This window comes from Paraplanobispora takensis, from assembly GCF_016863195.1.
In the GTDB taxonomy this organism is placed as follows: Bacteria; Actinomycetota; Actinomycetes; order Streptosporangiales; family Streptosporangiaceae; genus Planobispora; species Planobispora takensis.
In genome coordinates this window covers 1-51,927 of the sequence record NZ_BOOK01000033.1, presented here as the reverse complement: position 1 = coordinate 51,927, position 51,927 = coordinate 1, and the positions used below count along the sequence as shown (strand labels likewise).

Below are 51,927 nucleotides of genomic sequence, written 5' to 3'. Positions count from 1 at the left end.
CGGTCTACAACGGCATCTCCTACAACGGTGAGAAGACCGTCACCGCCGACGAGTACGCCAAGTTCGTGGGCCCGAAGTACGTCAACGTCAAGGAAGTCTCCGCTGAGGAGGGCGCGGCCGGTCTCGCCAAGTACGGCCCCGCGGGTCAGTACTTCTCGGAGACCACGGTTTCCAAGAACGTTGAGTCGGTCAACCCGCCGGCTCCGGCCAACGGCCGGTACTACACCGAGCGCGAGCTCTGCGAGTACCTCAGCGACAACGGCTACAAGGGCGTCAAGCTGACCACCGTCGAGGTCACCTCGTACGAGTACGGCAAGGCCGCCCCCGGCACTGCCGCCTACAAGAACGGCGAGCAGGCCGGCACCACCGGCAAGGTCAGCATCAGCAAGGAGACCTACGCCAAGCTGGTCGCGGAGAAGGCCGCCGGCAAGTTCCTCGGCGAGCTGACCGTCGTCAAGGACGGCAACGGCAACGAGATCGAGTGGTACTCGACCCAGTTCTTCGTCAAGAAGTGGATCAAGTCCTCCGAGGTCTCGGTCACCAAGTGGTTCCTGAAGACCTACCACATCGAGCTGTCCAAGGACGCCGGTCGCCTCGGTGACAACGTCGGCGGCCAGGGCTTCGCCTGGAACCAGAAGACCGGTCAGGCGACCTACATCTTCGGTTACCCGGCGGCTGCCCACGGTGACGGCAACAAGTCCTTCACCGGTGTCACGCCGAAGTGGTGCTACGGCAAGACCTCCGGCAAGGTCTACGTCTCCGCCGCCGAGAAGGTCGAGGAGCACGTTGGCCTCAAGTGCTCGATGACCCCGGGTGCCGACGGCTCCCCGTGGCTCATCAAGTACAGCAGCGCCAAGCGTCTCGGCTACGTCAACGGTGTCACCAGCCTGTTCGGTGACCAGGACGGTAACGACCGCTACGACCTGAGCACCTCGGCGTACTTCGACGGCGAGACCGCCGCGATCTACGCCAAGGCCGCCAACGTGTGGTCGGGCCGCATCGTCGGCGCCAACGGCGAGCTGTACAAGTAAGCCGTACGGATCCGATGATCCCGAGGCAGAGGCTTCCCGTCTCTGACTCACCAGTGTGAAACGGAGGGGCCCGGTCTTCGGACCGGGCCCCTCCGTCGTTCGACGTCATTGACCGGACGTTGTCGGCATTCGTGACCCAATTCCCAGGCAGCGCCTCTACCAGGGAGTACGGGAGATCGATACGGTTTCCCATAATCTGTCGTGTGACGCCTGAGCCCCCTGGGACGTCACCCCATCCTGGAGTCATTGTGAACCCCCGCGCAAAGCATCTCCTCATCCCCCTCACCGTCGCCGGCCTGTCCGCCGCGGCCCTGGCCTCCCCCGCCCAGGCGACCGCCCCGGAGTTCGACCGTGAGAACCTCACCGCCGGTGCCCCGGGCGCCTACGCGATCGCCAAGTTCTGGCTCGACGCCAACGGCGCCGCGCTGAAGAAGGCCACCCAGTACAACTGGGACTCCAAGGAGGTCACCAAGCTGGTGGCCACCCAGGGCGACACCAGTGACGGCAAGGCCGGCAGCGTGGCCCCCACCGGTGGCAAGAGCGGCCCCTCCGCCAAGGTGAAGAACGTCAACCTGCCCAGGACCATCGGCAAGGTGTTCTTCCTCGACCACAAGGGCCAGCCGCGCTGGTGCTCGGGCACCTCGATCCAGTCGCGCTACCTCAACCTCGTCTCCACCGCCGGCCACTGCGCCTACGACGTCGAGGGCAACAAGGAGGTCGTGAGCAACTGGGTCTTCGTCCCGGGTTACTACCAGGGCAAGGCTCCCTGGGGTCTCTACGTCGGCCAGGCCGCCTTCACCCACTACAACTTCTCCGTCCACGAGGACTTCGACCACGACTACGCCTTCGTCGCGGTCTACAACGGCTTCGTCCTGAACGGCGAGAAGGTCGTCACCGGCGCCGAGTTCGCCGACTGGAAGGGCGGCAAGTGGATCGAGCCCAAGGAGATCACCGCCGACGAGTACGCCGCCGGTGTCTCCAAGTACGGCCCGCTGGGGCCGTACAAGAAGGAGGACAAGGTCGCCAAGGACGTCCAGACCGTCAACCCGCCGGCTGACCGTTCCGACCCCAAGTACCTCACCGAGGAGGGCAAGGGCGGCGTCCGGCTGCTGGCCGTCGAGGTGACCTCCTACGACTACGGCAAGGCCCCGGTCGCCAGCTCCGCCTACGCCAACAACGAGCGCTACGAGTCCAAGAGCGGGGACAAGGGCAAGACCCCGATCTCCAAGGAGGAGTACGACAAGCTCGTCAAGGAGAAGGCCGCCGGCAACTTCCTCGGTCAGCTGACCACTGTCAAGGACAAGAACGACACCGAGATCGAGTGGTACAAGACCCAGTACTTCATCAAGAAGTGGGTCAAGACCGACGTGACGACGACCACCTACTACTGGGTCGAGAAGTACGTCATCGGCCTGGCCAAGGAGACCGGCCGCCTCGGTGAGGTCGTCGGCGGGCAGGGCTTCGCGTGGAACCAGAAGATCGGCCAGCCGGTCTTCGCCTTCGGCTACCCCGCCGCCCCGCACCCCGACGGCGACAAGCCCTACACCGGCCTGACGCCGAAGTACTGCTACGGCAAGACCAACACCAGCACCTACGCGGTCAACGACTACAAGGTCGAGGACCAGATCGCGCTGCGGTGCTCGATGACCCCGGGTGCCGACGGCGGCCCGTGGATCCTCAAGTACAACAACGCCAAGCGCCTGGGCTTCGTCAACGGTGTGACCAGCCTCTTCCACGACCAGGACGGCAACGAGCGCATCGACTTCGTCAGCTCGCCGTACTTCGACGGCGACGCCGCCGGGGTCTACAACGAGGCCAACGTGGTCAGGAACACCCGGATCGTCAGCGACAAGGGCGAGCTCCTGCGCTAGGAGTCTTCCGCCTGCGACGTCGAGGGGCCCGGTCTTCGGACCGGGCCCCTTCCGCTTTTCCCGGGCCGGAACCCGGGCCGGAACCCGAGCCGGAACTCAGGCCGGGACGAGCTGCCGCATCCGCTCGCCCAGCGCCGCCACCGGTGACTCGGCGGCGTGGGGGCGCAGGCGCCGCCACAGGTCCCTGAGGTAGGAGCGGGTCCTGGCCGACTGCAGCCCGCCGGCCAGATCCAGCGCCTCGCCCGCCGCCGCGCATGCCTCCTCCACCTGCCCGCGGCGCAGCAGGCCCGCGGCCAGCAGCGACAGGTTGAACATGCGTCCGCGCACGAACCGCCCGTCCATCTGCAGCGACCGCCGCGCGTGCCGTACGGCCTGCTCCCCGTCGCCCAGGTCGCGGAAGCAGTGGGCGAACTTGGCCGACATGTAGGCCTCGTCGAAGTAGGCGATCCAGCCGGGCTCCTGGCCCGCCTTCCTGCGGTCGAAGGCCTCCTCGGCGTGGTGCAGCGCCTTGGCGCAGGCCGCGCCGTCCTCGCGCAGGGCGTGGGAGTGGGCCTCCAGGACGTAGGCCTCGGCCAGCAGCGCGGGGACGCCCGCGCGCTGGGCCGACAGCTGGGCCGCCCTGGCCAGGTCGAGGGCGTGGACGGGCTGGCCGAGGTAGACGGCCTGGTGGCTCATCCCGGCGAGGATCTCCCCGCCGAGGCCGTGGTCGCCCGCTCCCCTGGCCAGATGCAGCGCCTGGATGAGATAGCGCTGCGCCACGCCGTGGTGCTCCAGGTCGTAGGCCATCCAGCCGGCCAGCCGGGTCAGCTCCGCCGCGGCCGAGGCGAGCTCCTTACCGGTGGCCTCGGCGTAGGAGCCGTCGTTGAGCAGCGGCGCGACGGCGGTGTCCAGGTATTTCACGACCGCCGAGCGGATCCGCCCGCCGCCGAACCTGTTGTCCAGCTCGCCGAAGGACCGGGTCACCTCCCGGATCGCGGCGATGTCGGCCATCCCCACCCGCCGGGAGCCGCCCGCCACGGGACGCGTCTGCTGCGGGAGGGCGAGCCATTTCACGGCGCCGACGGAACCGGCTCCGATCACGAAGGTGGAGTCGAGCAGGAACCTGCGCCTCTCGACGTCCGCTCGCCACAGTGCTGTCACGGTTGCAACCCCCTCATGCCAGGTGTGATTGAACTCCTGCCCGAGATCGAGGGGGGATGACGCGGGCAGTCCCAGATCCTCCGGGGCGACCGTACGGCCGAGCCGGAGGGTGAAGATCTCGCTCAGCAGGCCCGGAACCGGCTCCTTGGGACGCTGGCCACCGAGCCAGCGCGTGACCGAGCTGTGGTCGTATCGCAGCCCGGTCAGGCCGCGGGTCCTGCCGAGATCGTTGAGCCTTCTGGCCACTCCGTTGTAGGTGAACCCTGCCTCGACCATGAGCCGCTTGAGCAGTCGGTTGGGCTCGCGTTCCATCGCTCTCCTCGACGGTGGGGAAATGCGGGGGAGCGCGACGGACGCATCCGGCGTCCCGCCGCGCACACATCCGTTCCTCGTGCGCGCCCTGCCCGAGAAGATAACGGAGGGCTCTTTTTATAGCACAGTCCGTGACGAATCTTGGCATCGGCATGACACAGGACGCCTCGCCGGTCGGGCGGAAGGCGTCCTGCGGGGTGAGTCCGGAAGGTGCGGGGCCCACGGGTGGGCGGGCTCCGCACGGTCGGAGCCGGGAGAACCCGATCAGAGCCGGGTCGTGGTCACAGCCGGGTCGTGGTCACAGCCGGGTCGTGGTCACAGCGGCCGGTCAGAGCCGGGCGACCCCGTCGGCGCGGGCCTGGCCGGCGACCGCGGCGACGACCGCGGGCGCGACGCGCTCGTCGAACGGGCTCGGGATGACGTAGTCGGCCGACAGGTCGTCGCCGACCACGGCGGCCAGCGCCTCGGCCGCGGCGACCTTCATGTTCTCGGTGATGGTGGTGGCGCGCACGTCCAGCGCCCCGCGGAAGACGCCGGGGAAGGCGAGCACGTTGTTGATCTGGTTGGGGAAGTCGGAGCGGCCGGTGGCGACCACCCGCGCGTGCCGGCGGGCGACGTCGGGGTGGACCTCCGGCGTCGGGTTGGACAGCGCGAAGACGATGGCGTCGGGCGCCATCGACGCGATGGCCTCCTCCGAGACCGTCGAGCCGGACAGGCCGATGAACACGTCGGCGCCGGCCAGCGCCTCCTCGGTGGAGCCGCGCAGGCCCGCCCGGTTGGTGTCGCGCGCCAGGGCCTCCTTGAAGGGGTTGAGGCCTCCGCGGCCCTCGTAGATGATCCCGCGGGAGTCGGAGACCGCGATGTCGCCGACGCCGGCGCCCAGCAGGATGCGGCTGACCGCGACGCCGGAGGCGCCGGCGCCGGCCACCACGGCCCGCATGTCGCCCAGGGAGCGGCCGGTCAGCCGGGCCGCGTTCTTCAGCGCGGCCAGCGCGACGATGGCGGTGCCGTGCTGGTCGTCGTGGAAGACGGGGATGTCCAGGAGCTCGCGCAGCCGGTCCTCGACCTCGAAGCAGCGGGGGGCGCTGATGTCCTCCAGGTTGATGCCGCCGAACGAGGGCGCCAGCCGCGCCACGGTCTCGACCAGGGCGTCCACGTCGGTGCAGTCGAGGCAGATGGGCACGGCGTCGACGTTGGCGAACTGCTTGAACAGCAGGGCCTTGCCCTCCATGACGGGCATGGCGGCGGCCGGGCCGATGTCTCCCAGGCCGAGCACGGCGGTGCCGTCGGAGACGACGGCCACGACGTTGGAGACCCAGGTGTAGTCGTTGACGAGCTCGGGCTCCTCGGCGATCGCGGTGCAGACCTTGGCCACGCCCGGCGTGTAGGCCAGGGACAGGTCCTCGGCGTTGCGGACCGGGACGGTGGAGCGGACCTCCAGCTTGCCGCCGCGGTGCAGGGCGAAGGCGGGATCCAGATCGAGGGATTCGAGGGAAATGGAGGATGGCGTGACGGCCACAGCGACCCCTGTAGTTCAGTCAGACAGACGGATGTTTCCTTCGTAGACGCCGTGGGAAGCGTGGCCCGGCTTCGGTAGCCGCTCAGGTCTTACACGCTGGGAACGGTCGTCAGAGAGGGGGTACGGGGGTCACCCGTTTTTTGATTGTGCCACATGGTGAGACTGCGGTGGATGACAGGGATTGCTCACTTTCGTTGACAGCGTGTTAACCGCGTCACTCGTGTAATACTCGGCCTAGCCATCCATCGCTTACATCGACGGAATCTCCCCGTGGACCTGACCTCCTACGCCGAGCTGGCCGTGCTGCTCGTCAACAGCCCCGACCGCCTCACCGGCCTGGAGGGCCTGCGCGCCCTCCTGGAGGACGGCGGGCACCCGCGGCAGGCCTCGCGGCTGGACCGCGACGACCTCGCCGCCCTGCGCGAGCTGCGCGAGGAGCTCGTCGCGGTGTTCGAGGCCGCGGCCGAGGGCGACGAGCGCGAGGTGGTCGACCGGCTCAACGCGCTGCTGCGCCGTCACCCGGTCCACCCGCAGATCTCCGACCACGACGGTGAGGCCTGGCACATGCACCTCACCGAGGGCGGCCGCTTCTCCGACCAGTACATCGTGGGCGCGGTGATGGGCCTGGCCGCCATCGTGACCGACCTGGGCGCCGACCGGCTCGGCCTGTGCCAGGCCTCCCCCTGCCGCCGCGCCTATCTCGACACCTCTTCCAACCGCTCGCGCCGCTACTGCTCGGAGCGGTGCGCCAGCCGGGCGAACGTGGCCGCCTACCGCGCCCGGAAGAAGACCGGCAAGGAGAAGACGGGCCTGTAGCGCGCGACCACCCGGCCCGCCACCGGGACGGCGCCGAAGTCCCAGCTGTCCCTGCGGCCACCGGCTCGCTGGTTGTCGCTCTCCAGCCACCAGCCGTCGCCCTCCGGCCAGGCGGCGCGTTTGACGATCAGCCGGGAGGGGTCTTCGGGGAGCCTGGCGAGGACCAGGTCACCGGCCCGGATCCGCGCGCCGCGCCGTACCCACAACCAGTCCCCGGGGCGCAGGACGGGAAGCATGGAATCCCCCTCGACACGGACTCTCACGAGGCGCACACCCCTCCAGGCACGGGTTTTCGAAGGCGAGTAAGGTCGGATCCAGACCATGCTGATCTCAGCATCAAGGAAGGATTTTCCGATGCTCGCACGACTTCTGCGCCCCCGGCACGTCGCCTCGGCGCACTGCGACCTGCCCTGCGGTGTCTACGACCCGGCCCAGGCCCGCATCGAGGCCGAGTCCGTGAAGGCCATCATGGAGAAGTACGCCGCGAACGAGGACCCGGTCTTCCGTTCCCGCGCGCTCGGCATCAAGGAGGAGCGGGCCGACCTGGTCAAGCACCACCTGTGGGTGCTGTGGACCGACTACTTCAAGCCCCCGCACCTGGAGGCCTACCCCCAGCTCCACCAGCTGTTCTGGGACGCCACCAAGCTGGCGGGCGCCGCCGGCGCCAAGGGCACCGTCGACGTCTCCAAGGCCGAGGAGCTCCTGGCCAAGATCGACGAGATTTCCAAGATCTTCTGGGAGACCAAGGCCGCCTGATCACTCCGGCCCCATGGTCACCGGGCCCCCTGGCCGCGCTCGCCGCGGCGAGGGGGCCCAATTTTGTGACCCGCCGGCCCCAGCGTCCAATACAGCCTCATAGATAGGGCAAATCCTCCTCATCGCGCGTCCAACAGGGCCATGTACCGTTGCATGGCGGTAGGTTGCAGTGAGCGACTCTGCGAGGAGGAATGTGACCGAGCACACTGAGGCGCCTACGGTCGGTATGGGCGGGATCCGTGATGTGGTGACCGTCCGGCTCCCTGCCGTGAGTGCCTATCTGTCCGTGTTACGTACGGCCACTGCCGGTTTGGCCGCACGGCTGGACTTCACGCTTGACGAGATCGAGGATCTGCGGATCGCGGTCGACGAGGCGTGTGCGATGTTGTTGACCCAGGCCGTCCCGGGCACCGACCTGATCGCCGAGTTCGAGCTCACCGGTCAGGAGATGCAGGTCCGGGTCGAGGTCAGCACGGTGGGAAGCGCCCTGCCCAAGCGTGACGAGTTCGCGTGGATGGTGCTCACCGCCCTGGCCGACGACGTCGACGCGGTGACCGACTCCCCGGACCGTATGGCGATCGTGCTCCGCAAGCGCCGAGGCGCGGCGAGGCCGGCGTGACGGAAAGGACTCGTGCCATGGCCACCAGCGACCACGCGGTGCCCGACAGGGTTCGCGCGCGCACGCTCTTCGGCGAACTGGCGGAGTTGACCCCCGACGACCCGCGACGCCAGCGCATCCGTGACGAGCTCGTCGAGCTTCACCTGCCTCTGGTCGAATACCTCGCCCGCCGGTTCCGCAACCGCGGCGAGTGGCTCGACGACCTGACCCAGGTCGCCACCATCGGCCTCATCAAGTCCATCGACCGCTTCGATCTCAGCCGCGGGGTGGAGTTCTCCACCTACGCCACGCCGACGATCGTGGGCGAGATCAAACGTCACTTCCGCGACAAGGGCTGGGCGGTCCGCGTGCCGCGCCGCCTGCAGGAGCTGAAGCTCTCGCTCACCAAGGCCATAAGCGAGCTGTCGCAGCGCGAGGGCCGGGCGCCCACCGTCGCCGAGCTGGCCGCGTTCCTGAAGATGAGCGAGGAGGAGGTGCTCGAAGGGCTGGAGTCGGCCAACGCCTACTCCACGGTCTCCCTCGACGCCCCCGACTCCGGTGACGACGACGCGCCCGCGGTGGCCGACTCCCTGGGCATCGTGGACGACTCCCTGGAGGGCGTCGAATACCGCGAGTCGCTCAAGCCGCTGCTCGAACGGCTCCCGCCGCGCGAGAAGCGGATCCTGCTGCTGCGCTTCTTCGGCAACATGACGCAGTCGCAGATCGCCACGGAGCTGGGCATCTCGCAGATGCACGTCTCCCGGCTGCTGGCCAGGACGCTGACCCAGCTCCGCGAGGGCCTCACGGCCGACGACTAGGCCCTCGCGCCTACGCCCCGCGCGGCGGCTCGTCTCCGTAGAGCACGCGGGTCGTCGGCGGGGACAGCAGCGTGACCAGTCCGGCCACGGCCGCGGCGGCGAGGGGGACGCCGAGCAACGTCTGGCCGGACTGGAACAGCGTCACACAGACCGGGATCATGAAGATCTGGGTCAGCACTCCGGGGCTGCGGGTCCACCGCTCCATCCGGAGCATCCCCCAGGCGACTCTGAGCAGGGCGCCGCCGATGACCAGCCCGAACCCGGCGACGAAGACCGAGCTCATGACGTCGTCCGGCTGACCGATCACCGTCTCGATGCCGACGTAGCCGCCCAGCAGCACGGCGGCGAGGCCCTCCAGGCCCAGGACTGCGGCGGCGACGGTCAAGGTCGTCGGACGGTTCGGCACGGGGTCAACCCTATAGCCGTTGGGGGCCGATCGGTCGTGCGCCGCCTATGTACCGTTATAGATGGATACGCTGGCCTTATGCGTGCGATGCTCCTGGTGAACCCCAAGGCCACGACGACCAACCAGCGGACGCAGGACGTCCTCATCAGGGCACTGGGCGCGACGATGGATCTCACCGTCGAGGAGACCGGATACCGGGGGCACGCCGCCCACCTGGCCCGTACGGCGCACGCGGCCGGGTTCGACGTGATGGCGGTGCTCGGCGGCGACGGCACCATCAACGAGACCGTCAACGGCCTGCTCGAGGCCGACGACGGGGAGTCGGCGGCCGACCGGCCGGCGCTGCTGGTGATCCCCGGGGGGAGCGCGAACGTCTTCGCGCGGGCGCTCGGCCTGCCCAACGACCCGGTGGAGGCCACCGGCATGGTCCTGGAGGCGGTGGGGCAGGACCGCCGGCGCACGGTCGGGCTCGGCCAGGCCCTGTGGGAGGGGCAGAGCCGCTACTTCACCTTCTGCAGCGGCCTGGGCTACGACGCCGAGGTCATCCGGGCGGTCGAGGGGATGCGCGGCACCGGGCTGAAGGCCACCCCGGCCCGCTATGTGAACACGGCGCTGCGCCACTATCTGTCGACCGACAAGCGCCACGCCGCGATGACCCTGGAGGGCCCGGGGATCCCCCCGGCCCAGGGCGTCTTCATGGCAGTGGTCTCCAACACCTCCCCCTGGTCCTACGTGGGGCCCCGGCCGGTCTGCCCGACCCCGTGGGCGGGCTTCGAGACCGGCCTGGACCTGCTGGGCCTGCAGCGCCTGGGCCCGGCGGCCATGGTCCACCTGCTGTCCCAGATCATCGGCACCCGGGAGACCCTGCCCAGCGGCAGGCATCTGGTGCAGCTGCACGACGAGAAGGAGTTCACCCTGACCGCCGAGCGGCCGGTGGCCTATCAGCTCGACGGCGACTACCTCGGAGAGGTGGAGAGCGTGACTTTCCGGTCTATCCCTAACGCGTTACAGGTCGTGGTCTAGATCGTTACAACCCGTCATCGTGTGACGCATCCGACATACCTACCGGGAAAACGTTCTTCCAAAACCCTTGCGTGCGCTGACCTCGGCTGACAATCTCAACATTGACGTCGGAACGTAGGACCTTTGAACGTACCTCGCTCTCAGGCCACCGGCGATCATCGCAGACCTCTCCGGACCGAACCCGGTCCGGACGATGTCCGCGTTAGCTAGTGAAAGTCTTCACAAAGTGAGCCGACGGAGCCACGCAAAGGGCTCCTCACACGAAGGAGTGGACGCATGGACTGGCGCCACCGAGCTGCCTGCCGTGACGTGGACCCCGAGCTGTTCTTCCCGATCGGCAACACCGGCCCAGCCCTGATGCAGATCGAAGAGGCCAAGCAGGTCTGCCGTACGTGCACCGTGAGCGAGTCCTGCCTGAAGTGGGCCCTGGAGTCCGGCCAGGACGCCGGCGTGTGGGGCGGCCTCAGCGAGGACGAGCGCCGCGCCTTCAAGCGCCGCACCGCCCGGGCCCGCGCCCGCGCCGCCGTCTGACCCGCCCCGTCCCGTCGCTCCCCGCCCCGGCCCGTCAGGCGGCCGGGAGGGGGATGGCCAGGGTGACCTCGGTGCCCCCCTCCGCGCGGGGCTCGATGGCCAGGCGCCCGGCCAGCTCCCCCACGACCAGCGTCCGCACGATCTGCAGCCCGAGGCTGGTGGACGACTCCAGGTCGAACCCCTCGGGCAGACCGGCCCCGTCGTCGGAGACGATCACGTCGAGCCGGTCGCACCCCCGCGAGACGATCACCTGAAGCCGGCCCGGCCGGTTCGCCAGCCCGTGCTGGACGGCGTTCTGCAGCAGCTCGGTGAGGACCATCGCCAGTGGCGTCGCGATCTCCGAGCGCAGCACCCCGAACGTCCCGACCCGGCGCGGCGCCACCTGGGCCTCGGGGGCCGACACCTCGCTGGCCATCGCGATGACCCGGTCGGCGATGTCGTCGAAGTCCACCTGCTCCTCGGGCGTGTGGGACAGCGTCTCGTGCACGATCGCGATCGACCCGACCCTGCGCACCGCCTCCTCCAGCGCCTCGCGCCCCTCCGGCACCCGCAGCCGCCTGGCCTGCAGCCGCAGCAGCGCCGCCACCGTCTGCAGGTTGTTCTTCACCCGGTGGTGGATCTCCCGGATGGTGGCGTCCTTGGTCATCAGCTCGCGCTCGCGGCGCCGCAATTCGGTCACGTCGCGAATGAGCACCAGCGCGCCGATCCGGCCGCCCCCGACGACCAGCGGGATCGCCCGCAGCTGCACGACCGTGCCGCCCGCCTCCACCTCGGTCTCGCGCGGTTCCTTGCCGCTGGCCACGACCATCAGGTTCTCGTTGATGGGCTCGTCGGAGTAGCAGAGCGTGGCGGTCGTACGGCCCAGCTCCGCGCCGACCAGGTCGGCGGTGAGCCCCAGCCGCCGGTAGGCCGACAGGGCGTTCGGCGAGGCGTAGGTGACCCGGCCCGCCCGGTCGAGCCGGAGCAGCCCGTCGCCGACCCGGGGCGAGCGGACCAGGATCGGCTCGGCTCCGGAGAAGGGGAAGCGCCCCTCGGCCACCATCTGGGCCAGGTCGGAGGCGCTCTGCAGGTAGGTGAGCTCCAGCCGGGACGGCGTGCGCGCCGAGGACAGGTTCGTCGAGCGCTGGATCACCCCGAGATAGCGCTGCACGGGCGGCTCGCCGGGCGCGGCACCGGCGTCGGCCCGCCGTACCGGGATGGTCTCCTCGCGGACCGGGACCCCGCTGGACCAGTCGGGATCGCCCTCCCGGCAGATCCGCCGCTCGTTCCAGGCGGTGTCGATGAGCTCGCGCTCTCCCTTGGCGATGACCGTGCCGACGACGTCGTCGTGGTAGACGGTGGGCCCGGTCGTGGGCCGCATCTGCGCGATGGCGATCCACCCCGTGCCCTCTCTGAGCGGGATCCACAGGATGAGGTCGGCGAAGGACAGGTCGGCCAGCAGCTGCCAGTCGGAGACCAGCGAGTGCATCCACTCGAGGTCCGCTTCGTCGAGCGCGGTGTGGCGGACGGCCAGGTCACTAAGAGTCGGCACCCGTGCATCATGCGTTCTTTGCTGGCCCGAACGCGAATCGGGCCGCCGCGACTGTCAAAATTCCCCCTATGGAGCACACCCGGGATCCGCTGGCGCGCCTGCGCGCGGCGACGGCCAGGCGCGACGCGGCGGGCCTGAGGAGGACGCTGCGGGCGCGCACGCCCGACGACGACGGTCTGATCGACCTGGCCTCCAACGACTATCTCGGCCTGGCCAGGGACGAGCGGCTGGCCGAGGCGGCGGTCGGGGCCACCCGCACGTGGGGCACCGGCTCCACCGGCTCCCGCCTGGTCACCGGGTCCACCGCGCTGCACGCCCGGCTGGAGGCGGCGCTGTGCGCCTTCGCCGGGGCCGAGAGCGCCCTGGTCTTCTCCTCCGGCTACCTGGCCAACCTGTCGGCCGTGGCGGCCCTCGGCGCCGGCGGGCTGGTGGTCTCCGACGCGGGCAACCACGCCTCGATCGTGGACGCCTGCCGGCTGTCGCGCGCCCGCGTGGCGGTCACCCCGCACAAGGACGTCGTCGCCGTGGAGAAGGCGCTGGCCGAGCGGGAGGAGGAGCACGCGCTCGTGGTCACCGACGCGGTCTTCTCCGTCGACGGGGACCTCGCGCCGCTGGAGGAACTGCACGCTGCGGCCGTACGGCAGGGCGCCCTGCTGGTCGTCGACGAGGCGCACGCGCTCGGCGTGATCGGCCCCGGCGGACGCGGCGCGGTGTACGGAGCGGGTCTGGCGGGTGAACGGGCGATTGTGAGAACCGTCACACTGTCGAAGTCGCTCGGTGCCCAGGGAGGAGCGGTCCTCGGGGCGCCCGAAGTGATCGAAACCCTTGTGGACACGGGCCGTTCGTTCATCTTCGACACCGGCCTGGCCCCGGGCAGTGTGGCCGCGGCACTCGCCGCTCTGGATATCCTTCGAACTCAGCCCGAACTGCCCGAATTCGTACGGAGCAGGGCGAGGGAGCTGGCCGCCGTGGCCCGCGAACTCGGCCTGGAGACCGGCGATCCGGCGGGTGCGGTCGTCCCCGTCGTTCTCGGCGCACCCGAGGCCGCACTCAGGGCCGCCCTCATCTGTGCGGAACACGGGGTGCGCGCCGGATGCTTCCGGCCGCCTTCGGTGCCGGTCGGCCGCTCTTGCCTGCGGTTGACCGCGCGGGCCAATCTGAGTTCCGATGATCTCGCGGTGATCCGGGCTGCGCTCACCGCTGTGGCCGAGATGAAGGTGAGCATGTGAGCGGACGCGGCGACGCGGTCGGGCGCGGCACGGCGTGCCCGCGGGCTTCGGCCCCGTCGGGTGAGGAGCTTCCATGACCGACGAGTCACCCCGGATCCCGAAGTACTACGACGTCAAGCGGAGCCTGCTGGCGCTCACCAAGAGCCTGCCCGCCGGCAGCGCGCTGCCTCCCGAGCGCACTCTCGCGGTCCGCTTCGAGACCTCGCGGACCACGGTGCGCCAGGCGCTGTCGGAGCTCGTGGTCGAGGGGCGCCTGGTGCGCATCCAGGGCAAGGGGACCTTCGTCGCGCAGCCCAAGGTCGCCCAGGTCCTCCAGCTCACCTCCTACACCGGTGATCTGCGGACCGTCGGCCTCGAACCCGACACCAAGATCCTCGACATCAGCTACGTGACCGCCGACGAGCCCCTGGCCCGCCGCCTGGCCATCAACCCGGGCGGGCGCGTGCTGCGCATCCACCGGCTCCGCCTGGCCAACGGCGAGCCGATGTCGATCGACACCACCCACCTGTCGGCCCGCCGCTTCCCCCGGCTCCGGCGGGAGCTGGAGGTGCACTCCTCGCTGTACGAGACGCTGCACAACGCCTACAACGTGCGGCTGATGGACGCCGAGGAGATCATCGAGACCGTGCTCGCGACGCCGTACGACGCCCAGGTCCTCAGCGTGGACGTCGGCCTGCCGATGCTGCTGCTGACCCGCCACGCCTTCGACGCCGACGGCAACCCCGTCGAGTGGGCCCAGTCCCTCTACCGCGGCGACCGCTACAAGTTCGTCACCCGCCTGCGCCGTCCCTGAGGCGCTCCGCGTCCCGCGCGTCGTTGTCCCAAGTCGCAGACTTCGACGCGTGTGTCGGCCTAGCCTGGAGTGAACGCTGGTTTGGCCAGAGTCGTCGTATCGGCCGGGAGACGGATGCTTGGTGGCCATTACAGGCATCTGCGGGCGCGACGTCACCGGCCGTCCGGCCCGTGCCCCAGGGGAGGCAACCTCCCGCCCCGGGGCATGCGAAAGGTGGATATGAGCACGGACACCCTGAGCGGCACCGGCGGCGCGGCGGCCGAAGAAGCCCGGCTGGCGGCGGTTCATCGCTATCGCATCCTCGACACCCCGCCCGACGACGCCTTCGACCGGCTGGCCGCGCTGGCCGCGCTGGTCTTCGAGACGCCGATGGCCGCGATCACCATCGTGGACGAGGACCGGATCTGGTTCAAGGCCAGGCAGGGGCTGCCCGCCGGGCCGCGGCAGATCCACCGCGACGCCGGCCTGTGCGGCGAGGCGATCCTCCAGGACGGTCCGTACATCGTCACCGACGCGACCGGTGACGAGCGCGCCGCCCGCGACCCGCTGGTCCACGGCGAGCCCGGGGTCCGTTTCTACGCCGCCGTGCCGCTGACCACCTCCGACGGGCACCGGCTGGGCACGATCAACGTCCTGGACACCGCGCCCCGCACGGCCGCGGGAAAACAGCTGCGGGCGTTGCGCGACCTGGCCGCGGTGGTCGTCGACGAGCTCGACCTGCGCGTCTCCGCGCTCTCCACGGTGACGCGGGAGCGGCGGATGCGCCGGGAGCTGGAGGCCGAGAAACAACGGCTGGAGACGCTCTCCAGCGCCCTGCAGCGTTCCCTGCTGCCGCCCCTGCTCCCCAGGGTGCCGGGCCTGGAGCTGGCGGCCTGCTATCACTCGGCCTCCTGCGACCGGGTGGGCGGCGACTTCTACGACGCCTTCCCGATGGAGGGCGGGAGGCTGGGGTTCTTCCTGGGCGACGTGTGCGGCAAGGGCGCCGAGGCCGCCGCGCTGACCTCGCTGACCCGCTACACGCTGCGGGCCGCGGCCACCTACCACCCCGATCCTGTCAGCGTGCTGACCAACCTCAACACGGTGCTGCTGCAGGAACAGCAGCCGGACGAGCCGCGCTATTGCACCGTCCAGTTCGGGCTGCTCACCCCCGACGGCGACGGCTTCGACCTGGTGCTGGCCGCCGGCGGCCATCCCCCCGCCCAGCTCGTCCGCGCCGGCGGCCGGGTCGAGGCGCTGCACCCGCCCAACGGCTCGCTGGTGGGCATCTTCCCCCACCCCACCATCACCGCCGTGCGGGCACGGCTGGAACCGGGAGACGGGCTGCTGCTGCACAGCGACGGCCTGACCGAGTCCTACGTCTTCGCCGACGACGCCCCCGCCGGCCGGGAGATGTTCGGCGACGAACGGCTGACCGCGCTGGCCCGGAGCCTGGCGGGCCTGCCCGCCGCCACGATGATCGACGTGGTGGACGAGGTCGTCCACCGGCTCGGCCGCGGCATGAACGACGACACCGCCGTCCTGGCGATCACCGTGCCCCCGCCGGGCGGCCGGGCTCAGGACGGCAGGTCGAACACCTTGTCCAGAGCGGTGACCTGGAACAGGTGACTGAGGTAGGGGGTCAGGGCGACGATCCTGAACTTCCCGCGGGCCTCCTCCGCGGCGTTGTACACGTGGATCAGGGCCGCCATCCCCGATGAGTCGATGAACGTCAGGCCGGCCAGGTCCAGCTCGACCACCTCGACGTTCCCGGTGAACAACTTCGGCGACATGGCCGACAGCTCCGCAGCCGTGTCGTAGTCGAGGTGTCCGGTGACCACCACGCGGGTCACACCCGGTTCAGGAACCAGCACCTCGGTACGGAACGGGATCCTCTCCAGCATCTAACGTTCGTTCTCCCAATCGGCGTCGTCGGTCTCGGCGGCGTGCGCCGAATGGATGCCCTCGGCCAGCAGGTGACGGGCCCGAGGGAATTCTCTCAGCTGGTCCCGGAAGACGCGAAGCCCCCGCACGAGCGCCCCGGGCGGCACCCCGCGCGCCCGGAGCACGCCGCACGTCCAGGTGACGAAGTCCGTGAACACGGCGGTGTCGTCGACGTAGAGCGCGGCGGCGAGGAAGTCGGCGATGTGGGCCATGTCCTCGGCGGTGGACTCCATCTGCCGGTCGTCGTACCGGGCCATGGGCGGGTAGGCGCCGGCGAGGGCGTCCATCGCGCCGGTCAGGATGGCCGGGCGGCGCCGGACCAGCTGGGTGTACTCCTCGTCGGCGAGGTGGGCCATGGCGTCCATCGCCACCGGCGACGACGGCAGGCCGCCGGACTGGAGGTGGTCGGCGGCCGCGTCCGCGCTGGGAGCCCAGCCGTCGGCGCCCAGGAGCCGGGCCAGGCGGCCGTCGGAGCCGAACCCGGGGCCTCCGGCCAGGACGGGGATGCCGACGGCCTGGCAGGCGGTGAGCGTGGCGTGCGCGCGGGGCAGCCGGGTGGGCAGCGTGCAGCTGAGGGCGACCGCGTCGGGCCCCTTCTGGTGCAGGTGGGTGATCAGGTGGGTGCCGGGGACGCTGGCGCCCAGGAAGTCGACCCGCCACCCGCGCAGGCGGAGCACCTCGGTCAGCAGCCGGGTGGACAGGGCGTGGTACTCGCCGTCGGTGCAGGCGACGACGACCCGGCCGAGGACGGGCTCGGGCCGCACCCGGGAGGCGATGGCCGCCACGACCCGCTCGCTCACCGCCGTGGCCCCGTGCTCGCGGGCCACCGACCAGCGGTCGGCGGCCCACAGCTCGCCCACGCGACGCTGGGCGGGGGCGATGAGTCCCAGCAGCAGGGTCTCGGCGGGCACCCCGTCGTCCAGCAGGTTCAAAGCCAGGTCGACCGCGCCGAACTCGTCGGCGTGGCCGATGTGCTCGAGGTAGTTCTCGGCGGCCGCCTCCAGGCCGGGGGCCAGGACGAGCTCGCTCACCGCGCCTCCCCTCTCGTGGCCGGAACGAGGCCTGTCATCGCTCCCCCCCTCTTCCGGCCGGGACGCGGGCCTCCGACGGCACCGCCTGTACGGCCAGCAGCGCGCGGTCGTCCTGCTCCGCGCTCTCGGCCAGCCAGCCGGTGCTGAGCTGCTCCAGGCGCTCGACCAGGGCGGTGACCGGCATGCCCGCGCAGGTGGCCAGGTCGGCCTTCAGGCGGGCCGTGCCGTACATCTCCCTGCCCGTGGGACCGCCGAAGGCCTCGGTGATGCCGTCGCTGTAGAACAGGCACACATCGCCCGGGGCCAGGTCGACGGTGACGAGGGCGGGGACGATGCTCCTCAGCGCGCCGAGCAGGGAACCGCGCTCGGTGATCTCCTCCACGGTGCCGTCGCCCCGCAGGACCAGCGGGGCCGGGTGCCCGGCGATGGCCAGCTCCAGCCGCGTGTGGCCGCCGGCGGCGGAGTGCACCGCCCCCAGCACCATGGTGACGAAGGGGCTCTTCGCCGGGGAGGCCAGCAGGGACCGGTTGAGCAGCCCGACGATCCGCTCGGGACGGCCCTCCAGCAGCAGCAGGGTGCGCAGGCTGTGGCGGACCTGCCCGGCCAGCACCGCGGCCCTGGCCCCCTTGCCGCACACGTCCCCCAGCGTCACCAGCGGCCTGCGCCCGGGCTCGTCGCGCAGGGCGTCGGCGTCGGGCAGGTAGACGTCGTAGAAGTCGCCGCCGATCAGCCCGGCCTGCTGGGAGGCGCGCAGCGCCCCGGCCATCCGCACCCCCTCCAGCTCGGGCAGCGGGGGCGGCAGCAGGTCGCCGGTCAGGATCGCGTTGGTGGCGCTCTGCTCCTGGTACAGCACGGCCGCGGAGATGGCCGCGCCGGCCCGGGCGGCGAAAACCCGCACCAGGGTCTCGGTCTTGTCGTCGAAGGGGGCGGAGCCCTCGCGGCGGGCGAGCACGAGCGCCCCGGCCGGGACGCCGTTGCCGGGCAGCGGCGTCACCAGCAGGTGGCCGACCGGGCCGAACCCCCCGGGCAACAGCCACGCCGGTGTCTGCGCGGAGTCCAGCCAGCGGCTGGGCACCGGCGGGAAGCCCGCCAGCGCCTCGGCGAGCCCCGGCACCTCGGCGGCGGCGGCGAGGTCGATCTCGCCCTCCTCCAGGCCGGTCCGCCCGGCCGTGCCGCGCAGCCAGCCCGCCCGGCGCCGGGTGGGCGGCAGCACCACCATGGCGACGTCGGCCAGGAAGGCCGCGGCCAGCTCGGCGGTGGTCCGCGCACAGCGGCGGGTGTTGAGTGAGGCGGACAGCCGGCGACCGGCCTCCACCAGGAACTCCGTATCGTTTCGCCAAGCCGGGCGCTCGACCGCGGAAACGACACCGGTTTTCTCGCCTGCCGGCCGTACTCTCGTCATCACCGGGCCTTCCACGTAGGGCGTCCGACCACCATACCCGCCTCTCCCGCCACGCTCCGGGTCAACACCACCCCCGCTCCGCCCCATCACACTTCTCTGAGAGTGCGACAAAATTCCCGGAAGCACCATCACCTGCCCATAGAGGGGAACTACCGTATGACCATCGCCTTCGGCTCCCGGCACGACCGGAGCGACGGCTCCGGTCCCGCAACCTCACGCTGAGAGGAGCGCGAGTGGGCACCCCCCGGCACCACCGATGGGACATCGACACCGATCTGCCCGCCCTGCGTGAGCGGATCGCCGAACTGGCGGCCGAGGCGGGTCTGAGCGGCCACCGCCTGATGGACTTCGTGGTGGCGGCCAACGAGGCGGTCATCAACGTCCGCGAGCACGGCGGCGGCACCGGAACCCTCGAACTCTGGTACGACGACGGCTGCCTGACCGTCGAGATCACCGACTCCTCCGGGACGCTGCAGGCCCACGACGTCCACCGCCCCACCCCGGAAGCCGACAGCCCGCGTGGATTCGGCCTGTGGCTCATGGGCCGGCTGTGCGACGAGTTCAGCATCTCCCAGATGGTCGGCCGCTCCCGCGTCCGGCTCCGCATGCACCTGACCCCCCTGCCGGTGCCCGGCGCCGGATGAGCTTGCCCCTAGGGTGGTGCGGGTGAGCATTCTCGTGGTCACCGGGACCGACACCGGGGTGGGCAAGACGGTCGTCACGGCCGCGGTGGCGGCCCTCGCGCGCGAGCGGGGTTCGTCGGTCGCGGTGGTCAAGCCCGCGCAGACCGGGGTCGGGCCGGACGAGCCCGGCGACCTGGACGACGTCATCCGGCTCTCGGGCGTGACGACCACCTTCGAGTTCGCCCGCTTCCCCGACCCGCTGGCCCCGGCCGCCGCGGCCCGGGTCTCGGGGGCCGGGGCGATGTCGCCGTCCCGGGCCGCCGAACGGATCGAGGAGCTGGCGGAGTCGCACCGGCTGGTGATCGTGGAGGGCGCCGGGGGCCTGCTCGTCCGCTTCGACGACGAGGGCGCCACGATCGCCGACCTGGCCCGCAGGCTCGGGGCCCCGGTGCTCCTGGTCGCCAGGGCGGGGCTGGGCACGCTCAACCACACCGCGCTGACGCTGGAGGCGATGGCCGGGCGGGGGCTTCAGCCCGCCGGGGTGGTGATCGGGTCGTGGCCGGCCGAGCCCGGCCTGGCCGAGCGGTGCAACGTGGCGGACCTGGAGATGCTGGCCGCCCGCCCGCTGACCGGCGTCCTGCCGGAGGGAGCCGGCGCGATGGACCGTGAGAGCTTCGCCCGCGCGGCCCGGGCCGGTCTGGGCCCGTCACTCGGCGGCGCCTTCGACGCGGCGGCCTTCCGCACGGCGTTCACGATCGCTTCGTGATCACGACCTGCCGTACCCGCCACGACCCGCCCCCGCCGCGTGGAGCGCACATCTAGGCTGGCTCCGTAGCCGACCCCCGCAGAGCGGAGCCATCAGTTGAGCGACATCCTTGAGATCGCCCGGGTCCAGGTCCTCCAGGAAGGCCGCGGCCTGGACGCCGCCCAGGCGCTGCAGTGCCTGACCCTGCCCGATGAGCGCCTGCCCGACCTGCTAGCCCTGGCCCACGAAGTGCGCATGGCCTGGTGCGGCCCCGAGGTCGAGGTCGAGGGCATCGTCTCCCTCAAAACCGGCGGCTGCCCCGAGGACTGCCACTTCTGCTCCCAGTCCGGCCAGTTCTCCTCCCCGGTCCGCGCCGCCTGGCTGGACATCCCCGCGCTGGTCGAAGCCGCCCGGCAGACCGCCGCCACCGGCGCCAGCGAGTTCTGCATCGTGGCCGCCGTGCGCGGCCCCGACCGCCGGCTGATGGACCAGGTCCGCCAGGGTGTCAAGGCGATCCGCGAGGCGGTGGACATCAACGTCGCCTGCTCGCTGGGCATGCTCACCCAGGCCCAGGTCGACGAGCTGGCCGAGATGGGGGTGCACCGCTACAACCACAACCTGGAGACCGCCCGCTCGCACTTCGACAAGGTGGTCACCACCCACAGCTGGCAGGAGCGCTGGGACACCTGCCTGATGGTGCGCGAGGCCGGGATGGAGCTGTGCTGCGGCGGCATCGTCGGCATGGGCGAAAGTCTGGAGCAGCGCGCCGAGTTCGCCGGGCAGCTGGGCGAGCTGGCGCCCGACGAGGTGCCGCTGAACTTCCTCAACCCGCGCCCCGGCACGCCCTTCGAGTCGCTCCCGCTGCTGGAGGGATCCGAGGCGCTCAAGACGATCGCCGCCTTCCGGCTGGCGCTGCCGCGCACGATCCTGCGCTATGCCGGCGGCCGGGAGCTGACGCTGGGCGATCTGGGCACCCGGGACGGCCTGCTGGGCGGGATCAACGCGATCATCGTCGGCAACTATCTGACCACCCTGGGCCGCACCGCCGATCAGGACCTGGAGCTGCTGGCCGACCTGAAGATGCCGATCAAGGCGCTCTCCGACACGCTCTGACCCGTGTTCCCCGGTCCCGGAGTCACAGGAGTCATATTCGGGACCGGCAACCCTCCTGACGAGCCGCGAACGGGCGTTCATCATGTGGAACATGGCGAAAGCGATCGAACAGCCCGTTCCCGGCATCACCGTCGGACACGCACTCCTCGCACGCTCCAGAGGCGCGCCCCAGCCCGTCGACAAGATCGTCCATGACGGCGACACCATCAACATCGCGGCCGACGGCAACTTCGGCGTGCGCCTGCTCGGCGTGGACGCCCCCGAGGTCAGCTTCGAGCTGCCCCGCAACACCGCCTTCCCCGACTGGCCGAAGAGCTTCGTCAAGATCTCGAATCCGGCCTGGACGCAGTTCCTGACCGACCCGTTCGCGCCCGGTCTCGAACCGCTGCCGCTGCGCGCTTCGCTCCACGCCTACCTGCTCACGAAGCTGGACGCCGGAACGGCCGCCAACCACGCCGCCCACGGCGGCCCGCCCACGCAGGCGCTCAAGGACATGATCAGCTCGGACATCGCCGAGCAGGGCCTGACCGGGGAGACCTTCAAGCTGCGGCTGGCCTTCGCCCACGAGATCCTCGACCGGTACGGCAGGCTGCTGTGCTACGTCAACCGCGACCAGAAGGCCAAGCCGCGGCCGGCGCCGTACAACGAGCGGTTGCTGGCCGGCGGGCACGTCATGCCGTACCTCATCTGGCCCAACGTCGACCCCTTCGTCCGCCAGGAGAACAAGGTGGCGCAGGCCGTACCCGCCCCGGGGTCGGCCAGGGAGTTGGCCGAGCGCGGCGCGCTGGGCCAGGCCCGCGACTCGGTGCGGCGGGCGCGCCAGGCCGGCGCCGGGCTCTGGAACCCGGCCGACCCGCTGAAGCTGCACGCCTTCGAGCTGCGTTTCCTGGCCGGGCGGCGGGCTCCCGACCGCTACGTCCTGGACCTGTCCGACAGCTCGCACGAGCTGCTGCACCCGCAGAGCTACCACCGGATCCCCAACCCCGAGGACCGGCTGTACGTCAACGCCGAGCACGCGCCCCTGTGGGCGGAGAAGGGCTGGTCGGTCCCCCCGCTGTGAGGCCTCCGGAGCCCCGTCAGAGCTCCGCGGCGACCTCGCGGGCCACGGCCTGCAGGGCGGGGTCGAGCTGCCCGAGCCGGTCGTCGAGGTCGTCGGCGAAGCGGAGCCGTTCGACGGAGGGGTCGGCGGGCCGGGCCTCCGGCATCCAGGCCGCATGGATCATGAACGGGATGACCGTGCCGGGGGCCGGGGCCAGCGTGGCCACCGGACCGCGCGAGACGGCGGCGGCGTCGAAGACCTCGATCCGGAAGCGGGCGTCGTTGTGCACGACCACGACGAGGTGGCCGTCGTGCCCGCCGGGCTCGGCGCCCGCGTAGCGGCTGCGCCCGGGCCCGCCGGGGTTCCTGGGCACGAACGCGGGGGCGGTCGGATAGTCGTCCGGGGACCAGGCCCACTCCGACAGCGGCTTGAGCGAGCCGTGCTCCAGGGAGGCGAGCACCGCCGGGGTCTGCTCGGCGGGGAACAGCGAGCGGTCCACCCGTGAGCCGTAGTTGCGCAGCGCCCGCTGGTTGATCCCCTCGGGATGGAAGCCCTGGAAGATCAGATGGTGGCGGGTCGGGGCGAGCCGTCCCTCCGCGGACCAGTCGACGGCCGACAGTTCGGCCTGCCAGTAGCGCTCCGGGTCGTACAGCCGGGCGAGGTCGGTGACCGTCCCGCGGCCGGGGTCGAACTCCAGGAGCGTGGTGAGGGCCGGGGTCATCCCGTGGCAGTACATGCCGCGCAGGGCGGGGTCGATCGGGCGGCCGTGGACGTCGAGGTCGTCCTCCCGCAGGTACATGCCGATGTCCACGCCCGGCGTGTGCTCCATGACGATACGGATCCCGGCGGAGTCGTCGTAGACGGCGTAGAAGTGGTTGACCTCGGGAGCGATCCGGAAGACGGTGCCGCGCACCGGCGTGCCCGGCGGCGCGGCGTCGAAGGCGTCCTTGCGGACGAGCACCAGCGGGCCGTCGGGGTTGTTGGCCACCCGGCGGTCGCCCGCCCCGAGGACCTCGTCGAGGTCGACCTTGTAGGCGGTGTCGGCGAGCACCAGCCAGTCGCGGGTCTGGGTGATGGTGTGGGTGGCCTGCGGGAACACCACTCCTTCGACGGGGCGGCGCCGCACGTGTCTGCCCGCGCCGTCGTAGCGCACCACCGACAGCCCGCCGGTGAGCGGGTCGCGGGTCACCGACCACAGGCAGCCGCGGTCGGGGTCGATCACGGGGTGGGCGGTGGACAGGATCGAGGGCAGGACCGGGGCGTCGAGGACCGGGGCCCAGTCGTCGCGATGGCCTACCTCGCCGAGGAAGGCGAGGCTGACCGGGTCGACCTCGACGGGGCGCCCGGCGTCCCAGGTGGCGAAGAGCCGGTCGCCCCAGGGCAGCGGGGCGGTGTTGGCGGCGTTGAGGCCGCCGAACGGCGAGGACGTGCCGACCGGTCCGGCCGTGAACAGGTCGGGGCGCCGGCGGCGCAGCCGTACCGAGGGGGAGTCGATGACCCGCGGCCGCCAGGCGAACCGGCCGGCGGGGGCGCCGTCGGTGCCGGGGGTGAGCGCGAGGCGGACGAGAATGCCGTCGCCGAAGAACGCGTGGATCGGGTTGCTGCGCTGGTCGGAGCTGCTGATGATGAAATGTCCTGAGATATCGCTGGGCCAGCTCCCGCTGACGACGGCGAGATCCAGGTCCGGGAGATCTCCCTTGGTCAGGATCGAACGCGGAATCGGCATGGCGGCCCCTCCTGCGAAAACCGAATTGGATTCGCTGTCCATCAATCCCCCTTCCCCCGCCACCGTCAAGGCCGCGGCCCGGCCGCGGGCGTCCGGTCAAGGTTCGGTCGTCGACCGGTCACGTGCCGTAGGGGACCGGTTATGGTTCGCGCGTGTGACGAGGGGAAATCGGGGGAGGGTATGAGGCCCATGAGTCCCCCCGGGCCCCCCGCCCACTCCCCTGTCCGGCTAAGTGACTGACTGGTAGGTTTCGCGCATGGAGTCTCCGAAGCACGCGGGCGACGTCGCGGTCGCCGTCTCCAAGGCCTACGGCATCGAGACGATGTTCACCCTGTCCGGCGGGCATGTCTTCCCCCTGTACGACGGAGCGGTCCATGAGGACGTCTCCATCCTCGACGTGCGGCACGAGCAGAGCGCCGTCTTCGCCGCCGAGGCGACCGCCCGGCTGACCCGCAAGCCGGGCCTGGCCGTGCTCACCGCCGGTCCCGGCATCACCAACGGCGTCAGCGGCGTGGCCACCGCCCACTTCAACGGCTCCCCGGTCGTGGTCATGGGAGGCAGGGCCCCGCGCTCGCGCTGGGGCTCCGGCGCACTGCAGGAGATGGACCACCCGCCGCTGTTCACCCCGATCACCAAGCTCGCCTTCACCGGCTCGGGCGCCGACTCCGTCGGCCAGGACGTCGAGATGGCCTTCCGGACCGCCATCGCCCCGCACCGCGGCCCGGTCTTCCTCGACTTCTACATGGACGACCTGTTCGCCCCCGCCGCCCCGCACGCCACCGAGACGCTGACCCCCTCCCCCCTCGAACCCGACGCCGACGCCCTGGCCTCGATCGCCAGGCTGCTGGCCGAGGCCGAGCGGCCCGTGCTGGTCCTGGGCTCCGACGTGTGGATGGACCGCGCCGAGGAGGTCGCCCGGAGCTTCGCCGAGGAGTACCGCCTGCCGGTCATCCCCAACGGCCAGGGCCGGGGCATCCTGCCCGCCGGGCACGAGCTGCTGGTCAACCGGGCCAGGAGCCTGGCCTTCTCCCAGGCCGACCTGGTGATCGTGGCCGGCACCCCGCTGGACTTCCGGCTCGGCTACGGCTGGTTCGGCGGCAAGGACGGGGCCCCGCTGGCCAAGGTCGTGCACCTGGTGGACGCGCCCTCGCAGCTGGCCACGCACATGCAGCCGGCCGGCTCCGCCGCGGGCGACCTGTCCCTGCTGTTCTGGGGGCTGGGTACGGCCTGCACCGAGGCGGGCGTGTCCCCCGTGAGGTACGCCCCGTGGCTGGCGAAGCTGGCCGACGCCTCGGCCGCCGCCATCGCCGGGGACGCCGGGCTGCTCGCGGCCGAGGCCGACCCGATCCACCCGATGCGCATCTACGGCGAGCTGGGCAGGATCCTCGCCGACGACGCCGTGGTGATCGGCGACGGCGGTGACTTCGTCTCCTACGCCGGCAAGTACGTCGAGCCCCGCCAGCCCGGCAACTGGCTCGACCCGGGCCCGTACGGCTGCCTGGGCACCGGCCTGGGCTACGCCATCGCCGCCCGCCTGGCCCGCCCCTCCTCCCAGGTGGTGCTGCTGCTGGGCGACGGCGCGGCGGGCTTCTCGCTGATGGACGTGGACACGCTGGTACGGCACCGCCTGCCGGTGGTGATGATCTGCGGCAACAACGGCATGTGGGGCCTGGAGAAGCACCCCATGCAGATGCTCTACGGCTACGACGTGGCCGCCGACCTGCAGCCGCAGTGCCGCTACGACCAGGTGGTGACCGCCCTGGGCGGCGGCGGCGAACTGGTCACCGACCCCACCGAGATCGGCCCGGCGCTGCGCCGCGCGTTCGACTCGGGCGTGCCGTACATGGTGAACATCGCCACCGACCCGTCCGTCGCCTACCCGCGCACCACCACGGGGGTCTGACGACCGGGACTCCGGCGCCGGATCCCCACGGGGCCCGGCGCCGGGACTCCTAGGACGTCGGCTTCGACGACGGAGTCGAGCTGGGGGTCGGGCACGGCACGTTGACCGCGATGACCTCCACCGGCTTCCTGACGTCCTGCATCGCCCCCGCGCCCGGCCGCTGCTCGACCACCTTGGTGCACTGGTCGGGGTCGGCGTCGCCGCTGTAGGTGACCGTCACCTTCAGACCGGCCTTCGCCAGCACGTCCTTGGCCTGCTCGGGGGTCAGGTCCAGCACGCTCGGGACCTTCTTCTTCACCGCCGGCGTCGGAGTCGGCGTGGGAGTCGGCTTCTTGGAGGGCGTCGGAGTCGGAGTCGGCGTGGGAGTCGGCTCCTCGGTCGGCTCCTCCGTCGGGGTCGGCTCCGCGGTGGGCGTCGGCTTGGTCAGGCGCTCCCTCGTCGGCGTGGGCTTCGGCGGGCGCGAGGTGGCCTTGGAGGGCTTCGGCGACTCGGCTCCCGCGGGCAGCGTCTCGGCGCTGCCCGGCTGGGTGACCTGCGGCTCCCTATCGGAGGCCGCCACCACGTTGACCGCCACGGTGGCGAGTCCGACGCCGAGCACGAGCGCCCCGGCGGTGACGGCCAGCAGGCTGCCCTTGCGCCTGGGCCGCTGCGCGCCGCGGCGACCCCTGCCGCGATGGCCGGGATCGACCGGCGGCATGCCGGGCGGCGGCGAGGTCGGCGCCTCCGCCCGCCAGCCGGTCGTCGGCTGCGCGGCGACGTGCCGCATGCCGGTCGGCTGGGCCGCCTCCACCCATCCGGTCGGCCCGGCGCTCTCCTGATGGGCCTGGCCCGCCTCGGGCCTGGCGGCGTCGTACCATCCCGTCTGCGCCCATCCGGCCTGCTGCGCGGTGACGTCCGCGCCGTAGCCGGTGGAGGCCGGGTCGTAGCCGGCGGGGGCCGGGTCGTAGCCGGCGTATCCGGCGGGGGCCTGCTGGGCCGCCTCGGCGCCCGTCTCCGCGGCCAGCACCGCCTGCCTGGCGGCGGTGCTCATCGCCGCGGCGCTGGGAAAGCGCCGGGCCGGGTCCTTGGACAGCGCCCGCTCCACCAGGGCGCGGACCGCGGGCGGGATCGCGGCCGGGAGCGGCGGCGGGGCCTCGCGGATGTGCTTGAGCGCGATCGTGACCGGGCTGTCGCCGTCGAAGGGCCGCTGCCCGGCCAGGCACTCGTAGGCGACCACGCCGAGGGCGTAGATGTCGACCAGCGGGGTGACCGGCGCGCCCTCGGCCTGCTCGGGCGCGCAGTAGGCGGCGGTGCCCAGCACCATGCCGGCGTCGGTCAGCCGGCTGGCCGCGTCGGACCTGGCGATGCCGAAGTCGGTGAGCACGAGCGTGCCGTCGGGCCGGACCATCAGGTTGCCCGGCTTGACGTCCCGGTGGACGATGCCCTGGTCGTGCACGGCCTGCAGTGCCGAGGCCGCCTGGGCGATGAGCTCCATCGCCGCGCCGGGGGCGATGCTCCCCAGCCGGGCGAGCAGCCGGTCGAGCGGCTCGCCGTCCACGAACTTCATCACCAGGTAGACGGTCGCCCCCGCGCCCGGTACCTCGTGAGCCCCGTAGTCGTAGACGTCCACGACCCCCGGGTGGTTGATCGTCGCCATCGCCCGGGCCTCGCCCTGGAATCGGACCAGGAAACCCGGGTCCTCCATCCGTCCCGGGAGCAGCACCTTGACGGCGACGGTGCGGGCCAACACGATGTCCTCACCGCGCCAAACCTCGCCCATGCCGCCTGCGCCGATGCGGGTATCTAAGCGATACCGCCCGGCCAGCATCGTGCCTTGGGCCACCATGACTCCCCCGTAACCCTCTCCACTTCCACCCCAGGGTTCTCCAACAAAGCGGATTTGTATCGCGACGCTGTCACGGCGACATAACGAAGCTCTGCGTGCCGCCCGATCTGCAAACTGGGGACGAGCGGCAGCATGACACAAAATCTGGAGCTATGGACGTTTTTGTATAGCTTGCCGTACGAACTCCATTATCACCGAACCCGATCACTCACTCCCGCCTCTTGGGTCAACCGGTACGCACACCGTGCTCCACGCACGTCGCCGACCATCCCGCCGGTGTCACCTGCACCACCATCCGGCGGCGGCAGCGGGCGCAGTAGCGCGGCGGTTCCATCTCCCTGGCGGTGCGGCAGGCCCCGTGATCGCCTTCGCCGGCCGGGTTCCCGCAGTGGTCGCAGTAGGACGTCACAGAAGCAGACCCTATGCTGACGCGCATGACGCTCGCTCCGGGTCTGCGCGCCACGCTCCTCATCATGGTCGAGAGGGAGGACACCGCGGTGAAGGTCGGCAGCGGGGACGTCCCCGTGCTGGCCACTCCCCGCCTGCTGGCCCTCGCCGAACAGGCGACCGTCCAGGCGGTCTCCGGGGAACTGGACCCGGGCCGGACGTCCGTGGGCACCAGGGTCACCCTGGAGCACCTGGCCGCCAGCCCCGTCGGCACCCACGTCGAGATCGCCGCCGAGCTCACCGAGGTCGACGGCCGCCGCCTGGTCTTCGCCTTCACCGCCCGCGACGAGAACACGCTCGTCGGAACCGGCACGATCGAACGCATGATCGTCGACCGCGACCGCTTCCTCGCCAGACTCGCCCGCTGACCCACCGGCCGCGTCCACCCGGATCGACACGCCCGCTGACCGCATCGGCCTCCATCGGCCGGGTCCACCCGGACCGGCTCATCCGCCGACCCCATCGGCCCGCCCGCTCAGTTCGACGCACCCGCCGACCCCATCGGCCGCGTCCACCCGGTTCTCCCAGCCGTACCGGCACCCCTTCGACGGCGCCGGTACGGCGGGCACCCCGGACGGCGGTGGCCGGCGCCGCGGTACGGCGGGCGGCTACTCGATGACGGCGATCAGGTCGCCCTCCTGGACGACGTCGCCCTCGGCGACCTTGAGCTGGACCACCACGCCGTCGTCCTCGGTGATGACCGGGATCTCCATCTTCATCGACTCGAGGATGACCAGCGTGTCGCCGTCCTCGACGGTGTCGCCCTCGGAGACGAGGACCTTCCACACGTTCGCCACCATCTCCGCGCGTACTTCAGCCACCGGGAACTCCCATCGTCATTCGCCTGCCAATGTCACACCCGGCCGGGCCCGCGGCCCGGCCGTCCAACTCGTCCCAACGTCCAACCTGCCAAACCCGCCTGGTCAGGCCCGCATGCGGGTCACCAGTCCCGTGTCGTAGTCGCCGGTCGCGAACTCCGGGTTCTCCAGCAGCTCCGCACAGAACGGCAGGTTGTTCTTGGGCCCCTCGATCCGGAACGCGGCCACCGCCTCGCGGGCGCGGTCGAGCGCCTCGGCCCGAGTCTGCCCGAACACGCACAGCTTGGCCATGAGCGGGTCGTAGAACGGCGTGACCACGGTGCCCTCGGCGTAGCCGGAGTCGACCCGGACGCCCTCGCCGGACGGCTCGCTCCACACGTCGATCTTCCCGGGACCGGGGAAGAAGCGCTTGGGGTCCTCGGCGTAGACACGGAACTCGATCGCGTGGCCGTTCGCGGCCGCCGCGACGTCGGTCTTCTCCCCGGCGGCGATGCGCAGCTGCTGCTCCACCAGGTCGACACCGGTCACCAGCTCGGTCACCGGGTGCTCGACCTGGAGGCGGGTGTTCATCTCCAGGAAGACGAAGTCCTGGTTGTCGGCGTCGACCAGGCACTCCACGGTCCCCGCTCCGCGGTATCCCACGGCCTCACCCGCCCGTACGGCCGCCGCCAGCATGCGCTCGCGCAGCTCCGGCGTGATGCCGGGCGAGGGCGTCTCCTCCACGACCTTCTGGTGGCGGCGCTGCACCGAGCAGTCGCGCTCGCCCAGCGCGACGACCGTGCCGTCCGCGAGGCCGAGGATCTGCACCTCGACGTGGCGGGCGCGCTCGATGTAGCGCTCGAGCAGGATCGCGGGCCCCTCACCGGTCCCGCCGAAGCGCGCCGCGGCCCGCGCGGCGGTCTCGAACGCCTTGGCCAGCCCGGCCTCGTCGTGGGCGACGCCCATGCCGATGCCGCCGCCACCGCCGGCCGTCTTCACCATGACCGGGTACCCGATCTCGGCGGCGGCCGCCGCGGCCTTCTCCACGTCGGTGACCGGCTCCCGGGTGCCCGCGGCGACGGGCACGCCCGCGGCCTCCATCAGGTTCCGGGCATTGATCTTGTCGCCCATCTGCTCGATCGACTCGGGCGAGGGGCCGATCCAGACGAGCCCGGCTCCGATCACCGCGCGGGCGAACTCCGCGTTCTCGGAGAAGAAGCCGTAGCCCGGGTGCACCGCCTGCGCGCCCGACGCGCGGGCCGCCTCGAGGACCTTCCCGGCGTCGAGGTAGCTCTGCGCCGGATTGGCGGGACCCAACAGGATCGCCTCGTCGGCCTCCTTCACGAAGGGCAGATCGGCGTCGGCCTCGGAGTACACCGCCACGGCCCGCAGCCCCATGCGCTGGACCGTACGGATGATTCGCCGGGCGATTTCGCCGCGGTTTGCGACCAGAACGGACTCGAACACGTCGTGGACCCCTTTCGACCGCTCCACCATATGACCGGGGTCTCGGCGCAGCCTTTCGCCCTAAACCACCGATCGCGGCGACACGATCTGTAGGAACCCCACAACCAGCACCGGATCAGTAACGCGCGAGACGGTCGACGACGCGGGCCAGCGCCTCCACGACGTCCGGATCGTACTCGGCGCCGATCCCGCCCCGGAGCCGCTCCATCGAGGCCCCCGCCCGGTCGCGGTCGGTGGAGGCGCCGACCAGGTCGTCGTAGGCGTTGACGGCCTTGATGATGCGGCTGGGCAGCGGCGGCATCTCGATGCACGGGTCGCACTGGCGGCGCACGATCTCCGCCACCCGGTCCAGCACCCCCGTCTGCCGGATGACCTCCGCGCCCAGCTCGGCGATGCGCCGCGCCTGCGCGGAGTCGACGAGCACGGTCGCGCCCCCCGGGATCGGATCGCGCAGCGAGAGCTGCCCGATGTCGTGCATGAGCGCGGCGTACTCCAGCTCCAGCAGCTCCGGCTCGGCCATCCCCAGCTCCCGGCCCACCGCGACCGACAGACGGCTCACCCGGCGCGAGTGGCCGGGCTCGACGTAGCCGGCGACCTCGGTGACCTGCGACAGCGCCCGGACCGTCTGCAGGTAGGTGGCCCGGATCCCGGCGTATTTACGGAAGGCGACCTGCGTGACCAGCAGCGGGGCCGCGAAGACCAGCAGCGCCGCCATGTCCATGCTGTGCGAGGCCAGGGCCAGCAGGATGCCCGAGGACCCCACCGCCACCCCCAGCGGAGCCGCCATCCGCACCTCGTCGCGCAGCGCCACACCGAAGGCGGCGCGCACCTGCTCGGCCCGCAGCACCGCGGCCAGCAGCACGTCCAGCGTCAACGTCACCATGACCAGCAGGGCCATCACGCCCAGCACCGACGTCCAGCTCCCGTCGGGTCCCCGGGTCATCCCGTGCAGCGAGTCGGCCAGCGGCCGGTAGGCGAAGGCCAGCAGGGCGCCGGTCAGCAGCCGCCGGGCCATCGCGTCGAGCTGGGGCGGGCGCCCGACCGCCAGGTGCGGCAGCACCCCGGCGGCCATCCCGACCGCCATCACGGCGACGACCTGCAGCGGCGAGTGCAGGGCCTCGGTGGTGCCCACGTCGAGCAGCAACGTGTAGCCCAGCGCGGCGGCCGCCCCGATGGGGGCCACCTCCCGGTTGCCCGGCATGGTGAGCCTGGCCAGTTCCCCTGCGGCGATCAGCGCGCCGAACCCGATCGCGAACTCCGGCTGGACCAGCCCCACCGCCGCGGTGTGCACCACCCCGGCCACCGCCAGCAGCCCCGCCACGGAGATGAGCAGGAGCTGCCCGGAGTCCAGCCGCTGAAAGGCACGCGTGGTCGGAACGACGGTGCTGCTCACCGCTCCGCGCTCCCGGTCGCCTTCTCACTCGCTGCGCTCGCTCGGCGGCTCACCGCTCCGCGCTCCCGGGTCGCGTTCGCCTTCTCACTCGCTGCGCTCGCTCGGCGGCTCACCGCTCCGACACCACCTGGATGGGCATGGTCGGGTCGTCATGGTCCTTGGTGGTGGTCTCCGCGGCGTCCTCCGGGGGTGGGGTGACCTTGCGGGTGGGCTGCCAGCCGTCGCGGTCGAGGGCCTTGACGAAGGCGCCGACCATGACCGGGTCGAACTGGGTGCCCGCGCCCTTGCGCAGCTCGGCGGTGGCGATCTCGACCGAGCGGGCGTTGCGGTAGGAGCGGTCGGAGGTCATCGCGTCGAAGGCGTCGGCCACCGCGATGATCCGCGCGAACTCCGGGATCTCGTCGCCGGCCAGCCCCATCGGGTAGCCCTTGCCGTCCTGCCGCTCGTGGTGGTGCATGATCCCGGCGAAGGCCTCGTCGAGGAAGTCGATGCCGCGCACGATCTCCAGCCCGCGCATCGGGTGGAGCTGGATGGCCGCGAACTCCTCCTCGGTCAGCGGTCCCTCCTTCTGCAGCACCTTCGTCGGCACGCCCAGCTTGCCGACGTCGTGCAGCATGCCCGCGTAGCGGATCGCCCGCAGCCGCTCCGGGCCCATCCCGATCTCCTCGGCGATCATGCCGGAGGCCAGGGAGACACGCGTGCAGTGGCCGCGGGTGTAGTAGTCCTTGGTCTCCACAGCCTGGCAGAGCGCGGCGATCGTGGCGTCGTAGGAGCGCTGCTGGGCGAGGTACTGGCCGAAGCCCCAGCGGGCCACGAACAGCGGGATCAGCACCAGCACCGCGGAGATCGAGTTGACCGTCGCCCAGAGCCCGGCGATCAGCAGCCCGAACGTGGCGTATCCGAGATAGGAGACCAGGAACTGGGCCAGCCCGCGCAGCGGCACCTGGTCGGCCTGGCCGCTCAGGATCAGGATGAACGCGATCAGGATGAAGTTCAGCGGCACGAACACCGCCGCCGCCCCGGCGTAGGGCAGGATCAGGTCGTTGAACCCGGCGATGTCCGGGACGTCGGTCTTACCGCCCAGATGCTGGTAGACCATGCCGGCGACGTAGCCGCAGACGGCGAACTGGGCGCCGTTGAACAGCCGCTTGACCGGCGGAAGTCCCGGGTGCACGCTGAGCGCCGCCGTCATGCCGACCAGTGCCGCGCCCTCCGGCCCGACGAGCACCACCGCGGCCAGCGCCGCCGAGAAGCTGACCGACACCGCGGCCCGCTTGACGCTGAGCAGCGTCGGCATCGACTCGCACACCAGGAACAGCAGGGCCAGCACCAGCAGCGTGGGCCAGTCGAGCGGTGCGAGGCGACCGCCTGCCACGCTGTGCCCGAACAGCCCGGCAGCGGCTCCGATGACGACGACGAGGTAAGCCTTGGCAGGCCATGGCAGTCCACGCAATACGGCCACCTAGGGGTCCTAAGGGCGCGTGCTCATGTCCAGAAGATCCCCGAGTGCTCCCGGTCGACCGTTTCCTGCGACATGCGCTGCCTCCACGGTGATGTCGCAACTCAGGCTACAGAAACGCGGCCCACCCGGGAGGACAGAATGATAATCGCAAGCAAAGCGTAACCATACAAGCACGATGAGTGTGGCTATCGGGTGGCGGAACGCGCCCTCGCCCACTCGACGGTGGCCTTCAGCCCGGTGGCCAGCTCGGTGCGCGGCCGCCAGCCCAGCGCCTCGAACGCGGGAGCCGGGTCGACGGCCATCGCCGGCAGGTCCCCCAGACGGGCCGGGGCGGTGCCGGGCCGGTCGGGCGCCCCGGCCGCCTCGGCGACGAGGGCGTGCAGCTGCCGGTCGGTCGTCTCCACCCCGGTGCCCAGGTTGAACCGGCCGCCGCCGCCCGCCTCCCCGCAGGCGCGGACGAAGCCGTCCACCACGTCCTCGACGAACACGTAGTCGCGGGTCTGGGCGCCCTCGCCGTACACCACGGTGGGCGTGCCGTTGAGCAGCCCGTCGGTGAAGATCGCCACCACCCCGGCCTCGCCGTCGGGAGACTGGCGCGGGCCGTAGACGTTGGAGAGCACGAGCGTGGTGTAGTCGATGCCGTACAGCGCCTTGAAGGTCGCCAGATAGGTCTCCCCGCTCAGCTTCGAGGCCGCGTACGGCGAGCGCGGGTCGGTGGCCGCGTCCCCGGGGACCGGGATGACCGCGGGCCTGCCGTACACCGCGACGGAGGAGGCGAAGACGACCTTGCGCGTGCCGCCGCGCTGGGCGGCGGTCAGCACCGAGGCGGTGCCCTCCACGTTGAGCCGGGCGTCGTGGACCGGGTCGGCCACGCTCTTGCGCACGCTGATCTGCGCGGCGAGGTGGCAGACGACCTCCGGCCGCCAGTCGGCCGCCAGCTCGGCCAGCGCGGGGTCGCGGATGTCCATCACCTGCAGGGTGAAGCGCGGGCTGTCCTCGGCGCGGGCGAGGTTCGCCCGGTCTCCGGAGGACAGGTCGTCCACGACCGTCACCTCGTGACCGTCCTCCAGCAACCGGTCCACCAGGTTGGACCCGATGAATCCGGCTCCTCCGGTGACGAGCACCCGCATGCCGACCCCCCGTTCGTATGGCATCGCCTTACGGGAGATCCTAGAAGGTCCCGGAAGCTCAGGTCGCCAGCTCGCCCCGGACCTGCTCGATGCGCCGCAGGACCTTCGCGCGCAGATCGTCGGGGACGGGGTCGCATCCGCAGTGCTTGGCCACCAGCTGCTTGACGACCTGCTCCAGGCCGTACTCCTTCAGGCAGGGGCTGCACTCGTCCAGGTGGTGCCGGACGTCGACGGAGTTGTCCTGGTCAAGCTCGCCGTCGAGGTAGGCGTAGACCTTGTCCAGGACCTCACGGCAGTCCGTGTCGTGCGGATCTCCACAGCTCATACGATCACCTCGCCCAGGAGCGCGGAACCCGTCGTCGCGGGCTCGCGGTGCATGTCGGCTCGCCCGTTCACTTGGCACCCTCCGCGGGGGTCAGACCACGCTCGCGGGCGTAGTCCTCCAGCTGCGTGCGCAGCTGCCGCCTACCGCGGTGGAGCCGCGACATCACGGTCCCGATGGGGGTTCCCATGATCTCCGCGATCTCCTTGTAGGGGAAGCCCTCGACGTCGGCGAGATAGACCGCGATGCGGAACTCCTCGGGAAGCGCGGCGAGCGCCTCCTTGACGTCGCTGTCGGGGAGGTGTTCGAGCGCCTCGATCTCCGCCGACTTCAGGCCGCCCGAGGTGTGCGACTCGGCCCTGGCGAGCTGCCAGTCCTCGATCTCCTCGGTGCCGGCCTGCTTGGGCTCCCGCTGCTTCTTGCGGTAGCTGTTGATGAAGGTGTTGGTGAGGATGCGGTAGAGCCAGGCCTTGAGGTTCGTGCCTTCCTGGAACTGGTGGAAGGACGCGAACGCCTTGGCGAAGGTCTCCTGGAGAAGGTCTTCGGCATCCGCGGGGTTCCGGGTCATCCGGAGCGCGGCGGAGTAGAGCTGCTCGAGATAGGGCATGACGTCCCGCTCGAACCGTGCACTCCTCTGCTCCAGAGTCTCTGCATCTGTCGCAGGAACCGGACCCACCCCCTTAGGATCTCCGGAGTCCTGCTGACGCGGGACACCGTACAGAGCGGAGGATACCCGCTCGGCGGGCAGGGACCGATCACCGGGGTGGGCGACGGGTTCGACTAACGCGAGCATTCGCTTGCCAACCTCCTGGAAGGATCGTTCGCTGTCCGTTGGCAACACCCGCGACCGGCTGTCTGTTCCCACAAGATAGAAGGTGACGAGCAGGCCGGTACGGGGAAAAAGATATGTACCGGCAGGTAGCAACAGACCACCGGAAACCCGACGCCAGGAGCCGCTTGTGCTGCCCATCCCGGCCGAAGAGCTGAACGGCTCAGGAACGCTCGGGCCGTACTGGACCTTTTACCGGGCGGTCGCCGCCGAGCAGCTGAGCCGATGGCTTCCCTCCGAACCGTCCACCATCCTGGACCTCTCGCGCGGCCACGGACGGTGGTCGGCGCAGGCGGCGCGCGGCGGGCACCGGGTGATCGAGATGATCGACTTCCGCAAGACGGTGGAGGACGGTCAGTCCCCGCTGCGCGACACCGGTCAGTCCCCGCTGCGCGACGCCGGCAAGACCCGCCGGGTCCGCGCCGACGACCTGCGTTTCCTGCCCGACGGCAGCGTGGACGCCGTGATGGCCGAGGACCGGTCCATGTCGCTGGAGCTCATGGCCGAGTCCGTGGTCGCCGACATCACCCGGGTGCTGCGTCCCGGCGGGCGGGCGCTGATCTGCGTCGACTCGCTGGTGCTGGGCATGGCGATCCTGGCCGAGCAGAACTACTGGGCGCATCTGCGCCAGACCACCGGCGAGGTCATGCTCGTGCCGTGGCCCGACGGCAGCATCACGCGCTGCTTCAGCTGCGGTCAGCTCCGCGAGCTGCTCACCGACGCCGGCCTGGAGGTCGAGTGGGTACGGCCCCGCACCGTGCTGTCCCCCTCGACGGTCGACCACGTGCTCGCCTCGGATCCCCGCGCGCTGAACTGGCTGGTCCGCACCGAGCTGGAGGCCCATCCCGACGACGACGACACCGTGGGCATCCACCTGGTCGCCAGCGCCCGGCGGCCGTAGCCTCCGGCCGGAGGGTCAGCGGCGCCGCTCCCTTCGCGACTGGCACTCCACGCACCGGGCGGCCTCGGGCCGCGCCTCCAGCCTGCCCTCGGGGACGGGTCTGCCGCAGTCGACGCACAGGCCGTACTGTCCCTCGTCGATCCGCTTGAGCGCCTCGACCACCGACCGGCGGTGCTGGACGGCCACATCGAGCATGGCCCGGTTGCGGTCGGCGTCGGTCAGGTCGGATCCCGCGTCGGCCGCCGACCTTTCCCGCTCGGCCACGGGGCCGCCGCTCAGGACCCCGATGGACCGGTCGAGCTCGGCCAGAATGCTCTCCAGGCGCATACGCGCGGTCGCGTCGTTCACGGATCCGCACCTCCGGGACGATGTGGGGGGCCTTCGGCGGGACTCCCCGGACGTCCCGTCGGGCATGGAAAGAGCGAGCTTTTGTGGCGTGACCTCCCGGAAGAGGTTCCGCTTTCCTCAGCGGATGCCCGCTCTGCGTGGTTTTTACACGGATTTTCGAGTCTTTTTAGAAGAGCGGCCGGTCCTCGCCCGCCCCCGCCGTCACCGGCGCGATGAGCTCCGGTCCGTTGTTGCGCACCGAGTTCACCGCCGTGGAGACGGGGCGCAGGGTCAGGCCGGTCGAGCCGGCCGGGACCAGGAACTCCCGGGCGTCGGCGACGCCGGGGTCGAGCCAGTCGGCCCACCGGTCGCGCTCGATCAGCATCGGCATGCGGTCGTGGACCTTGCCCGCCTCGTCGACGGCGGAGGTCGTGATGATCGTGCAGGTCACCAGCCAGGCCAGCGGGTCCTCCTCGGGCCGGCCCTTGTCACGCCAGAACTCGTACAGCCCCGCCATGGCCATGCCCCCGCCGTCGGCCGGGTGGATGAAGTAGGGCTGCTTCTTCGGCCTGCCCTTCGCCCCGGTCTCCTCCTGCACGGCCCACTCGTAGTAGCCGTCGGCCGGCAGCAGGCACCTGCGCTCGGCGAACGCCTTGCGGAAGGAGGGCTTCTCCGCCACGGTCTCCACCCGCGCATTGATCATCCTGGACCCGATCGAGGGGTCCTTCGCCCAGCCGGGAACCAGCCCCCACCGCATGACGCGGAGCTGGCGCACCGGCCTCGCCCCCGTCTCCGGCGTCTTCGGCTCCATCTTCGGCACCCTGCTGAGCACCGCGTAGACCCGCTTGGTCGGCGCGACGTTGTAGTCGGGCCCGAGATCCTCGTCAGGGGCTCCGTCGAGCTCGACCTCGAACTCCTCGATCAGCTCCTGCTTGGCGCGCGCAGACGCGTATCTTCCGCACATGTCCCCACTCTGCCACCTCCGAATACGGATGTCGTCTCTCATCCCGGACGGCCCGTCCACATCCCGGTCGGGCGCTTCCCGTACGGCGAGACGGTCTCGATAGGCTTCGGGCATGTCCGCTCCGCTGTGGCCCGCCCCTACCGCGACCGATCCCGTGCGCGCGACCGTCCCCCTGCCGGGCTCGAAGTCCGTGACCAACCGCGCGCTGCTGCTGGCCGCACTGGCCGACGGTCCCGGCACGGTACGGCTGGCGCTGCGCAGCCGCGACTCCGACCTGATGGCCGACGCCCTGCGCGCCCTCGGCGCCACGATGACCCCCTCCGGCGAGAGCGCCTCCAGCGTCGACTGGACGATCACCCCCGGGCCGGTCGCCGCCGGGGCGCACATCGACGTCGGGCTGGCCGGCACGGTCATGCGCTTCGTGCCCCCGATGGCCGCCCTGGCCGACGGCGAGGTGTCCTTCGACGGCGACCCGCACGCGCGCAAGCGCCCGATGGGCGTGATCCTGCGGGCCCTGCGCGCGCTGGGCGCCGAGGTGACGGGCGAGGCGCTGCCCTTCACCGTCCGCGGCCCGATCGCCGGAGGAGAGGTCACACTCGACGCCTCCGGCTCCTCCCAGTTCCTGTCGGGCCTGCTGCTGACCGCCGCCCGCTTCCCCAAGGGCGTGACGGTCCGGCACGACGGCCCGCCCGTGCCGTCGCAGCCGCACATCCGGATGACCGTCCAGATGCTCCGCGAGTTCGGCGTCCGGGTCGACGACTCCGAGCGCGACGTCTGGCGGGTCGAGCCGGGCCCCATCCGGGCCGGGGACTTCACCGTGGAGCCCGACCTGTCCAACGCGGCGCCGTTCCTGTCTGCCGCCATGGTCACCGGCGGCACGGTCGTCATCCCCGGCTGGCCGGCCGAGACCACCCAGCCCGGCGACCAGCTCCGGGAGCTGCTGTCCGCCATGGGCGCCTCCGTGGAGCGCACGCCCGAGGGGCTGTCGGTCACCGGCACCGGCCGGATCTCCGGCATCGAGGCCGACCTGCGCGACGTCGCCGAGCTGACCCCGACCATCGCCGCCCTGGCCGCCCTGGCCGACTCCCCCAGCCGGATCAGCGGTGTCGCCCACATCCGGGGGCACGAGACCGACCGGCTGGCCGCGCTGGTCAACGAGATCAACGGCCTCGGCGGCGACGCGAACGAGACCGAGGACGGCCTGGAGATCCGCCCGCGGCCGCTCACCGGCGGGGTGTTCCACTCCTACGCCGACCACCGCATGGCCACGGCCGGCGCGGTGATCGGCCTGGCCGTGCCCGGCGTCGAGGTGGAGGACATCGCCACCACGGGTAAGACCCTGCCGGAGTTCGCCTCGATGTGGGCGCGGATGTTGGGAGGAGACCGCTGAGGAAGCGGGAGTACGACGAGGACGACGTCAGGATCCGGCCGGGGAAGGGTTCCCGGCCGCGGACCCGCATCCGTCCGGCGCACGAGGAGGCCGTCGAGGGCTTCGTCGTGACCGTCGACCGCGGCCGCTACACCTGCCTGGTCGGCGCCGGGGAGGAGAGGGGGCGCCGCAGGAAGGACCGTGCGGCGGGCCGCCGCGTCGTCGTCGCGATGAAGGCGCGGGAGCTGGGCCGCAAGGGGATCGTGGTCGGCGACCGGGTGGCCCTGGTGGGCGACGTCTCCGGCAGGCCCGACACGCTGGCCCGGGTCGTACGCGTGGAGCCCCGGGTCTCGATGCTGCGCCGCTCCGCCGACGACACCGACGACACCGACGGCATCGAGCGCCCGGTGGTCGCCAACGCCGACCAGCTGGTGATCGTCACGGCCCTGGCCGACCCGCCGCCCCGGCCCCGTATGATCGACCGGATGCTCGTCGCGGCCTTCGACGCCGACATCGAGCCGCTGCTGTGCCTGACCAAGTCCGACCTGGCCTCACCGGAGGAGCTGGTCGCGCTCTACGCCCCCCTCGGCGTGCCGTACGTCGTGATCCGCAAGGGCGGCGACCTGGAGGAGCTGAGGCAGCGGCTGAAGGGCCGGATCAGCGTCCTGGTCGGGCACTCGGGGGTGGGCAAGTCGACCCTGGTCAACGCGCTGGTCCCGGACGCCAACCGGGCCGTCTCGCACGTCAACGCGGTCACCGGCCGGGGACGCCACACCTCCACCTCCGCCATCGCCCTGGAGTTGCCCGAGGGCGGCTGGATCATCGACACCCCGGGCGTGCGCAGCTTCGGCCTGGCCCACGTCTCGGTCGAGACCGTCCTGGCCGGCTTCCCCGACCTGGTCGAGGGCACGGTCGAGTGCCCGAAGGGCTGCACCCATCTGGGCGAGGAGTGCGCGCTGGACGCCTGGGCCGCCGCCGGCCACGCCGACCCGGCCCGCCTGGCCTCCCTGCGGCGCCTGCTCGCCAGCCGCGAGGGCGCCCCCGACGAGGACCGCCCCGCGGCTTCCTGACCGTCCCCTACCGGTTGGGGCGCAGAGTCCAGGCGACGGTCATCTGCGACACCGGCGTGCCGTCGGCGGTCTTGATGTCGACGGCGACGTCGAACTCGGGGCGCCCGCCGGCGTCCAGCGTGGCCACGACCTCCTCACGCGACGCCTGCAGGCGGGCCTCGGCGACGACCTCCCCCATCGCGAGCTTCACATAGCGGATCGCCGCGTTCGCGGCCAGCGGGGTCGCCCGCGACAGCTGGTCGCCGAAGGTCGCCAGCATCGCCGCGCCCGAGGCGGACTCGGCCAGGGTGAACAGCGCTCCGGCGTGCGGGCCGCCCACGTGGTTGTGCAGGTCGGCGCGGTCGGGCATGCGGCAGACCGCGAAGCCCGGCTCCACCTTCTCGAAGGAGATGTCCAGCGTCCGCGCGAACGGCACGCTCTGCAGCATGAAAGCACCCACGTCAAAGGTCATGCCCCAGATGCTACTCGCCAGTAACACAGCTTCCAACGGTGATCGCGGTCATTCCCGGCCGGCCTGCGGCCGGGACGCGATCCCCGCGGTTTGCCCATCGCTCTCCTATGACCGGCCGCTGACGCGATAGCGTTTCCCCCCGTGACCGGTTACAACGACGACCTCCGCCTCGCGCACGTCATGGCCGACGCCGCCGACGATCTGACCATGCGCCGGTTCAAGGCGGTGGACCTGCGCGTCGAGACCAAACCCGACCTCACCCCGGTCAGCGACGCCGACCGGGCCGTGGAGGAGTCGATCCGCGGGACCCTCCGCCGCGCCCGGCCCCGCGACGCCGTCATCGGCGAGGAGTTCGGCGAGACCGGCTACGGCGCGCGTTCGTGGATCATCGACCCGATCGACGGCACCAAGAACTACGTGCGCGGCGTCCCGGTGTGGGCCACCCTCATCGCGCTGATGGACCGCGGCCGCGTCGTCGTCGGCCTGGTCTCCGCCCCGGCACTGGGCCGCCGCTGGTGGGCCGCCCGCGCAACCGGCGCCTGGACCGGCAGGAGCCTGTCCAAGGCCACCCGCTGCCAGGTCTCCTCCGTCACCCGCCTGGAGGACGCCTCCTTCTCCTACTCCAGCCTCGGCGGCTGGGAGGAGGCCGGAAAGCTCGACAGCTTCCTCGACCTGAACCGGGCCGTCTGGCGCAGCCGCGCCTACGGCGACTTCTGGTCCCACATGATGGTGGCCGAGGGCTCGGTGGACCTGTCGGCCGAGCCCGAGCTCTCCCCCTGGGACATCGCGGCCCTGACCGTGATCGTCGAGGAGGCCGGCGGCATCTGGACCGACCTGTCCGGCGTGCCGGGGCTCGACGGGGGCAGCCTGATCTGCAGCAACGGCGCCCTGCACACCGAGGCCCTCAAGCGGCTCGGCGACGGCCCGCTGACCCTGCCCGTCTGAGGGGCCCATCCGAGGGGCCCATCCGAGGGGCCGCCTGAGGGCCCGCTCGCGGGCTCCGTACGCGCCGGGCTAGCGTAAAAAATGGACATACATCTATAAACTTCACAAAAGTCCCCCTAGTTGGGGAAAGACGCAGGAATGACGAGACGTCAGGCTCCAGCGTCGTCCGCGCGCCGGACACTCGGTTCCCGCCTCGGGCGCTTCGCCCCGCAGTGGACCGTGAGCCGGCTGCTCGCCCTCGGCTACGCGATCGCCTTCGGCGCGCTCACCCTGATCGGTGCCAGCGCCTTCCTGCGCATCGGCGTCCTGCTGCAGGAACGCGCCGCCGTCGAGCACTCCTACCAGGTCATCAACCTCACCAAAGACCTGAACAGCCTGCTCAAGGACACCGAGCGCAGCCAGCGCGGCTTCGTCCTCACCGGGGAGGAGCGCTATCTCGCCCCCTACAGACGCGCCCTGCCCGCCATCGACAGCGCCATCGACGAGCTGCGCCGGATGACCGCCGACAACCCCCGCCAGCAGGAGGCCGTCACCCGGCTGGAGGAGCCCGTCGACGACAAGCTCGCCGAACTGGCCGAGACGATCTGGCTCCGCCGCGACCAGGGGCTGGAGCAGGCCAGGAAGGTCGTCCTGACCGACCGCGGAGCCCGGAGCATGGCCGAGGCGGAGGCCCTGCTGACGGGGATGATCAGGGAGGAGGAGCGCCTGCTGGAGTCGCGCCAGCGCAGCAGCGACGAGAACGCCGCCGACACCCGCGACTTCATCCTGTGGGGGTCCCTGCTGGCGGCTCTGACGGTCGCCGCGGGCGCGTGGTGGGCCACCCGCAAGGTGACCGTCCCCCTGCAGCAGGTGGCGGCCGACGCCGCCCGGGTCACCTCCGGCGACCTCACGCCCCCCGCCCCGGTGGCGGGGCCGAAGGAAGTGGTCACCATGGCCAGGGCGGTGGAGGTCTCGGTGCAGACCATCGCGCGGGCCAGGGACGAGGCCATGGCCGCGAACGCGGCCAAGTCGGCCTTCCTGGCGACCATGAGCCACGAGATCCGCACCCCCATGAACGCCGTCATCGGGATGACCGACCTGCTCCTGGACACCTGCCTGGACACCGATCAGCGCGAGCTCGCCGAGACCGTCCGCGACAGCGGCGAGGCGCTGCTCGTCATCATCAACGACATCCTGGACTTCTCCAAGATCGAAGCCGGCGAGCTGGAGCTGGACCACCGGCCGTTCAACATCAGGGAGTGCCTGGAGAGCGCGCTCTCCCTGGTGGCCATCGGCGCCGCCGACAAGGGGCTCGAACTCGTCGGGGACTTCGAGCCGGGCAGCCCGGAGGTGTTGCGCGGCGACGTCACCCGGCTCCGGCAGGTGCTGGTGAACCTGCTCAGCAACGCCGTGAAGTTCACCGCGGAGGGCGAGGTCGTGGCGACCATGAGCGCCCGCCCGCTGTCCGACCGCCAGGACGGCCCCGTCCGCCTCCAGGTGGCCGTCAGGGACACCGGGATCGGCATCCCCGCCGACCGCATGGACCGGCTGTTCCGCTCGTTCAGCCAGGTGGACTCCTCCACCACCCGGCTGTACGGCGGCACCGGCCTCGGCCTGGCGATCAGCCGAAGGCTCGCCCGCGCCATGGGCGGTGACCTGGAGGTCGCCAGCGAGGTCGGCGCCGGGTCCACCTTCACGATGACCGCGGTGCTGGAGGGCTGCGACACCTGCGAGCTTCCCCGGCCCGCGGCCGAGACCGCCACGGTGGCGCTCACCGGCAGGTCCGCGCTGATCGTCGACGACAACGCCACCAACCGGCGCGTCCTCGGCCTGCAGCTCACCGGCTGGGGGATGACGTGCGTCGACGTCGGCGCGCCGGTCAGGGCCGTCGAGCTGGTCGCCTCCGGCAACACCTACGACGTGGCCATCCTGGACATGCACATGCCGGAGATGGACGGCGAGCAGCTCGCCGGCATCCTGCGCCGCCTGCCCGGGGGCCAGAACATGCCCATCGTGCTGCTGACGAGCGTGCAGTGGCGCCTGGGACCCGGCCGGGACGCGCTGTTCGACGCCGTGCTCACCAAGCCGGTCCGCAGCGCCGTCCTGCGGGAGAAGCTGGCGACGGTGATGGCCGGCAAGGAGTCCGGGCCCCGGGAGAACGGCGCCCGGCCGGAGCGGGGAGGGGAGGACGACCGCCCGGAGCGGGCGCGGAGAGGGGACGACCGGCGGGTGACGCCGGCACCCCGGCGCGGCCGGTCGGACGTCCCGGACCGGACCGCCGGACACGGCGTCCTGCGGATCCTCCTCGCCGAGGACAACCCGGTCAACCAGCGGGTCGCCCAGCTCACCCTGGCCAAGTCCGGACACCGCGTGGACATGGTCTCCAACGGCGCGGAAGCGGTCGAGGCGGTACGGCGGACGCCGTACGACGTGATCCTCATGGACATGCACATGCCGGTGATGGACGGGCTGGAGGCGACGCGGCAGATCCGCGACGAGCCGCTGGCGGCGCAGCCGTACATCGTCGCGCTGACCGCCAGCGTCCTGGACCAGGACCGGGAGGCCTGCCGCGAGGCCGGGATGAACGACTATCTCGCCAAACCGGTGCGCGCTCCCGACCTGAACGCGATCCTGGAGAAACTGACGCGCGGGCCGGGAGGGGGAACGCCGCCGCCCGCACCGGAGCAGGAGCGGACGCCGCAGCGGAGACCGGAGCCGGCAGCGGAACAGGCGCAAGCACCGCAGCGGAGACCGGAGCCGCGGCGACACGGTGCCGACGCGACCTCCGGCACCGGCGCGACCTCCTCACGCGAGGCCGGCATCCGCGACCGCCTGGACGAACTCGCCGGGCCGGACGCCGTGGACGAGGAACGCGCCATCGTCGGCCGCATCATCACCTCGTTCCGGGAACACGTCCCCGATCTCGCCGACGGCATCAGGAACGCCGTCCGCCGCGGCGACGCCACGGAGGTGGAACGCCGCGCGCACACCCTGCGGGGCACGGCCGCCAACCTCGGCGCCACGGCGCTGGCGGCCCTGTGCGAGGAACTGGAGCGCCAGGGGGAGACCGGCGACCTGACGGCCGCGGCGGAGACGGCCGGACGGGTGCTGCGGGAGCTCGAACTGGTACGTGAGGTCCTCGGCCCCGTGTCCGCCGATCTCGGAGGGTGAACATCCGCCCCGCCGCCGAGCGACGGAGGACCCCCTGTCCGGCGACCGGTGGGTGAACGGCGCACCCGCCCGCGAGGCGCAGGGGTCCCCTCTCCCCCGCGACCGGGTCCCGGACGTTCCGCGCGACCCCCCGGAGGGGGGATCCGCACCCCCCTCTGTCACGTTCCAGACACGCGAAGCCGCATGTGACAGCGGTGATCATGCCATTCGGCGCGGCATTCACACGAACATGCCCACTCTTCCGGCTCCGGTCATGGCTTGTTTCATTTCCGTTCACTTTGGCCCGATTGCATCGGGGTCATCGAGAACGGATCTCACGACGGAGAAGGAACATACCGTGACCAGTGGACAGCGCCGCCTCAGCGCGGTTGCGACGGCCGCGCTCGTCGTCTCGCTCGCGGCGGCCTGCGGCGGCGACGCCAAGCCCGGCAGCAGTGAAAGCACCTCCTCTGCCGCCGCCTCCGCCGGGTCCGAAGGCGGTCAGCTGAGCGGCGAGATCAAGGTGGACGGCTCCAGCACCGTCGCCCCCCTCACCCAGGCCGCGGCCGAGCTGTTCGGCGAGGAGCAGGCGCAGGTGAAGATCCCGGTCGGGACCTCCGGAACCGGTGGCGGTTTCGAGAAGTTCTGCGCCGGCGAGACCGACATCTCCGACGCCTCCCGCCCGATCAAGGACGAGGAGAAGGCGGCCTGCGAGGCCAAGGGCATCAAGTTCACCGAGCTCACGGTGGCCACCGACGCCCTGACCGTGGTGGTCCCCAAGGAGAACGACTGGGCCACCTGCCTGACCACCGACCAGCTCAAGAAGATGTGGGAGCCGGCGGCCGAGGGCAAGGTCAAGACCTGGAAGGACGTCGACGCCAAGTTCCCCGCCGAGGAGCTCAAGCTCTACGGCCCGGGCACCGACTCCGGCACCTTCGACTACTTCACCGACGAGATCAACGGTGAGGAGGGCGCGAGCCGCAAGGACTACAGCCCCTCCGAGAACGACAACGACATCGTCACCGGTGTCGCGGGCGCCAAGGGCGGCCTGGGCTACTTCGGCTTCACCTACTTCGAGGAGAACGCCGACAAGCTGAAGGCCGTCGAGATCGACTCCGGCAGCGGCTGCACCGCCCCGAGCGTCGAGGCGGCCCAGGGCGGCAAGTACACCCCGCTCGCCCGCCCGCTGTTCGTCTACGTGTCGGCCACCGCGGCCAAGCGGCCCGAGGTCGGGGCCTTCCTCGACTACTACGCGACCAACATCAACGCCATCGCCAAGGACGCGAAGTTCATCCCGCTCAACTCCGAGCAGGAGGCCAAGCTCAAGGCTGACATCACGACCCTGAAGAGCCAGGGCTGATGTCGGCACAGCACCTCAAGACCGCGTCAGGGGCCTCCCGGTCCCTGGCGCGGTCGCGCCCGCGTTACGGAGAGTTCGCCGTCAAGGCGGTTCTCCTGCTCGCCGCCATGGTGTCGATCGCCACCACGGTCGGCATCGTCGCGGCCCTGCTGGAGCCGACGATCGAGTTCTTCGGCGAGGTCAGCTTCGGTGAGTTCTTCGGCTCCACCACCTGGGGACCGCTGTTCAACCCGCCGGCGTTCGGCGTGTGGCCGGTCATCGTGGCGACCGTCGAGATCACCCTGATCGCGATCGTGGTCGCCGTGCCGCTCGGCCTGGCCGCCGCGATCTACCTGTCGGAGTACGCCACACCGCGCATCCGCAAGATCTTCAAGCCGGTGCTGGAGGTCCTGGCGGGCGTGCCCACCGTGGTCTTCGGCTTCTTCGCCCTCACCTTCGTCACCCCGGTGCTGCAGGACGTCTTCCCGTTCCTGGAACTGGAGGCCAAGAACGCCCTCAGCGCCGGCCTCCTGGTCGGTGTGATGATCATCCCGATCGTCGCGTCGCTGTCGGAGGACTCGATGGCCGCGGTCCCCAACGGCCTGCGCGAGGGCTCCTACGCGCTGGGCGCCTCCAAGATGCTGACCTCGGTGCGGGTGGTCGTCCCGGCGGCCTTCTCCGGCATCGTCGCCGCCATCATCCTGGCGATCTCCCGGGCCGCGGGCGAGACGATGATCGTCGCGATCGCGGGCGGCTTCAAGTCCGTGTTCACGCTCTACCCGGGTGACGAGATGGCCACCATGGCGGCCTTCATCGCCCAGGCGGGCTCCGGCGACGCGTCGGTCGGCTCGACCGCCTACAAGACCATCTTCGCGGTCGGCTCGCTCCTGTTCATCATGACCTTCGCCATGAACTACGTCAGCGCCCGCATGGTCCAGAAGTATCGCGAGGTCTACGACTGATGGCCATCCTGTCCACACCCCGCTCCGCCGTACAGCTCGCGAGCAGGGGACGCCCGCTCAAGGAACACCTGTTCCGCATCGCGCTGCTGGCCAGCCTGGCGATCGCGCTCGTCTTCCTCACCCTGCTGATCGTCTACGTGGTCGAGGAGGGCTGGCCCCGGCTCGACTCCACCCTGTGGGAGAACCAGCCCTCGATCCGCCGCCCGGAGACCGCCGGCATCCAGTCCGGCATCTTCGGCACCCTGTGGATCATCGGTCTGACCGCGCTCATGGCGCTGCCCACCGGGATCCTGGCCGCGATCTACCTCGAGGAGTACGCGGACAAGACCAAGTGGTACAACCGGCTGCTGGAGCTGAACATCTCCAACCTCGCCGCGGTGCCCTCGATCGTCTACGGCATCCTCGGCCTGGGCATCATCGCCCGCTGGATGGCGTTCGGCTTCACCATCATGACCGGCGCGATCACCATCTCGCTGCTCGTGCTGCCCATCGTGATCATCTCCGCCAGGGAGGCCATCCGCGCGGTGCCCCCGTCGATCCGCGAGGGCTCGCTGGCGCTGGGGGCGACCCAGTGGCAGACGATCTACCGCCAGGTGCTCCCGGCCTCGATCCCCGGCATCGCGACCGGCTCGATCCTGGCCCTCTCCCGTGCGATCGGCGAGGCCGCGCCCTTCCTGATGCTCGGCGCCGCGACGCTGGTCCGGTTCAACCCGGAGGGCGTCTGGAGCAGCTTCAGCGTGCTGCCGCTGCAGATCTACAGCTTCATCAGCCGCCCCCAGGAGGAGTTCGCCGTCCTCGCCGCGGCGGCGATCGTGGTCCTGCTGGCGATCCTGCTGCTGATGAACTCCGTCGCCATCTGGCTCCGTAACCGCTACCAGAAGCGCTGGTGAGGAACGCAATGACCGACCCCCGCAATCTCATGCCGACGACCACCGGAACGGCTCAGATTGGACTTTCCGTGCCGAACGTAACCGTGCGCGGTCCCGAAGTGCCCCGCAACATCGAAGCCCTCGACCCGGTCTTCACCGTCTCCGGTCTCAGCGTCTTCTACGGCGACTACGAGGCGGTGCGGGGGGTCGACATGACCATCGGCAACCGTGAGATCACGGCCATGATCGGCCCGTCGGGTTGCGGCAAGAGCACCGTGCTGCGCTGCTTCAACCGGATGAACGACCTCATTCCCGGCGCCCGCGCGGCCGGCAAGATCCTCTACCACGACGAGGACCTGTACGGCGACCACGTCGACCCGATCGAGGTCCGCCGCCGGATCGGCATGGTCTTCCAGAAGCCCAATCCCTTCCCCAAGTCGATCTACGACAACATCGCCTACGGCCCCCGGGTCAACGGCCTGAAGGGGAAGATGGACGACATCGTCGAGGAGGCGCTCACCAAGGCCGCCCTGTGGGACGAGGTCAAGGACAAGATCAAGCAGAACGCCCTGTCCCTGTCCGGCGGCCAGCAGCAGCGTCTGTGCATCGCCCGGGCGATCGCGGTGAAGCCCGACGTGATCCTGATGGACGAGCCCTGCTCGGCCCTGGACCCGATCGCGACCACCAAGATCGAGGACCTGATGCAGGAGCTGTCGCGTGACTACACGATCGTCATCGTCACGCACAACATGCAGCAGGCCGCCCGCGTCTCCGACCGCACCGCCTTCTTCACCGCCGAGGTGGACTCGGCCGGGGTACGGCACGGCCGCCTGGTGGAGTTCGACGAGACCAGCCGCATCTTCACCAACCCGAGCGACAAGCGAACCGAGGACTACATCACCGGCCGTTTCGGCTGAGGCCGAGGTTTCCGTCCTCACGAACCCCACACATTCCTACTTGGAGGATCCGGGTGATCCAGCCGCAGACGGCACCCGAAGTGGACGGGGAAACACGGACGGCGCCCAGGCTGCTGGTCGCCGATCCGGAATCCACCCTGGTCGAGGAGCTCGCTGTGATCCTCGAACGCGAGGGGGTGGAGGTCATGGGCGTCGGCGACGGCGCCCAGGCCCTGTTGCAGGCCGGGGCGCTGCAGCCTGACGTCGTGCTCGTCAGCGCCTCTCTGCCGGTCATCGGCGCCGTGGAGTTCATCCGCGCCGTACGGCTGACGCGTGCGGTGCCCGTCCTGCTCGGGGTGGGCGAGGGCCACGCCGAGCAGGCCGTCCAGGCCCTCTCCGCCGGGGCCACCGCCTGCGTGGCCCGGCCGTACCGGGTGCCCGAGCTCCTGCCTCTCGTGCAGGCCGCGATCGCCGGCGACTCGGGGGCTCGCCGGACGCTCGTGGTCGGCAACGTCGAGCTCGACGTCAACGCCTACCAGGTCAAGGTGGACGGCCGGGTCGTCCACCTCCCGCTGCGCGAGTTCGAACTGCTGCACTATCTGATGCGCAACGCGCACCGCACGGTCACCCGCGAGCAGATCATGCGCAACGTGTGGAACTCCACCGGCACCGCCTCGACCAACACGATCGCGGTGCACGTCAAGCGCCTGCGCGCCCGTCTCGGCGACAGCGACGACCGGCTCATCCAGACCGTGCGCGGCGTCGGATATCGCCTGGTGGGCTCCTCCTGACGAGGTCGTCTCCGGCCGGGCCCCGCAGGGCTCCGGCCGGTCAAGGTTTCCGATGGCCCCGGTCGGCTCTCCTCAGCCGGCCGGGGCCGCTCCATGGAACGGCGAACGAGAATCCGCACATGAAATCCGGTGAAAAGGATCTCGTTAATACGGCGAAAGAGTCACACGGCACACCATTGCCGGAAGCATTGGATCACCGGCGACGAATGGGACTTCATCCCCAAAGGAGCGCCACGAGCCTTTGACCGAAACCTGGCCTGACTGCGTTGAATCGACGGCCCCGGATACGACATTGTTATTCGCGACAACGAGCAGTCAGCCGATTACGGCTAACAGCTGGAGTCTCCAGAAGTTCCCCGTTTCGTTTCCATGGAGGAAGCATCATGATCCGTCGTATTCTCGCCGGCGTCGCCATCGCAGGTTTCCTTGGTGCCGCGGGCATGGCCACCGCCGCCGCCGCCTCGGCCAACGACTGGGAGAAGTCCGGCACCACCTACGTCGAGAACCACGAGAACAACGTGCTGAACGACCTCATCGACCTCGCCCTCCTTGGCTTCATCGAGAACGACTGACACGTCTCTCCAAGGAACGGCGACACGCGTTCCGGCACATTGCCGAACTGCGTCGTCTGGGAACCGATTCGCGCAGGTGCTTTTCCGGTGAATAGGAATGGGCACAGCACGAATCGGCCATGAGGCAAAAAGAAGCCCCTGGCGTGAGTTTTGGTCGGCCGACGACTCGCACGCCAGGGGCTTCTTGCTGTTCCTGTACTCCTCAGGCCGAATCTGCCATTACCCGGAAAATCCCCTCATCGTCGCAGGTCTCCCAGAAGCTTCCGACCACGTCCTCCAGGTGCTCAAGCGAATCCGCCCGGAACAGCACATCCTGGTATTTCGTGATGTCGTACTGGGTGGTGCCCATCGCGACGATGTCCAGCGGACGGATGTCCATCCCCCGGAACTCCTCGATCTCCCCGTAGGAGGACAGGATGCCGGCGCCGTACGCCCGCAGCTCCCCCTGGTCGGTCATCACGCCGAACTCCAGCGTGAACCAGAAGATCTTGGAGATGAACTCCAGCGCCTCCTCGCTCTCCACCCGCCGTGCCGCGTCCCCCGCCAGCCGGTAGAGACGCGCGTAACGGTCGGAGGCCAGGGCGTTGGCGTGCCCGACCACCTCGTGGATGACGTCCGGCTCGGGAGTGTAGAGCGGCGTGGAGTGGTGACGGATGTACTGCGTCGAGTAGAAGAGCCCGTCGGCCAGGACCCCGTAGAAGTCGCGCAGCGGCACCAGGCCGGCCGCGGGGAGATACCGGAAGCCGGTCAGGGGCTCCAGCAGGTCGCCGACCTCCTGCAGCTGCGGGATGCGCTCGGCGGGCAGCCCGAGACGCTCGGCCGCCTGCTGGTACTCCACGGTCGCGTACTTGTGGTGCTTGACCGCCAGCTCCCGGCTGACGATGGCCCACACCTCGTGTTCCTGTTCGGTGTACTCGGCCTTCGGAATCGGCGTGCCGGGCACGTACCCGACGGCGAGGGCCGCGATGGCGTTGCGGCGCGCCCGGTAGACGGGGTCGGCGAAACCGGGGTGGCTCGCAGCGAGCTCGACCTCGACCGTGCCGTCGTCACGGGTCGCCACCGGCGCGAAGTACTGTGCTTCCTCGAACATGTATGAGATGACAGCAATTTCCCGTTTCCCTGGCAAGAGCGGGCAGTTCGGCTGGGCGAATCGCCCATGACCGTACGGTCGCGCCTGTTCCTGACTGGTCGAATCGCCTAGTCTGAGGGCGTGCCCGTCGACGAGCTGGACAGCCGCCTCCTGGTGACCATGCGCGCCCACCCGCGCATCGGCCTGACCGAACTCGCCCGCCTGCTCGGGGTGGCCCGCGGCACCGTGCAGGCTCGCGTCGAGAAACTCACCGCCCGGGGCGTCATCGCCGACTTCGGCCCGACCGTCACCCCCGAGGGCGTCGGCTATCCGATCCTGGCCTTCGTCTCCCTGCAGATCGCCCAGGGCCGGCTGGCCGAGGCCGTCCAGGCCCTGGAGGCGCTCCCGGAGATCCTGGAGGTGTACGGCACCAGCGGACAGGCCGACCTGCTCTGCCGCGTGGTGGCCCGCAGCACCCCCGATCTCCAGGAGATCATCGCCCGCATCCTCACCTCCCCGGCCGTCCAGCGAACCGACACGACGATCGCCCTGTCCGTCCAGGTCCCCTACCGGATCGAGCCCCTCCTGCGCGCCGCCCCGGACCGGGGAGATCCGAGCCGGTGAAACCTGGAGGAGTGAGACCCGAACCGATGAGAAAGGGGCCGTCCCCGCCCGGGACGACCCCTCGAACCTTCCCCCCGGAAATGTACGAACCCCCGGAAACG

51 protein-coding genes are annotated in these 51,927 nt (G+C 70.9%); 29 read left to right on the top strand and 22 right to left on the bottom strand.

Annotated elements, in window-relative coordinates:
* Nucleotides 1-1,031 (top strand): trypsin-like serine peptidase (locus Pta02_RS41355; protein WP_507763422.1); only part of this gene is annotated, 1,031 nt, incomplete at its 5' end.
* 248 nt (nucleotides 1,032-1,279) lie between these two features.
* On the top strand, nucleotides 1,280-2,902 hold the full coding sequence (locus tag Pta02_RS22855; protein WP_203876950.1) for a trypsin-like serine peptidase: 1,623 nt from the start codon (nucleotides 1,280-1,282) through the stop codon (nucleotides 2,900-2,902).
* A 96-nt stretch (nucleotides 2,903-2,998) separates the two neighbouring features.
* Here the strand turns inward: Pta02_RS22855 and Pta02_RS22850 are convergent, their stop codons facing one another.
* Together Pta02_RS22850 and Pta02_RS22845 are read right to left on the bottom strand one after the other, a co-directional pair.
* Complete coding sequence (locus tag Pta02_RS22850) at nucleotides 2,999-4,354, bottom strand: NsdA family TPR-like regulatory protein (protein ID WP_203876949.1); 1,356 nt, start codon at nucleotides 4,352-4,354, stop codon at nucleotides 2,999-3,001.
* A 328-nt stretch (nucleotides 4,355-4,682) separates the two neighbouring features.
* On the bottom strand, nucleotides 4,683-5,873 hold the full coding sequence (locus tag Pta02_RS22845) for an NAD(P)-dependent malic enzyme (RefSeq protein WP_239131164.1): 1,191 nt from the start codon (nucleotides 5,871-5,873) through the stop codon (nucleotides 4,683-4,685).
* A gap of 270 nt (nucleotides 5,874-6,143) precedes the next feature.
* On the opposite strand from Pta02_RS22845, the gene Pta02_RS22840 reads away from it, so the two are divergent.
* Nucleotides 6,144-6,689 carry a CGNR zinc finger domain-containing protein gene (locus Pta02_RS22840; protein ID WP_203876948.1) on the top strand — a complete coding sequence of 182 codons (546 nt, stop codon included), beginning with the start codon at nucleotides 6,144-6,146 and terminating at the stop codon, nucleotides 6,687-6,689.
* Here Pta02_RS22840 and Pta02_RS22835 read toward each other — a convergent pair.
* Entirely contained in the window at nucleotides 6,644-7,012 is a 369-nt protein-coding gene (locus Pta02_RS22835) for a S24/S26 family peptidase (protein WP_203876947.1), read from the bottom strand. The two genes, Pta02_RS22840 and Pta02_RS22835, sit on opposite strands and share 46 nt — an antisense overlap.
* 31 nt (nucleotides 7,013-7,043) lie before the next feature.
* On the opposite strand from Pta02_RS22835, the gene sodN reads away from it, so the two are divergent.
* The 3 genes from sodN to Pta02_RS22820 all read left to right on the top strand — a co-directional run bounded on the left by sodN (nucleotide 7,044) and on the right by Pta02_RS22820 (nucleotide 8,861).
* Complete coding sequence (gene sodN / locus Pta02_RS22830) at nucleotides 7,044-7,445, top strand: superoxide dismutase, Ni (protein WP_203876946.1); 402 nt, start codon at nucleotides 7,044-7,046, stop codon at nucleotides 7,443-7,445.
* A 193-nt stretch (nucleotides 7,446-7,638) separates the two neighbouring features.
* Nucleotides 7,639-8,064 carry an ATP-binding protein gene (locus tag Pta02_RS22825; RefSeq protein ID WP_373872412.1) on the top strand — a complete coding sequence of 142 codons (426 nt, stop codon included), beginning with the start codon at nucleotides 7,639-7,641 and terminating at the stop codon, nucleotides 8,062-8,064.
* Nucleotides 8,065-8,081: 17 nt separating this feature from the next.
* Nucleotides 8,082-8,861, top strand: coding sequence for an RNA polymerase sigma factor SigF (locus Pta02_RS22820; protein ID WP_203876945.1), 780 nt, complete (start codon nucleotides 8,082-8,084; stop codon nucleotides 8,859-8,861).
* 10 nt (nucleotides 8,862-8,871) lie between these two features.
* Here Pta02_RS22820 and Pta02_RS22815 read toward each other — a convergent pair whose 3' ends face one another.
* The gene (locus tag Pta02_RS22815; RefSeq protein WP_203876944.1) at nucleotides 8,872-9,267 is read right to left on the bottom strand and encodes a hypothetical protein; all 396 of its coding nucleotides are present in this window, start codon (nucleotides 9,265-9,267) and stop codon (nucleotides 8,872-8,874) included.
* Nucleotides 9,268-9,345: 78 nt separating this feature from the next.
* Here Pta02_RS22815 and Pta02_RS22810 point away from each other — a divergent pair, with 78 nt between their 5' ends.
* Both Pta02_RS22810 and Pta02_RS22805 read left to right on the top strand, forming a co-directional pair.
* Nucleotides 9,346-10,290 carry a diacylglycerol/lipid kinase family protein gene (locus tag Pta02_RS22810; RefSeq protein ID WP_203876943.1) on the top strand — a complete coding sequence of 315 codons (945 nt, stop codon included), beginning with the start codon at nucleotides 9,346-9,348 and terminating at the stop codon, nucleotides 10,288-10,290.
* A 276-nt stretch (nucleotides 10,291-10,566) separates the two neighbouring features.
* Nucleotides 10,567-10,821: a WhiB family transcriptional regulator gene (locus Pta02_RS22805; RefSeq protein WP_203876942.1), complete on the top strand. Its 255-nt coding sequence runs from the start codon at nucleotides 10,567-10,569 to the stop codon at nucleotides 10,819-10,821.
* A gap of 34 nt (nucleotides 10,822-10,855) precedes the next feature.
* Here the strand turns inward: Pta02_RS22805 and Pta02_RS22800 are convergent, their stop codons facing one another.
* On the bottom strand, nucleotides 10,856-12,352 hold the full coding sequence (locus Pta02_RS22800) for a PAS domain-containing sensor histidine kinase (protein WP_203876941.1): 1,497 nt from the start codon (nucleotides 12,350-12,352) through the stop codon (nucleotides 10,856-10,858).
* Between the two features lie 68 nt (nucleotides 12,353-12,420).
* Here Pta02_RS22800 and Pta02_RS22795 point away from each other — a divergent pair, with 68 nt between their 5' ends.
* The 3 genes from Pta02_RS22795 (at nucleotide 12,421) to Pta02_RS22785 (ending at nucleotide 15,979) form a co-directional block, all read left to right on the top strand.
* Nucleotides 12,421-13,581: an 8-amino-7-oxononanoate synthase gene (locus tag Pta02_RS22795; protein ID WP_203876940.1), complete on the top strand. Its 1,161-nt coding sequence runs from the start codon at nucleotides 12,421-12,423 to the stop codon at nucleotides 13,579-13,581.
* A gap of 73 nt (nucleotides 13,582-13,654) precedes the next feature.
* A complete protein-coding gene (locus Pta02_RS22790; protein WP_203876939.1) occupies nucleotides 13,655-14,374 on the top strand; it encodes a GntR family transcriptional regulator in 720 nt (239 codons plus the stop codon).
* A gap of 219 nt (nucleotides 14,375-14,593) precedes the next feature.
* Nucleotides 14,594-15,979: a PP2C family protein-serine/threonine phosphatase gene (locus Pta02_RS22785; protein ID WP_203876938.1), complete on the top strand. Its 1,386-nt coding sequence runs from the start codon at nucleotides 14,594-14,596 to the stop codon at nucleotides 15,977-15,979.
* Here the strand turns inward: Pta02_RS22785 and Pta02_RS22780 are convergent.
* The 3 genes from Pta02_RS22780 to Pta02_RS22770 are packed head-to-tail and all read right to left on the bottom strand — an operon-like array spanning nucleotide 15,928 to nucleotide 18,640.
* A complete protein-coding gene (locus tag Pta02_RS22780) occupies nucleotides 15,928-16,254 on the bottom strand; it encodes an STAS domain-containing protein (RefSeq protein ID WP_203876937.1) in 327 nt (108 codons plus the stop codon). The genes Pta02_RS22785 and Pta02_RS22780 overlap by 52 nt on opposite strands.
* Nucleotides 16,255-17,325: a cobalamin B12-binding domain-containing protein gene (locus tag Pta02_RS22775; protein WP_203876936.1), complete on the bottom strand. Its 1,071-nt coding sequence runs from the start codon at nucleotides 17,323-17,325 to the stop codon at nucleotides 16,255-16,257.
* A 34-nt stretch (nucleotides 17,326-17,359) separates the two neighbouring features.
* A complete protein-coding gene (locus Pta02_RS22770; protein WP_203876935.1) occupies nucleotides 17,360-18,640 on the bottom strand; it encodes a PP2C family protein-serine/threonine phosphatase in 1,281 nt (426 codons plus the stop codon).
* A gap of 320 nt (nucleotides 18,641-18,960) precedes the next feature.
* Between Pta02_RS22770 and Pta02_RS22765 the strand changes: the two genes are divergently transcribed.
* The 4 genes from Pta02_RS22765 (at nucleotide 18,961) to Pta02_RS22750 (ending at nucleotide 22,268) form a co-directional block, all read left to right on the top strand.
* Nucleotides 18,961-19,371, top strand: a complete 411-nt coding sequence (locus Pta02_RS22765; protein WP_203876934.1) for an ATP-binding protein — start codon at nucleotides 18,961-18,963, stop codon at nucleotides 19,369-19,371.
* A gap of 22 nt (nucleotides 19,372-19,393) precedes the next feature.
* Nucleotides 19,394-20,116, top strand: a complete 723-nt coding sequence (bioD, locus tag Pta02_RS22760) for a dethiobiotin synthase (protein WP_203876933.1) — start codon at nucleotides 19,394-19,396, stop codon at nucleotides 20,114-20,116.
* 96 nt (nucleotides 20,117-20,212) lie between these two features.
* On the top strand, nucleotides 20,213-21,208 hold the full coding sequence (gene bioB / locus Pta02_RS22755) for a biotin synthase BioB (protein WP_203876932.1): 996 nt from the start codon (nucleotides 20,213-20,215) through the stop codon (nucleotides 21,206-21,208).
* A 91-nt stretch (nucleotides 21,209-21,299) separates the two neighbouring features.
* The gene (locus Pta02_RS22750) at nucleotides 21,300-22,268 is read left to right on the top strand and encodes a thermonuclease family protein (RefSeq protein ID WP_203876931.1); all 969 of its coding nucleotides are present in this window, start codon (nucleotides 21,300-21,302) and stop codon (nucleotides 22,266-22,268) included.
* Nucleotides 22,269-22,284: 16 nt separating this feature from the next.
* Here the strand turns inward: Pta02_RS22750 and Pta02_RS22745 are convergent, their stop codons facing one another.
* Complete coding sequence (locus Pta02_RS22745; RefSeq protein WP_203876930.1) at nucleotides 22,285-23,973, bottom strand: carotenoid oxygenase family protein; 1,689 nt, start codon at nucleotides 23,971-23,973, stop codon at nucleotides 22,285-22,287.
* A 256-nt stretch (nucleotides 23,974-24,229) separates the two neighbouring features.
* Between Pta02_RS22745 and Pta02_RS22740 the strand changes: the two genes are divergently transcribed.
* Nucleotides 24,230-25,876: an acetolactate synthase gene (locus Pta02_RS22740; protein WP_203876929.1), complete on the top strand. Its 1,647-nt coding sequence runs from the start codon at nucleotides 24,230-24,232 to the stop codon at nucleotides 25,874-25,876.
* Between the two features lie 49 nt (nucleotides 25,877-25,925).
* On the opposite strand, the gene Pta02_RS22735 is transcribed toward Pta02_RS22740, so the two are convergent.
* Nucleotides 25,926-27,683 (bottom strand): serine/threonine protein kinase, encoded by a 1,758-nt coding sequence (locus Pta02_RS22735; protein WP_239131166.1) that lies wholly within the window; start codon nucleotides 27,681-27,683, stop codon nucleotides 25,926-25,928.
* 244 nt (nucleotides 27,684-27,927) lie between these two features.
* Nucleotides 27,928-28,137, bottom strand: coding sequence for a biotin synthase auxiliary protein BsaP (bsaP, locus tag Pta02_RS42480; protein ID WP_444980749.1), 210 nt, complete (start codon nucleotides 28,135-28,137; stop codon nucleotides 27,928-27,930).
* Between bsaP and Pta02_RS22730 the strand changes: the two genes are divergently transcribed.
* The gene (locus tag Pta02_RS22730; protein WP_239131162.1) at nucleotides 28,136-28,516 is read left to right on the top strand and encodes a thioesterase family protein; all 381 of its coding nucleotides are present in this window, start codon (nucleotides 28,136-28,138) and stop codon (nucleotides 28,514-28,516) included. The genes bsaP and Pta02_RS22730 overlap by 2 nt on opposite strands.
* Before the next feature lie 240 nt (nucleotides 28,517-28,756).
* Here Pta02_RS22730 and Pta02_RS22725 read toward each other — a convergent pair whose 3' ends face one another.
* The 7 genes from Pta02_RS22725 to Pta02_RS22695 form a co-directional block, all read right to left on the bottom strand.
* Entirely contained in the window at nucleotides 28,757-28,969 is a 213-nt protein-coding gene (locus tag Pta02_RS22725) for a biotin/lipoyl-binding carrier protein (protein WP_203876926.1), read from the bottom strand.
* 102 nt (nucleotides 28,970-29,071) lie between these two features.
* A complete protein-coding gene (locus Pta02_RS22720; RefSeq protein WP_239131161.1) occupies nucleotides 29,072-30,442 on the bottom strand; it encodes an acetyl-CoA carboxylase biotin carboxylase subunit in 1,371 nt (456 codons plus the stop codon).
* 85 nt (nucleotides 30,443-30,527) lie between these two features.
* Nucleotides 30,528-31,805, bottom strand: coding sequence for an HD-GYP domain-containing protein (locus Pta02_RS22715; RefSeq protein ID WP_203876924.1), 1,278 nt, complete (start codon nucleotides 31,803-31,805; stop codon nucleotides 30,528-30,530).
* A gap of 109 nt (nucleotides 31,806-31,914) precedes the next feature.
* Nucleotides 31,915-33,258, bottom strand: coding sequence for an HD-GYP domain-containing protein (locus Pta02_RS22710; RefSeq protein ID WP_203876923.1), 1,344 nt, complete (start codon nucleotides 33,256-33,258; stop codon nucleotides 31,915-31,917).
* Between the two features lie 194 nt (nucleotides 33,259-33,452).
* A complete protein-coding gene (locus Pta02_RS22705) occupies nucleotides 33,453-34,421 on the bottom strand; it encodes an NAD-dependent epimerase/dehydratase family protein (protein WP_307837492.1) in 969 nt (322 codons plus the stop codon).
* Between the two features lie 34 nt (nucleotides 34,422-34,455).
* Nucleotides 34,456-34,722: a mycothiol system anti-sigma-R factor gene (gene rsrA, locus Pta02_RS22700; RefSeq protein WP_203876922.1), complete on the bottom strand. Its 267-nt coding sequence runs from the start codon at nucleotides 34,720-34,722 to the stop codon at nucleotides 34,456-34,458.
* Nucleotides 34,723-34,789: 67 nt separating this feature from the next.
* Nucleotides 34,790-35,395 carry a sigma-70 family RNA polymerase sigma factor gene (locus Pta02_RS22695; protein ID WP_203876921.1) on the bottom strand — a complete coding sequence of 202 codons (606 nt, stop codon included), beginning with the start codon at nucleotides 35,393-35,395 and terminating at the stop codon, nucleotides 34,790-34,792.
* Nucleotides 35,396-35,678: 283 nt separating this feature from the next.
* Here Pta02_RS22695 and Pta02_RS22690 point away from each other — a divergent pair, with 283 nt between their 5' ends.
* Nucleotides 35,679-36,449: a class I SAM-dependent methyltransferase gene (locus Pta02_RS22690; RefSeq protein ID WP_203876920.1), complete on the top strand. Its 771-nt coding sequence runs from the start codon at nucleotides 35,679-35,681 to the stop codon at nucleotides 36,447-36,449.
* A 15-nt stretch (nucleotides 36,450-36,464) separates the two neighbouring features.
* Here the strand turns inward: Pta02_RS22690 and Pta02_RS22685 are convergent, their stop codons facing one another.
* The gene (locus Pta02_RS22685) at nucleotides 36,465-36,797 is read right to left on the bottom strand and encodes a TraR/DksA family transcriptional regulator (protein ID WP_203876919.1); all 333 of its coding nucleotides are present in this window, start codon (nucleotides 36,795-36,797) and stop codon (nucleotides 36,465-36,467) included.
* Nucleotides 36,798-36,963: 166 nt separating this feature from the next.
* On the bottom strand, nucleotides 36,964-37,740 hold the full coding sequence (locus tag Pta02_RS22680; protein WP_203876918.1) for an SOS response-associated peptidase: 777 nt from the start codon (nucleotides 37,738-37,740) through the stop codon (nucleotides 36,964-36,966).
* A gap of 112 nt (nucleotides 37,741-37,852) precedes the next feature.
* Between Pta02_RS22680 and aroA the strand changes: the two genes are divergently transcribed.
* A complete protein-coding gene (gene aroA / locus Pta02_RS22675) occupies nucleotides 37,853-39,130 on the top strand; it encodes a 3-phosphoshikimate 1-carboxyvinyltransferase (protein ID WP_203876917.1) in 1,278 nt (425 codons plus the stop codon).
* Nucleotides 39,127-40,179, top strand: coding sequence for a ribosome small subunit-dependent GTPase A (gene rsgA / locus Pta02_RS22670; RefSeq protein ID WP_203876952.1), 1,053 nt, complete (start codon nucleotides 39,127-39,129; stop codon nucleotides 40,177-40,179). The genes aroA and rsgA overlap by 4 nt, the downstream gene beginning before the upstream one ends.
* Before the next feature lie 7 nt (nucleotides 40,180-40,186).
* Here the strand turns inward: rsgA and Pta02_RS22665 are convergent, their stop codons facing one another.
* Nucleotides 40,187-40,630 carry a DUF4442 domain-containing protein gene (locus Pta02_RS22665; protein ID WP_203876916.1) on the bottom strand — a complete coding sequence of 148 codons (444 nt, stop codon included), beginning with the start codon at nucleotides 40,628-40,630 and terminating at the stop codon, nucleotides 40,187-40,189.
* Nucleotides 40,631-40,771: 141 nt separating this feature from the next.
* Between Pta02_RS22665 and hisN the strand changes: the two genes are divergently transcribed.
* The 8 genes from hisN to Pta02_RS22625 all read left to right on the top strand — a co-directional run bounded on the left by hisN (nucleotide 40,772) and on the right by Pta02_RS22625 (nucleotide 50,133).
* The gene (gene hisN, locus Pta02_RS22660) at nucleotides 40,772-41,575 is read left to right on the top strand and encodes a histidinol-phosphatase (protein ID WP_203876915.1); all 804 of its coding nucleotides are present in this window, start codon (nucleotides 40,772-40,774) and stop codon (nucleotides 41,573-41,575) included.
* Between the two features lie 138 nt (nucleotides 41,576-41,713).
* On the top strand, nucleotides 41,714-44,725 hold the full coding sequence (locus Pta02_RS22655) for a hybrid sensor histidine kinase/response regulator (RefSeq protein WP_203876914.1): 3,012 nt from the start codon (nucleotides 41,714-41,716) through the stop codon (nucleotides 44,723-44,725).
* Between the two features lie 337 nt (nucleotides 44,726-45,062).
* Nucleotides 45,063-46,064 carry a PstS family phosphate ABC transporter substrate-binding protein gene (locus Pta02_RS22650; protein WP_203876913.1) on the top strand — a complete coding sequence of 334 codons (1,002 nt, stop codon included), beginning with the start codon at nucleotides 45,063-45,065 and terminating at the stop codon, nucleotides 46,062-46,064.
* Entirely contained in the window at nucleotides 46,064-47,005 is a 942-nt protein-coding gene (gene pstC / locus Pta02_RS22645) for a phosphate ABC transporter permease subunit PstC (protein ID WP_203876912.1), read from the top strand. The genes Pta02_RS22650 and pstC overlap by 1 nt, the downstream gene beginning before the upstream one ends.
* Entirely contained in the window at nucleotides 47,005-47,895 is an 891-nt protein-coding gene (pstA, locus tag Pta02_RS22640) for a phosphate ABC transporter permease PstA (protein ID WP_203876911.1), read from the top strand. Before pstC ends, pstA begins: the two co-directional genes overlap by 1 nt.
* 29 nt (nucleotides 47,896-47,924) lie before the next feature.
* Nucleotides 47,925-48,791 (top strand): phosphate ABC transporter ATP-binding protein PstB, encoded by an 867-nt coding sequence (pstB, locus tag Pta02_RS22635; RefSeq protein WP_203876951.1) that lies wholly within the window; start codon nucleotides 47,925-47,927, stop codon nucleotides 48,789-48,791.
* Between the two features lie 53 nt (nucleotides 48,792-48,844).
* Nucleotides 48,845-49,561, top strand: coding sequence for a response regulator transcription factor (locus Pta02_RS22630; RefSeq protein WP_203876910.1), 717 nt, complete (start codon nucleotides 48,845-48,847; stop codon nucleotides 49,559-49,561).
* 383 nt (nucleotides 49,562-49,944) lie between these two features.
* On the top strand, nucleotides 49,945-50,133 hold the full coding sequence (locus Pta02_RS22625; protein WP_203876909.1) for a hypothetical protein: 189 nt from the start codon (nucleotides 49,945-49,947) through the stop codon (nucleotides 50,131-50,133).
* A gap of 202 nt (nucleotides 50,134-50,335) precedes the next feature.
* On the opposite strand, the gene Pta02_RS22620 is transcribed toward Pta02_RS22625, so the two are convergent.
* Nucleotides 50,336-51,223 (bottom strand): phenylalanine 4-monooxygenase, encoded by an 888-nt coding sequence (locus Pta02_RS22620; protein WP_203876908.1) that lies wholly within the window; start codon nucleotides 51,221-51,223, stop codon nucleotides 50,336-50,338.
* Between the two features lie 120 nt (nucleotides 51,224-51,343).
* On the opposite strand from Pta02_RS22620, the gene Pta02_RS22615 reads away from it, so the two are divergent.
* A complete protein-coding gene (locus Pta02_RS22615; RefSeq protein WP_203876907.1) occupies nucleotides 51,344-51,826 on the top strand; it encodes an Lrp/AsnC family transcriptional regulator in 483 nt (160 codons plus the stop codon).
* The last annotated feature ends 101 nt before the right edge of the window (nucleotides 51,827-51,927 follow it).

Bases quoted from the DNA above. Each gene is read 5' to 3' on its own strand.
- Pta02_RS22850 (WP_203876949.1), bottom strand. From the start codon at position 4,354: ATGGAACGCGAGCCCAACCGACTGCTCAAGCGGCTCATGGTCGAGGCA.
- Pta02_RS22835 (WP_203876947.1), bottom strand. From the start codon at position 7,012: ATGGTCTGGATCCGACCTTACTCGCCTTCGAAAACCCGTGCCTGGAGG.
- sodN (WP_203876946.1), top strand. From the start codon at position 7,044: ATGCTCGCACGACTTCTGCGCCCCCGGCACGTCGCCTCGGCGCACTGC.
- Pta02_RS22820 (WP_203876945.1), top strand. From the start codon at position 8,082: ATGGCCACCAGCGACCACGCGGTGCCCGACAGGGTTCGCGCGCGCACG.
- Pta02_RS22810 (WP_203876943.1), top strand. From the start codon at position 9,346: ATGCGTGCGATGCTCCTGGTGAACCCCAAGGCCACGACGACCAACCAG.
- Pta02_RS22805 (WP_203876942.1), top strand. From the start codon at position 10,567: ATGGACTGGCGCCACCGAGCTGCCTGCCGTGACGTGGACCCCGAGCTG.
- Pta02_RS22795 (WP_203876940.1), top strand. From the start codon at position 12,421: ATGGAGCACACCCGGGATCCGCTGGCGCGCCTGCGCGCGGCGACGGCC.
- Pta02_RS22790 (WP_203876939.1), top strand. From the start codon at position 13,655: ATGACCGACGAGTCACCCCGGATCCCGAAGTACTACGACGTCAAGCGG.
- Pta02_RS22785 (WP_203876938.1), top strand. From the start codon at position 14,594: ATGAGCACGGACACCCTGAGCGGCACCGGCGGCGCGGCGGCCGAAGAA.
- Pta02_RS22780 (WP_203876937.1), bottom strand. From the start codon at position 16,254: ATGCTGGAGAGGATCCCGTTCCGTACCGAGGTGCTGGTTCCTGAACCG.
- Pta02_RS22750 (WP_203876931.1), top strand. From the start codon at position 21,300: ATGGCGAAAGCGATCGAACAGCCCGTTCCCGGCATCACCGTCGGACAC.
- Pta02_RS22745 (WP_203876930.1), bottom strand. From the start codon at position 23,973: ATGCCGATTCCGCGTTCGATCCTGACCAAGGGAGATCTCCCGGACCTG.
- Pta02_RS22740 (WP_203876929.1), top strand. From the start codon at position 24,230: ATGGAGTCTCCGAAGCACGCGGGCGACGTCGCGGTCGCCGTCTCCAAG.
- Pta02_RS22735 (WP_239131166.1), bottom strand. From the start codon at position 27,683: ATGCTGGCCGGGCGGTATCGCTTAGATACCCGCATCGGCGCAGGCGGC.
- Pta02_RS22730 (WP_239131162.1), top strand. From the start codon at position 28,136: ATGACGCTCGCTCCGGGTCTGCGCGCCACGCTCCTCATCATGGTCGAG.
- bsaP (WP_444980749.1), bottom strand. From the start codon at position 28,137: ATGCGCGTCAGCATAGGGTCTGCTTCTGTGACGTCCTACTGCGACCAC.
- Pta02_RS22720 (WP_239131161.1), bottom strand. From the start codon at position 30,442: ATGGTGGAGCGGTCGAAAGGGGTCCACGACGTGTTCGAGTCCGTTCTG.
- Pta02_RS22705 (WP_307837492.1), bottom strand. From the start codon at position 34,421: ATGCCATACGAACGGGGGGTCGGCATGCGGGTGCTCGTCACCGGAGGA.
- rsrA (WP_203876922.1), bottom strand. From the start codon at position 34,722: ATGAGCTGTGGAGATCCGCACGACACGGACTGCCGTGAGGTCCTGGAC.
- Pta02_RS22680 (WP_203876918.1), bottom strand. From the start codon at position 37,740: ATGTGCGGAAGATACGCGTCTGCGCGCGCCAAGCAGGAGCTGATCGAG.
- aroA (WP_203876917.1), top strand. From the start codon at position 37,853: ATGTCCGCTCCGCTGTGGCCCGCCCCTACCGCGACCGATCCCGTGCGC.
- Pta02_RS22665 (WP_203876916.1), bottom strand. From the start codon at position 40,630: ATGACCTTTGACGTGGGTGCTTTCATGCTGCAGAGCGTGCCGTTCGCG.
- Pta02_RS22655 (WP_203876914.1), top strand. From the start codon at position 41,714: ATGACGAGACGTCAGGCTCCAGCGTCGTCCGCGCGCCGGACACTCGGT.
- pstC (WP_203876912.1), top strand. From the start codon at position 46,064: ATGTCGGCACAGCACCTCAAGACCGCGTCAGGGGCCTCCCGGTCCCTG.
- pstA (WP_203876911.1), top strand. From the start codon at position 47,005: ATGGCCATCCTGTCCACACCCCGCTCCGCCGTACAGCTCGCGAGCAGG.
- pstB (WP_203876951.1), top strand. From the start codon at position 47,925: ATGCCGACGACCACCGGAACGGCTCAGATTGGACTTTCCGTGCCGAAC.
- Pta02_RS22625 (WP_203876909.1), top strand. From the start codon at position 49,945: ATGATCCGTCGTATTCTCGCCGGCGTCGCCATCGCAGGTTTCCTTGGT.
- Pta02_RS22620 (WP_203876908.1), bottom strand. From the start codon at position 51,223: ATGTTCGAGGAAGCACAGTACTTCGCGCCGGTGGCGACCCGTGACGAC.